The 56,526-nt window shown below is 73.5% G+C and carries 63 protein-coding genes and 1 pseudogene; 54 read left to right on the top strand and 10 right to left on the bottom strand.

Translation table 11 applies throughout. The annotated features are described in order from the left end of the window. Positions 1-57 precede the first annotated feature (57 nt). The 7 genes from ABT263_RS21305 to ABT263_RS21275 all read right to left on the bottom strand — a co-directional run bounded on the left by ABT263_RS21305 (position 58) and on the right by ABT263_RS21275 (position 7,665). Positions 58-2,175 (bottom strand): SPDY domain-containing protein, encoded by a 2,118-nt coding sequence (locus ABT263_RS21305; RefSeq protein ID WP_352292185.1) that lies wholly within the window; start codon positions 2,173-2,175, stop codon positions 58-60. Then, the gene (locus ABT263_RS21300) at positions 2,172-2,564 is read right to left on the bottom strand and encodes a hypothetical protein (protein ID WP_352292183.1); all 393 of its coding nucleotides are present in this window, start codon (positions 2,562-2,564) and stop codon (positions 2,172-2,174) included. The genes ABT263_RS21305 and ABT263_RS21300 overlap by 4 nt, the downstream gene beginning before the upstream one ends. Positions 2,565-3,354: 790 nt before the next feature. Next, positions 3,355-4,326, bottom strand: coding sequence for an SPDY domain-containing protein (locus tag ABT263_RS21295; RefSeq protein ID WP_352292181.1), 972 nt, complete (start codon positions 4,324-4,326; stop codon positions 3,355-3,357). 76 nt (positions 4,327-4,402) lie between these two features. After that, complete coding sequence (locus ABT263_RS21290) at positions 4,403-5,260, bottom strand: DUF317 domain-containing protein (protein ID WP_352292179.1); 858 nt, start codon at positions 5,258-5,260, stop codon at positions 4,403-4,405. Continuing rightward, positions 5,257-6,012 carry a DUF317 domain-containing protein gene (locus ABT263_RS21285; RefSeq protein WP_352292177.1) on the bottom strand — a complete coding sequence of 252 codons (756 nt, stop codon included), beginning with the start codon at positions 6,010-6,012 and terminating at the stop codon, positions 5,257-5,259. Before ABT263_RS21285 ends, ABT263_RS21290 begins: the two co-directional genes overlap by 4 nt. Before the next feature lie 59 nt (positions 6,013-6,071). Continuing rightward, on the bottom strand, positions 6,072-6,896 hold the full coding sequence (locus ABT263_RS21280) for an SPDY domain-containing protein (protein ID WP_352292175.1): 825 nt from the start codon (positions 6,894-6,896) through the stop codon (positions 6,072-6,074). A 16-nt stretch (positions 6,897-6,912) separates the two neighbouring features. Continuing rightward, the gene (locus ABT263_RS21275; RefSeq protein ID WP_352292173.1) at positions 6,913-7,665 is read right to left on the bottom strand and encodes a DNA-methyltransferase; all 753 of its coding nucleotides are present in this window, start codon (positions 7,663-7,665) and stop codon (positions 6,913-6,915) included. A 434-nt stretch (positions 7,666-8,099) separates the two neighbouring features. Between ABT263_RS21275 and ABT263_RS21270 the strand changes: the two genes are divergently transcribed. From ABT263_RS21270 to ABT263_RS21225, 10 genes are all read left to right on the top strand, one after another. Next, positions 8,100-9,212, top strand: a complete 1,113-nt coding sequence (locus ABT263_RS21270) for a C40 family peptidase (protein ID WP_352292171.1) — start codon at positions 8,100-8,102, stop codon at positions 9,210-9,212. Positions 9,213-9,299: 87 nt separating this feature from the next. Then, complete coding sequence (locus tag ABT263_RS21265; protein ID WP_255752602.1) at positions 9,300-9,620, top strand: DUF6112 family protein; 321 nt, start codon at positions 9,300-9,302, stop codon at positions 9,618-9,620. Continuing rightward, positions 9,621-10,307, top strand: a complete 687-nt coding sequence (locus ABT263_RS21260) for a hypothetical protein (protein ID WP_352292169.1) — start codon at positions 9,621-9,623, stop codon at positions 10,305-10,307. A gap of 31 nt (positions 10,308-10,338) precedes the next feature. Then, positions 10,339-11,802, top strand: coding sequence for an SCO6881 family protein (locus tag ABT263_RS21255; RefSeq protein ID WP_502885833.1), 1,464 nt, complete (start codon positions 10,339-10,341; stop codon positions 11,800-11,802). Between the two features lie 136 nt (positions 11,803-11,938). Next, the gene (locus tag ABT263_RS21250; RefSeq protein ID WP_352292260.1) at positions 11,939-13,396 is read left to right on the top strand and encodes an SCO6880 family protein; all 1,458 of its coding nucleotides are present in this window, start codon (positions 11,939-11,941) and stop codon (positions 13,394-13,396) included. Positions 13,397-13,413: 17 nt separating this feature from the next. Next, positions 13,414-13,824 carry a DUF6238 family protein gene (locus ABT263_RS21245; RefSeq protein WP_352292167.1) on the top strand — a complete coding sequence of 137 codons (411 nt, stop codon included), beginning with the start codon at positions 13,414-13,416 and terminating at the stop codon, positions 13,822-13,824. A 21-nt stretch (positions 13,825-13,845) separates the two neighbouring features. Then, the gene (locus tag ABT263_RS21240) at positions 13,846-15,372 is read left to right on the top strand and encodes a putative type IV secretion/conjugal transfer ATPase (protein WP_352292165.1); all 1,527 of its coding nucleotides are present in this window, start codon (positions 13,846-13,848) and stop codon (positions 15,370-15,372) included. A 93-nt stretch (positions 15,373-15,465) separates the two neighbouring features. Continuing rightward, entirely contained in the window at positions 15,466-16,254 is a 789-nt protein-coding gene (locus tag ABT263_RS21235) for a ParB N-terminal domain-containing protein (RefSeq protein ID WP_352292163.1), read from the top strand. After that, positions 16,251-16,742, top strand: coding sequence for a hypothetical protein (locus ABT263_RS21230; protein ID WP_352292161.1), 492 nt, complete (start codon positions 16,251-16,253; stop codon positions 16,740-16,742). Before ABT263_RS21235 ends, ABT263_RS21230 begins: the two co-directional genes overlap by 4 nt. Before the next feature lie 47 nt (positions 16,743-16,789). After that, complete coding sequence (locus ABT263_RS21225) at positions 16,790-17,452, top strand: hypothetical protein (RefSeq protein WP_352292159.1); 663 nt, start codon at positions 16,790-16,792, stop codon at positions 17,450-17,452. A gap of 800 nt (positions 17,453-18,252) precedes the next feature. On the opposite strand, the gene ABT263_RS21220 is transcribed toward ABT263_RS21225, so the two are convergent. After that, positions 18,253-18,540 carry a hypothetical protein gene (locus tag ABT263_RS21220; RefSeq protein ID WP_352292157.1) on the bottom strand — a complete coding sequence of 96 codons (288 nt, stop codon included), beginning with the start codon at positions 18,538-18,540 and terminating at the stop codon, positions 18,253-18,255. Between the two features lie 71 nt (positions 18,541-18,611). Between ABT263_RS21220 and ABT263_RS21215 the strand changes: the two genes are divergently transcribed. The 41 genes and pseudogenes from ABT263_RS21215 (at position 18,612) to ABT263_RS21015 (ending at position 51,848) form a co-directional block, all read left to right on the top strand. Further along, positions 18,612-19,343 carry a hypothetical protein gene (locus tag ABT263_RS21215; protein ID WP_352292155.1) on the top strand — a complete coding sequence of 244 codons (732 nt, stop codon included), beginning with the start codon at positions 18,612-18,614 and terminating at the stop codon, positions 19,341-19,343. Positions 19,344-19,374: 31 nt separating this feature from the next. After that, entirely contained in the window at positions 19,375-20,334 is a 960-nt protein-coding gene (locus ABT263_RS21210) for a hypothetical protein (RefSeq protein WP_352292153.1), read from the top strand. Positions 20,335-20,535: 201 nt separating this feature from the next. Next, complete coding sequence (locus tag ABT263_RS21205) at positions 20,536-21,552, top strand: hypothetical protein (RefSeq protein WP_352292151.1); 1,017 nt, start codon at positions 20,536-20,538, stop codon at positions 21,550-21,552. A 23-nt stretch (positions 21,553-21,575) separates the two neighbouring features. Then, entirely contained in the window at positions 21,576-22,070 is a 495-nt protein-coding gene (locus ABT263_RS21200) for a hypothetical protein (RefSeq protein ID WP_352292149.1), read from the top strand. A 14-nt stretch (positions 22,071-22,084) separates the two neighbouring features. After that, positions 22,085-22,561 (top strand): hypothetical protein, encoded by a 477-nt coding sequence (locus ABT263_RS21195; protein WP_352292147.1) that lies wholly within the window; start codon positions 22,085-22,087, stop codon positions 22,559-22,561. Then, positions 22,558-23,232, top strand: coding sequence for a hypothetical protein (locus ABT263_RS21190; RefSeq protein WP_352292145.1), 675 nt, complete (start codon positions 22,558-22,560; stop codon positions 23,230-23,232). Before ABT263_RS21195 ends, ABT263_RS21190 begins: the two co-directional genes overlap by 4 nt. Further along, positions 23,229-24,068, top strand: coding sequence for a hypothetical protein (locus ABT263_RS21185; protein WP_352292143.1), 840 nt, complete (start codon positions 23,229-23,231; stop codon positions 24,066-24,068). The genes ABT263_RS21190 and ABT263_RS21185 overlap by 4 nt, the downstream gene beginning before the upstream one ends. 26 nt (positions 24,069-24,094) lie before the next feature. Next, positions 24,095-24,487: a hypothetical protein gene (locus tag ABT263_RS21180; RefSeq protein WP_238863385.1), complete on the top strand. Its 393-nt coding sequence runs from the start codon at positions 24,095-24,097 to the stop codon at positions 24,485-24,487. 94 nt (positions 24,488-24,581) lie between these two features. Next, on the top strand, positions 24,582-25,136 hold the full coding sequence (locus ABT263_RS21175) for a hypothetical protein (RefSeq protein WP_238863384.1): 555 nt from the start codon (positions 24,582-24,584) through the stop codon (positions 25,134-25,136). Between the two features lie 143 nt (positions 25,137-25,279). Next, positions 25,280-27,046, top strand: a complete 1,767-nt coding sequence (locus ABT263_RS21170; protein ID WP_238863450.1) for a type IV secretory system conjugative DNA transfer family protein — start codon at positions 25,280-25,282, stop codon at positions 27,044-27,046. Beyond that, entirely contained in the window at positions 27,043-27,453 is a 411-nt protein-coding gene (locus ABT263_RS21165) for an XF1762 family protein (protein ID WP_352292141.1), read from the top strand. Before ABT263_RS21170 ends, ABT263_RS21165 begins: the two co-directional genes overlap by 4 nt. 65 nt (positions 27,454-27,518) lie before the next feature. Continuing rightward, positions 27,519-28,352, top strand: a complete 834-nt coding sequence (locus ABT263_RS21160) for an adenine nucleotide alpha hydrolase family protein (RefSeq protein WP_238863449.1) — start codon at positions 27,519-27,521, stop codon at positions 28,350-28,352. A 220-nt stretch (positions 28,353-28,572) separates the two neighbouring features. Continuing rightward, entirely contained in the window at positions 28,573-29,931 is a 1,359-nt protein-coding gene (locus ABT263_RS21155; RefSeq protein ID WP_352292139.1) for a DNA cytosine methyltransferase, read from the top strand. Positions 29,932-29,985: 54 nt separating this feature from the next. Next, the gene (locus tag ABT263_RS21150) at positions 29,986-30,810 is read left to right on the top strand and encodes a hypothetical protein (RefSeq protein WP_352292137.1); all 825 of its coding nucleotides are present in this window, start codon (positions 29,986-29,988) and stop codon (positions 30,808-30,810) included. Positions 30,811-30,814: 4 nt separating this feature from the next. Further along, a complete protein-coding gene (locus ABT263_RS21145; RefSeq protein WP_352292135.1) occupies positions 30,815-31,972 on the top strand; it encodes a DnaB-like helicase N-terminal domain-containing protein in 1,158 nt (385 codons plus the stop codon). Positions 31,973-32,013: 41 nt separating this feature from the next. Continuing rightward, positions 32,014-32,619, top strand: a complete 606-nt coding sequence (locus ABT263_RS21140) for a hypothetical protein (protein ID WP_352292133.1) — start codon at positions 32,014-32,016, stop codon at positions 32,617-32,619. A gap of 68 nt (positions 32,620-32,687) precedes the next feature. Further along, on the top strand, positions 32,688-33,224 hold the full coding sequence (locus tag ABT263_RS21135; protein ID WP_352292131.1) for a hypothetical protein: 537 nt from the start codon (positions 32,688-32,690) through the stop codon (positions 33,222-33,224). Next, the gene (locus ABT263_RS21130; RefSeq protein ID WP_352292129.1) at positions 33,221-33,913 is read left to right on the top strand and encodes a hypothetical protein; all 693 of its coding nucleotides are present in this window, start codon (positions 33,221-33,223) and stop codon (positions 33,911-33,913) included. Before ABT263_RS21135 ends, ABT263_RS21130 begins: the two co-directional genes overlap by 4 nt. A gap of 53 nt (positions 33,914-33,966) precedes the next feature. Continuing rightward, positions 33,967-34,497, top strand: coding sequence for a hypothetical protein (locus ABT263_RS21125; protein ID WP_352292127.1), 531 nt, complete (start codon positions 33,967-33,969; stop codon positions 34,495-34,497). Between the two features lie 62 nt (positions 34,498-34,559). Then, positions 34,560-35,105 carry a hypothetical protein gene (locus tag ABT263_RS21120; protein WP_352292125.1) on the top strand — a complete coding sequence of 182 codons (546 nt, stop codon included), beginning with the start codon at positions 34,560-34,562 and terminating at the stop codon, positions 35,103-35,105. A 182-nt stretch (positions 35,106-35,287) separates the two neighbouring features. Continuing rightward, positions 35,288-35,800, top strand: a pseudogene (locus tag ABT263_RS21115) (DNA cytosine methyltransferase); the annotation flags it as partial. 127 nt (positions 35,801-35,927) lie between these two features. Continuing rightward, positions 35,928-36,260: a hypothetical protein gene (locus ABT263_RS21110; protein ID WP_352292262.1), complete on the top strand. Its 333-nt coding sequence runs from the start codon at positions 35,928-35,930 to the stop codon at positions 36,258-36,260. Positions 36,261-36,641: 381 nt separating this feature from the next. Beyond that, positions 36,642-37,250: a DUF4913 domain-containing protein gene (locus ABT263_RS21105; RefSeq protein WP_238863374.1), complete on the top strand. Its 609-nt coding sequence runs from the start codon at positions 36,642-36,644 to the stop codon at positions 37,248-37,250. Positions 37,251-37,267: 17 nt separating this feature from the next. Then, entirely contained in the window at positions 37,268-37,624 is a 357-nt protein-coding gene (locus ABT263_RS21100; RefSeq protein WP_266276264.1) for a hypothetical protein, read from the top strand. Between the two features lie 49 nt (positions 37,625-37,673). Beyond that, complete coding sequence (locus tag ABT263_RS21095; RefSeq protein WP_352292123.1) at positions 37,674-38,600, top strand: winged helix-turn-helix transcriptional regulator; 927 nt, start codon at positions 37,674-37,676, stop codon at positions 38,598-38,600. Between the two features lie 8 nt (positions 38,601-38,608). Continuing rightward, positions 38,609-39,457, top strand: coding sequence for a hypothetical protein (locus ABT263_RS21090; RefSeq protein ID WP_352292121.1), 849 nt, complete (start codon positions 38,609-38,611; stop codon positions 39,455-39,457). After that, entirely contained in the window at positions 39,454-39,903 is a 450-nt protein-coding gene (locus ABT263_RS21085; protein ID WP_352292119.1) for a hypothetical protein, read from the top strand. The genes ABT263_RS21090 and ABT263_RS21085 overlap by 4 nt, the downstream gene beginning before the upstream one ends. A 45-nt stretch (positions 39,904-39,948) precedes the next feature. Then, positions 39,949-41,172 (top strand): MFS transporter, encoded by a 1,224-nt coding sequence (locus tag ABT263_RS21080; protein ID WP_266276256.1) that lies wholly within the window; start codon positions 39,949-39,951, stop codon positions 41,170-41,172. Next, positions 41,169-41,858 carry an HAD family hydrolase gene (locus tag ABT263_RS21075; RefSeq protein WP_352292117.1) on the top strand — a complete coding sequence of 230 codons (690 nt, stop codon included), beginning with the start codon at positions 41,169-41,171 and terminating at the stop codon, positions 41,856-41,858. Before ABT263_RS21080 ends, ABT263_RS21075 begins: the two co-directional genes overlap by 4 nt. Beyond that, on the top strand, positions 41,855-42,658 hold the full coding sequence (locus tag ABT263_RS21070; protein ID WP_352292115.1) for a hypothetical protein: 804 nt from the start codon (positions 41,855-41,857) through the stop codon (positions 42,656-42,658). Before ABT263_RS21075 ends, ABT263_RS21070 begins: the two co-directional genes overlap by 4 nt. Next, a complete protein-coding gene (locus ABT263_RS21065; RefSeq protein ID WP_352292113.1) occupies positions 42,655-43,188 on the top strand; it encodes a hypothetical protein in 534 nt (177 codons plus the stop codon). Before ABT263_RS21070 ends, ABT263_RS21065 begins: the two co-directional genes overlap by 4 nt. Positions 43,189-43,222: 34 nt before the next feature. Next, positions 43,223-44,155, top strand: coding sequence for a DUF4259 domain-containing protein (locus ABT263_RS21060; RefSeq protein WP_352292111.1), 933 nt, complete (start codon positions 43,223-43,225; stop codon positions 44,153-44,155). After that, entirely contained in the window at positions 44,152-44,925 is a 774-nt protein-coding gene (locus ABT263_RS21055; RefSeq protein WP_352292109.1) for a hypothetical protein, read from the top strand. Before ABT263_RS21060 ends, ABT263_RS21055 begins: the two co-directional genes overlap by 4 nt. Next, the gene (locus tag ABT263_RS21050) at positions 44,922-45,332 is read left to right on the top strand and encodes a hypothetical protein (protein ID WP_352292107.1); all 411 of its coding nucleotides are present in this window, start codon (positions 44,922-44,924) and stop codon (positions 45,330-45,332) included. The genes ABT263_RS21055 and ABT263_RS21050 overlap by 4 nt, the downstream gene beginning before the upstream one ends. 210 nt (positions 45,333-45,542) lie before the next feature. Next, entirely contained in the window at positions 45,543-46,133 is a 591-nt protein-coding gene (locus ABT263_RS21045) for a hypothetical protein (protein WP_352292105.1), read from the top strand. A gap of 39 nt (positions 46,134-46,172) precedes the next feature. Then, positions 46,173-47,093, top strand: a complete 921-nt coding sequence (locus ABT263_RS21040; protein ID WP_352292103.1) for a hypothetical protein — start codon at positions 46,173-46,175, stop codon at positions 47,091-47,093. A gap of 29 nt (positions 47,094-47,122) precedes the next feature. Continuing rightward, on the top strand, positions 47,123-48,598 hold the full coding sequence (locus tag ABT263_RS21035; protein ID WP_352292101.1) for a DUF317 domain-containing protein: 1,476 nt from the start codon (positions 47,123-47,125) through the stop codon (positions 48,596-48,598). Positions 48,599-48,814: 216 nt separating this feature from the next. Beyond that, positions 48,815-49,576: a hypothetical protein gene (locus ABT263_RS21030; protein ID WP_352292099.1), complete on the top strand. Its 762-nt coding sequence runs from the start codon at positions 48,815-48,817 to the stop codon at positions 49,574-49,576. Then, positions 49,573-50,391: a DUF317 domain-containing protein gene (locus tag ABT263_RS21025; protein ID WP_352292097.1), complete on the top strand. Its 819-nt coding sequence runs from the start codon at positions 49,573-49,575 to the stop codon at positions 50,389-50,391. The genes ABT263_RS21030 and ABT263_RS21025 overlap by 4 nt, the downstream gene beginning before the upstream one ends. Before the next feature lie 27 nt (positions 50,392-50,418). Continuing rightward, entirely contained in the window at positions 50,419-50,991 is a 573-nt protein-coding gene (locus ABT263_RS21020; protein WP_352292095.1) for a hypothetical protein, read from the top strand. Between the two features lie 38 nt (positions 50,992-51,029). Further along, the gene (locus ABT263_RS21015) at positions 51,030-51,848 is read left to right on the top strand and encodes an SPDY domain-containing protein (RefSeq protein ID WP_352292093.1); all 819 of its coding nucleotides are present in this window, start codon (positions 51,030-51,032) and stop codon (positions 51,846-51,848) included. Between the two features lie 105 nt (positions 51,849-51,953). Here the strand turns inward: ABT263_RS21015 and ABT263_RS21010 are convergent, their stop codons facing one another. After that, positions 51,954-52,871, bottom strand: a complete 918-nt coding sequence (locus ABT263_RS21010; protein ID WP_352292091.1) for a hypothetical protein — start codon at positions 52,869-52,871, stop codon at positions 51,954-51,956. Between the two features lie 346 nt (positions 52,872-53,217). Here ABT263_RS21010 and ABT263_RS21005 point away from each other — a divergent pair, with 346 nt between their 5' ends. The 3 genes from ABT263_RS21005 (at position 53,218) to ABT263_RS20995 (ending at position 54,316) form a co-directional block, all read left to right on the top strand. After that, positions 53,218-53,565: an SPDY domain-containing protein gene (locus tag ABT263_RS21005; protein ID WP_352292089.1), complete on the top strand. Its 348-nt coding sequence runs from the start codon at positions 53,218-53,220 to the stop codon at positions 53,563-53,565. Continuing rightward, on the top strand, positions 53,481-53,849 hold the full coding sequence (locus ABT263_RS21000) for a hypothetical protein (RefSeq protein WP_352292087.1): 369 nt from the start codon (positions 53,481-53,483) through the stop codon (positions 53,847-53,849). The genes ABT263_RS21005 and ABT263_RS21000 overlap by 85 nt, the downstream gene beginning before the upstream one ends. A 71-nt stretch (positions 53,850-53,920) precedes the next feature. Then, complete coding sequence (locus tag ABT263_RS20995) at positions 53,921-54,316, top strand: hypothetical protein (protein WP_352292085.1); 396 nt, start codon at positions 53,921-53,923, stop codon at positions 54,314-54,316. Positions 54,317-54,388: 72 nt separating this feature from the next. Here the strand turns inward: ABT263_RS20995 and ABT263_RS20990 are convergent, their stop codons facing one another. Further along, entirely contained in the window at positions 54,389-55,570 is a 1,182-nt protein-coding gene (locus ABT263_RS20990) for a DUF6236 family protein (protein WP_352292083.1), read from the bottom strand. Positions 55,571-56,526: the final 956 nt, after the last annotated feature.

The raw sequence follows: 56,526 nt of genomic DNA, 5'->3' as shown, positions 1-56,526 counted from the left end.
CTGCTGAACGGTCGGCCCCCAGCGCGGCTGATTCTGCGGGGCGCCGCGGCGGCAGTGTCAGCGGGCCTGCTGCCGTGGCCGGTCGGGTGGGCTGGTGATGGTCGAGGGGTTGGTTGTCGTGGCCGGCGGCCAGAGAACGACGCGTGTGCGGGCGGCCAGCGCCCGCACGGACGGGCCGGGTGGGGTCTGCGGGACGAGCGGGCGGACGACGAGGTCCACCAGGTGCTCGGGGGTGAGGTCGCGGCCGAGGCGGGCCACCGGTGCGGGGTCGGTCATGGCGGCCGTGACGGCTTCCAGCAGCGGGGCCGGGATGTTCTCCGACATCTCGACACTCCAGCCCTCGACCTCGCCGGGACCGAGCTTCCCGCCGCTGATCTGCCAGGCCCGGCTCTCTGCGGCAAACATCTGCCCGGCGGGGGCGGTGCAGCGGTAGACGCTGGCCAGCTCGCCAGCCGGTGCGTCCAGCATCAGGTGCTCGCGGGTGCTGGTGTCGTGCCAGCCGGCGGCGATAGCCGGCGCGAGGCCGTACTCGGCGGGCCTGGACGGCCGGACCAGCTCGCCCGGGTTGGCGGCGAGCGCGGCGTGCAGGGCGACCACGATCTCCGACGGGGTGCGGCGGTCCGCGCTGGCCCGCCAGACCTCCTCTCTGCTCAGCAAGTGGTGGAAGGAGGCCGTCCACGTCGTCCCGTTGTCGTCGGTGGTCGACTGGGCGCGCAGCCGTCGGCACGGGCTGGTGTACACCGTCATGTCGCCGTGCTCTTCGGTGGTCCAGCCCCGGTCCGTCAGGGGCTTTGCCGCAGCGGTGCGGTCGTGGCCGGGGCCGGCGAGGTAGAGCGGGGATACGAGGGCCAGCGGTGCGGGCCTGAAGTCCGCAGCGAAGAGTTCCGTGGTGCGCTCGGCGGCCCTGGTCAGCAGACGGTCGACCTCGCGGAGCGCCTGCTCGCGCTGGGCGTCCGGCAGCGAGCCCCAGGTCGGTCCTGTGCCGTCGGCTGCAGCTGCGATCGGTCGGTCGTGCAGCGTGTCGGCGAGTCCGCTGGGATCCACCCAGTTGATCTGCATGGCAGCGGCGTGGGCCGCCGCATCCTTCAAGTCGCCTATGGTGAAGATGAGTTCGTTCAGCGCTGTGGTGAGGGGCGGCGTCGGCTTCTTGCTTGCCGTCCGTGGGTCGAGGTTGGCACCCGGGTCCAAGTCGAAGAGCGCTGGCGTACTCGCCGCTGCGGCGATGACCATGTCTTCGACCAGCAGGTATGCCAGGGCCTTCTGCTCCGGGGGGAGTTGGCCCCAGGTGGTAGGGGTGCCGGTCCGGCTGCTGGGGATGACCCGGTCCTCGATGTACCCGTCGGGGGTGTGGTCGAGGTCTTCGGTCCACTCCAGTGCTTCCTCGCAGACCTCGGCTGCTGCTTCCCGCAGGTCCGTCTCGGTGTACGGGTGGGCGGCCTCGCCGGGCTCGGGAATCTGCGGGTCGGCGTCGGTGAACGCACCTTCCTCGGTGTGGCCGAGGTGGGCGAGCAGTTCTTCGTCCATCCAGTCCCTGTCGCGTTGCAGGGCGGTGGGGTCGGTGAGGGCCTGGGCGAGGGCGTCGACGACGACGGTGGGGGCGGTCGTGGTGACCATGGCCTGCCAGTACGGCGGGTAGCCGCCGGTGTCGCGGGGTCCGACCTCCACGTACAGGTGGGGCCTGCCCATGAGGTCCTGCCGATCGCCGCGCGGGTCCAGGCGGATCTGGACCCGGGCGAGGCGGTCGGGAGCTTCGAGGTCGAGCACGCCCGCGCGGTAGGTGCTGCGCCAGCCGGCATCGGCGAGGGTGCGGATCAGGGTTCGCCGGTCGGTGGGCGTCCGGAGGGCGGGGTGCGACTCGCCGGTCCAGTCGGTGGCCGTTCCGGTGCGGGCGAGTTCCTCGGCGACGGCGAGGATGATCTCGGGCGGGGTCTCCTGGGAGAAGCCCGCCTGCCAATCGGGCGGGCCGAGCGGTTCCTTCGCCGCGGCGATGCGCCACCAGGCGCCGGGATCGAGTTGGCCTGCCCCAAGGCGGAAGCGATGGTCGCGACTCCAGGCGAACGTCTGGCTGAGCTCGGTCGCATCGGCGCGGCCCCATCCCCAGCGTGTGACCAGCCGGTCGAAGACCTGGTTGCTGTAGTCGCGCCCGGCCAGGTAGCGGGGTGTGACGTCGATCATCGTGGGCGGGTCGGCGATGCGGGGCCTCCGTGCGGGGCTGTGGGTGTGGGGGAAGGGGTGCTGCCCGGGTCCGGAAGACCCGGGGTGCGGGTGTGCGCGGCGAGGCGTCGGGCCGGTTGTTCCAGCCACCGGGTCAGGTCGGGGTCGATGCCGAGGCCGTCGGCCCCGGCGGCGGCGAGGAGGTCGGCGGCGAACTCGATCCGCAGGACGGCGTCCTGGGGGTGGGTCCCGGTGGGCAGCTCGTGCACGCCAGCGTCCGGCAGGTAGGCGAATCCCGCCTTCTCCAGTTGCCGGGCGGCGTCGGGGTGGCGCTCGGGCCGGGCCCCGACGGCCACCACCGTGGTGCCGAACGTACCGAATATGACGGGAGATGGGGTGGTGCCGGTCATCGGCGCCGACCGGGGTGGAGTTCTGCCGACGGTGCCTGTGGCGGTGTCTGGGGCGCGGGAGTGGTGCCGGTACTGGTCGAGTGGGTTCCGGCTGTGGCTGCGGCCTGGCGGGGGCTGGGCCTGTGCGGTTCCCAGCTGGTGCCCATGGTGGTGATGCGTGTCGCGGTGCCGCCAAGCCTTTGTTGGAGTTCGCCGAGGGTGTCGGCGCTCTCGGTGAGGAGGTCGGACAGGTCGTCGCCCGGGGCGTGGCCGAGCCGTGCGCTCCAGGCGGCGGCGGCCTTCGTGAAGGTGACGAGTCGGGCGAGGACGCCGTTGTGTCCGAGGACCGCCTGGGTCAGGTGTGCTGTTCCGTCGTATCCGTTGTCGCCCGTGGTCAGGCGGTGGGTCAGGTCAGCGAGGGCGGCTGCCGGGTCGGGGACGGCGGTGGGGACGAATGCGGCGGTGGGCGGCGGGGTGCCGAGTGCCGGGTCGAGTTCGACCTCGAATCCGCTGGCCTGCAGGAGACTCGCCGCCGAGGAGGCGGCCCGGTTCTGTTCCTGCTCGGAGAGGTGGTGGGGCAGTCGGGCGTGGAAGGTGCCGCCTGCGATGTGTATGTCGTTGAAGCCCTCGCGCCGCAGGAGGGTGAGCGCGGTGTCGTTGAAGGCAGTGTCGTTGAAGGGGCCTTCGGCGATGGTGCCGGTGGTCGCCGAGCGGCTGATCGTGTAGGGGGGTGGGATGGGGCTTCTCCTTGTCGGCCGCCGTGCCGGCGTCGGGCGCGGCGGCGCTGCGCGGGAAGGGGGAGCGGCTGGGGTCAGCGGCGTCTCGGGCCGGGCGTGGTCGTGGTCCAGGCGAGCCGGGTGCCGGTGTCGGCGGGGGCGGCTTGGAGGATCCTCGGGGCGGTGCGGGCTCGGGCTGCGGCCCGCTGGAGGTCGGCCGGAGTGGGAGCCGGTGGGGTGATCGGCGTGATCGAGGCCGTTCGTCGGCTGAAGGGACCGAGTTCGCTGCGGTAGCGCGGGATGGGGGCGGGGTCGAGCATGGCGGCGGAGGCGGCGTCGAGGATCCGGGACGGTGTGCCGCTGCTGAACCGTCCGAACCAGCCTGTCCTGGACACGGTGCCGATGGTGAACCGGCCGTCCTGGCCGGCCTGTTCGGCGTCCTCGCGGGCGAGCGCGTGCAGGCTGTAGGTGACCTTGGCCAGGGCGTCGGGTGAGTGCAGGGTGAGCTGTCCGGTATCGACTTCGTGGGCGGTCCAGCCGGCTGCGGCGTAGGGTGCGATCCACTCCAGTGGGCCGGCGGTGCGCTCGGTGAGCCATGCGTCCTCGCTCGGCCGGTAGAGGTCGGCGAGTTTCGTGGTGACGGCGGTGACGATCTCGGTCGGCGTGTCATCGGAGAAGCTCGCCACCCAGTGGGGGTCGGCGAAGGGCCCCGGGGCGACGGCAAGCTGCCACAGGGTGTCCCAGTCCTGCTCCGGGATGAACCCGATGCGGATCCGACCGTCTGCGGTGGTCAGGTAGAAGTTGCCGTACTCGTCGTTGTGGGCCCGAGTGTCCGGTAGGTCGAGGAGCGGTTGAAGGGCGAAGTCCCCGGTGTAGCGGCTGCCTGCCAGGTAGACGGGGTGGACGTGGGTGTCTCCGTCGATCTCGGTTGCCGCGGCCTGGGTGGTGGAGGTCAGGTGGGTCTCCGTACGGATCGGGGGCGGGGCATTGGGGGGGTCCGGCCCCTGCTCGGAAGCGCGGCAGGAGCGTTGGTGGTCCTGGTGGCCGTCGCCCGCGGGCGCGGCCACGGCTGCGGTACTGGTGCCCGGTTCGGTACGACCTCCGGAACGGCATTCGTGCCCTCCCGTTGTGACACCGGGTCGGTCACGGGCGTCGCTTCGCCTGCCTGATGGCCGACTCGGTGGAACCGGGCCGGAGCGCATGAGCGCCAGGGGACGTGTGGCGTCCGCGGACGGCGGCTGCTGCTCGGCGCGGGTGCCGCGCCTCGGCGCGGACCTGCGTCAGGTTGGGCGCGGGCACCTGGTTCATGAGCCGCGTGGCGGGCAGCGGCTGGACGACCTCGTCGAGAGCGGCCGTGATCAGCATGCTCGGGGTTTTCCGGGTGAACTGGGCCTGCCATCGCGCGTCGGCGTATCCTCGCGGGCCTGCCCACAGGGTGACTTCCACCGCCGAGGCGGGATGGTGCCCACCGGATTCCTGTGTGCGGATTCCGCCCGTGCGGTCGGGGCGGATGAACTCCTGTGTGGGCTGGGACTCCTGCCAGGGCGGGTCGCCCGCCGCCACGGCCTGCAGAATCGCTTCGCGGCGGGGGTGCCGGCCCCACAGGAGATCGTCGCTCGCATTCGTCGAGAAGGAGTTCAGCGCTGCGGACAGGTGGCGGGCCACGGCCATCACCACCTCGACCGGCGTCCGCGCACAGAAGCTTGCCCGCCAGTCGAGTTCGCCGACCGGCGACTCGTAGGAGGCGATGGTCCAGCGCGGTCCGGTCGTCGCCTCGTGGTCCAGCTCGATCCTGGCGGTGAGCTGTTCGTGGACGGCGACCGAGGTCTCGTCGTTCGGACGGTAGCGCTGCCAGCCGGGGCAGTCCTCGAAGAACTCGGCAAAGCCCGCATCGGGGTCGCCGGGACCGGCCAGGTGGCCCGGGGTGATGGTGACGAGGGTGTCAGGAGCCAGGGCCCGGCTTCCGGAGGACCGGGCCTCCGAGATGTGGTCACCGGTCACGGACGAGCCTGCGGACGGCGGCGGGCCACCGGGTGGGTGCGCAGGAGGGAGCGGTGGAGCATGGGGATCTGGGAGGCGCGGCGCTCGTAGCGGCCGGGGTCGGTGACGGTGCGTACCGCGGCGAGGAGGACGGCGGTCGGGGTGTAGCGGCTGAACTCGGCGTGCCACCAGCTGTCCTGGTGGCCGCGGGCCCCGGCGCGGAGGTTGAAGACGGTGTCGAGCGGGTCGCTGTCGGGGCGTTCGAGGTAGCGGTGGACGCGCAGGGCGGCGGTGCCGTCGGGGTTGTCGAGGGTGAGGGTGGTGCGCAGGTCGCCGGCGCGGATCCAGTGGTGGGCGCGCGTGGTTTCGGCGTCGAGGGCATCCGCGGTGTCGACGGCCGGGTGGTCGTGTCCCCAGAGCTGCCGGTCGCGTTCGGCGTCGGTGGTCTGGGCGAGGGCGTGGGCGAGGCGGCGGGCTGCGGCCGTCACGACCTCGGCCGGGGTGCGGGCGTCGAACGTGGCGTGCCATTCGAGCTGGCTGGCGGGGTGGCTCAGGGAGGCCATCGTCCAGCGGGGCGTTCCGGCGTCCAGGTCGAGGGTCAGCAGGACGGGGTGCTGCTGGTGCGCGGCGACGAGCTGGTTGTCGACCGGCGTCAGAGTCCAGTCCTCGCGTCCCTTGGCGAACGTGTGCAGGGCGTGCGGGGCGTCGCCGGGGCCGGCGAGGTACCCGGGGTGGACGACCATCGGCATGTCGTGGGCGGGCGGCGGCGTCATGGGTGCTCCAGAGGGGTGGGGGCGGCCCCGGTGTTCCGGGGCCGCCCTGGGTGCGGGTTCTACAGCAGGCCGGCGGCGCGTTCGGCCTTGAGGAGCGCGGCGATCTTGCGGGCCTGCGCGGTGCCGACGGGGATGCCGCGGGCGCGCACGCCCTCGGCCAGGGCCGTGGCCGAGGTGCGTCCGGTCTCGGCGACGACCTCGCGGGCTGCGGCGAGCAGGGTCTCCAGCGGCGCGTTCGCACAGTCGCCGTGCGGGCAGTCGGCCGTCTCCGGTGCGAAGGCGCAGGTGGGGTGCTCGTCGAGCGGGTGGCAGGCTGCGGCGATGAGGCGGGCAGGCGTTGCCGCGTCGAAGTGGGCGTGCCAGCGGCGTCCGTCGTCGTGCAGGCCCCACAGTCGCCACCCCGCTCGGGTGAGGTAGGTGCGGTCCAGGCCGACGGCCCGGGGGCAGCCGCACCGGGCGGGCGACGTGGCTCCGGGGCAGCGCCTGGCCGGGGCCAGGAGGTCGTCCGGGTCCTCGACGACCGGTCCCACGAGCGCGCGCTGCTGGTCGTAGCGGTCGGGCTGCGCGAGGTCGTGGGCGAGCGCGCACATCAGCGAGCCGATCGCCGTGTCGGGCGCGGCGTCGTCGAAGCGGGCGCGCCACAGCGGCTCGCCGGTCGGCCCGTTGTAGGCGGCGACGGTGACGGCGCTGTCCCAGGCGGGTGTCGACGGGAAGTGCAGCCGAACCCGCTGGCAGGGGCTGGCGAACACCTCTCCGCCGTCCGGGAGCTGGTGCAGGCTCCAGCCGTCGAAGCAGTCCTCGTCCGGGGCTTCGGGCTCGGCGGCGGGCATGGCGGGGCAGTTGCTGGGCAGGTCGGCTCCAAGATCGGTATGGACGCGGTGCACGGAGGAGCGGGGCGGGCTACGCGGGCCGCGCTGCGGCTTCCGCGGCGGCGAGCTGGGCCTCGGCGAGGCGCCGCTCGGCGATGTCGGCGTAGTGGTCGGTGAGTTCCACACCGAGGAAGGAGCGGCCTTCGAGGAGGGCGGCGACCCCGGTGGACCCGGATCCGGCGGTGAAGTCGAGGATCCGGCCGCCGGGCGGGCAGATCTGCACCAGCTCGCGCATCATCGCGACGGGCTTCTGCGTGATGTGCTGGCGCTTGGATCCGCTGGGCTGGCTGCCCTCCAGCAAGCCCTTGAGGTAGACGGGGTTGCGGTCGCCGTCCATCGCTCCCTTGGAGCCCCAGACCACGAACTCCGCGTTCTGGGTGAAGCGCCCCTTCTGCGGGCGGGCGGCCGGCTTGTACCAGGGCACGATGCCGCGCCACAGCCAGCCGCCGGCCTGCATCGCGTCGGTCGTGGTCGGCAACTGCCTCCAGTCGGTGAAGATGCAGGCAGTGGCGCCGTCGACGCTGATCCGGTAGGCCTCGGCGAGCAGCTGGGACAACCAGAAACCGTAGCTCCTTTGGTCCTTGTTCTCGCCGGGGAAGTCCGGCAGGACCCGCTTCGAGCCAGCGGTCGTGTACTTGTCGCGGGCGGAGCGGCCGGTGCGCTCCTGAGTGGTGCGGCCTCCGCTGTTGTAGGGCGGGTCACAGATCACGCAGTCGACCGCGCCGCTCGGCAGCTCGGTCAGACGGGTCAGGGCATCGCCCCGGTAGAGGGTGTAGTCGGGCAAGGAACCTCGCAGGGTGGGGGCCAATGGGCGACGCTTTGGCCTTTCGGCGGCGCACAGAAAGGCCCGCGACGTGGTACGCCGGCGGGCCTGGAGAGACCATAGGCGCCGCAATATCTCCCGTGCAAGGAATTCACGGATATCCGCGAGTATCCGTGAATTCCTTGCACGGGAGATATGCGGGCCCTTAGCGTGTTCACCGACGCCGAGAGTGCCTTGACCAGCACTGATGGAAGCTGGAAATTCCGCCGGTTACTGCGGGCTCCTATCTCTCGGGTGTTATTCGACCCTCCCACCGCTGCGTCGGGACGCCTTTGGACGAGCCGCCCGCGCACCACATGATCGGAGTTCCACGTGACGGGAATCCACCTGTCCTTCTGCTCTTTCGCCCGCTCGCCGGGCGCCGGCCGAAAGGGTGCGGCCGACCGGCGGACCGCTTGAAGAAGGTCGCCGCCGGTCTCGGCGTCGCCGTTCTCCTGACCCCGTTCGCGCTGATCCTTCCCCTGGCGATCGTCACCGCCAAGGACGCCTCCGCCGCGTGCTCGGCCTCGGGCAGTCCACAGGCTGTGGATGCGGCGGCGGTCGAGGCGGCGGTCAAGCAGATCCTGGGCGGCCAGGTCGGGCCGACCGCTCCGGTGCCGGGCCTGGATCTGCCGAGCGTGCAGATCCCGATGGCCAAGCAGATCGTGGCCACCGGCGTTGCCCTGCAGGTCCCTTCCCGGGGCCAGGTGATCGCGCTGGCCACCGCCATGCAGGAGTCGCGGCTGCGGAACCTGAACGGCGGCGACCGCGACTCGCTCGGCCTCTTCCAGCAGCGCCCGTCCCAGGGCTGGGGATCCGCCGAGCAGATCATGGACCCGGTGTACGCGAGCACGTCCTTCTACAAGGCGCTGCTCAAGGTGAAGGGCTGGCAGGAGATGCCGCTCACCGTCGCCGCGCAGGAGGTGCAGCGCAGCGGGTTCCCCGACGCCTACGCGCAGTGGGAGACGCTGGCCATCGCCCTGCAGCAGGCGGTCGGCGCTTCGATCGGCGCCCCGGCGACAGGCACTTCGCCCGTCGGCGGTGCCGGGTCGTGCACACCGCCGGGTACGGACACCGACTGGGGCTTGATCCCGGCGGGCGCTCTGCCGCCCGGCTACCAGATCCCCGCCGATATGCCGCCGGCCGTCCAGTCCGCGATCCGTTGGGCGCTGGGCCAGTTGGGCACGCCGTACCAGTGGGGCGGGCTGTGCACCGACAGCCACGGTCCGGACCCGATGGGCCGCTGCGACTGCTCCAGTTTGATGCAGCAGGCGTACAAGACCGGCGGCGTCACCCTCGCCCGCGTCACCTACGACCAGGTCAAGCAGGGCTCAGTGATCGCGCTCGGCGACCTGCGGGCCGGCGACCTGCTGTTCACCGAGCCCGGTCCCAAGGGGCCCGAGCACGTGGGCATGTACATCGGTTCCGGCCTCGTCGTGCACGCCCCGCACACGGGTGACGTGGTGCGGATCGCCCAGTTCAGTGCGTGGAAATCCGGCGTGACCGACATCCGCCGCGTTGCCCCCTGAGCTTTCGCCTCTTCCCCCTTTTCTCTCGCGCCGCGACGGCGCCGCTCCGCGCTCTCGCGCGCCCAAAACCCCTTCCGGAGAACCCGTTTGTCGTCGCTCATCCTTGCCGCCGAGGCGGTCTCCCACCTCGCCTACGATCCGGGTGTCGCCCCGGCCGAGGGCGGTCTGCCGGGCCTCACGGTCCTCAAGCAGGTCGTGTCCTCGATCAATCTGTTCGCTGTGATCGCGACCGTCGGCGCGATGTGCGTCGCCGGTGTCGTCTGGGCCTGGGGCCACCACTCGGGATCGCACGGTGCCGAGCAGAAGGGCAAGCAGGGCGCCATGGTGGCCGGCGGCGTCGCCCTGCTCCTCGGCGCCGCCAACGGCCTGGTCGCGTTCTTCTCGGCTCTCGGGACGCAGGTCAAGTAAGTGCCCAAGCCCCTTTCCACCAGCGGCGGTTCGCCCTTGCGGAACCGACTGCTGATCGGACTGGGCGTGCTGCTGGTCGTCGGCCTGCTGGCCGGGCTCCTCGCCCGGCTGGCAGGCGGCGGCCACACCGTCCCTCCCTCAGCCGGCCCCTCGCCCGCCGCCCGCCCTGATCCCACACCCGCCCCACCGGTCGGACCGCCGGACACCCTGCCCGCGGAAGCGGGCCCCACCGTCGCCCGGCCCCCGCACACCACCAGCCCGACCGACTTCGCCGCGGCGTTCGCCCAGACGCTGTGGACCTACGACGCCCGCACGGTCACCCAGGAGGGCTTCGTCTCCGGCCTGCGGCTGTGGCTCACCCCGGAGATCGAGTACGCCGACGGCGCCTCCGTCGAGGGCCAGGTGCCGGACCCGGTGCTGTGGTCCCGGCTGCGCGACAACGCCCAGACCTCCACGGCCCGCGACATCGAGGCCCACGTCCCGGCGACCTACGCCCAGGCCATCGCGAAGGACCCGACCGCCCTCACCAGGGCGTACATCTACGCCGTCACCGTCACCGGCAAGGTCGACATCGCCTGGAGCGACGGCGGCCGGGGCGCCGAGGCCCGGGCGCTGACCCTCGCCGTCCAGTGCCGCCCGGGCAAGGAGTGCGCGCTCGCCGCCATCGCCCCCACCGTCTACCCCTGACCCCCCGTCCCGTCTCACATAGGAGGAGACCATCGGATTTTGTGATCTTCCGGGTGCGGGGTTGTTGTGCGACACCGTCGTCGGCGGCGTGTCCGACTCCATCACTTCCAGCATCGGCAACTGGATCGCCAAGAGCGCCGGCGACCTCGCGAAGTCGGCCGTCGACCTCGCCAGCCGAGCCGTCGACCAGACCACCAACGTCGACCTCGGCGCCGACTGGTTCCGCACCAACTACGCCCTCATCCTGCCCATCGCCCTGACCATGATCGTGATGACCTTCACGCTCCAGCTGGTGAGGGCCGCCTGGAGACGGGACGGCCAGGCTCTCGGGCAGGCCGTCACCGCCACCATCAGCTCGGTGTTCTTCGCGATGTGCGCGATCTCCTTCACCAGCGTCGCCCTGGTGGTCGTCGACGCACTGTCGCGCGGGCTGTTCACCATCGCCAATAGCTCGATGGACGACGCGGTCAGGCGCCTCGTCAAGGTCAGCATGATCACCATCACGACCCCGCTGGGCTGGGCCGTCCCCTCCCTGGTAGCGCTCGGCTGCGCCGTCGGCGCGATCCTCTACTGGGGAATGATGATCTTCCGCAAGGTGTCGATCCTCGTCCTGGTGATCCTCGCGCCGTTCGCTGCCGCGGGCGGCCCGTGGGAACCGACCCGCGACTGGAAGCGCCGCTGGGTGGAGGCGACCGCCACGGTCGTGTTCTCCAAGCTCGTGATGACGATCATCATGCTGGTCGGCGTGTCCGCCCTCGGGAAGTCCGACACCAAGGACGGCATACAGGCGCTCAGCGACATCATCGCCGGCCTGGTCGTCATGGCCCTGGTCCTCCTGTCGCCCTTCATGATCTACAAGTTCGTCCACTGGGCCGGCGACGGGCAGTCGCACGACCTCCACCGCTCGACCGCCGCCGGCCTGCAGGTCGCGAGCGCCGCCGCCAAGAAGGGCGGACAGATGGCCATGGGTGCAGGCGGCGGAGCCGCCGCAGGGGCCGGGGCCGGTGCCGCCGGATCGACCCCGCAGGGCCCGTCCCAGGTCCCGGGCATGCAGTCCGGCGCTGCCGGCTCGGGCAGCGGCGCCGCACCGCAGGGTCCCGGAGCAGTCGGACTCGTCAAGGCCGCGCCCACCTCGTTCAAGTACGGGCAGCAGCGCAGCGGCGACGGTGACGGCGGCGTTCCGCTGACCAGCCGCTCCGACCGCGCCGACGGTGACAAGGGCCGACCGCTCGTCACCCGTGCCGGATCCCCAGACGCCTCCGCGCCTTCGGGTGGCCCCTCCGCCTCGGCAGCCCACGCGGCGGCCGGCTCCCCCGCCCTGAAGACCTCGGGCACGGCAGCCCCGGCTTCCTCCGCCGCGGCACCCGCCGCTCCCACCTCCGCCGGGCCGGCCTTCGATCCCGTGATCGCGCAGCCCTCCGGGCCTTCCGCCGCAGGCGCGGCCTCCGGCGCCGGTCAGCGCTTCACGTTCCCCCAGCGCCCGCCGTCCCCCTGACGGACCGGCGGCTCAGCCCGCCCCGCGCTTCCCCCTTCCCGCCCCACGTGCAGAAACGCTTCTGCCTGCTCCTCCCGGTCAGCCCCACCGGGAGGAGCAGGGGCCGGCTCCCGCCCCCGCACCCCGAGAGCATCCCCTGACCCCCAGCGAGACACCCGCCACGATCAAGTTCCCCTCCCGCTCCCGCCGGGGCATCCTCCTCGGCCTCACCCCCTCCCAGCTCGTCGCCACCGCCTTCGGCGGTGCCCTCCTGCTCGCCGCCCTGATGACCGTCGGTATCCTCGGCGCCCTCGCCCTGACCCCGCTGTGGGTGCTGCTCGCCGTCGCCGTCGTCTTCCGAATACGCGGTCGCTCCCTCGCCGAGTGGGCGCCGATCGGCCTGCGCTACTGGCTGCGCCGCACCCGCGGGCAGCTCGTCTGGCTGGCCCGGCCCTCCACCCGGCCAACCGTCGAGGGCCTGCTGCACCTGCCCGGCACCGCCGCCTCGCTGCGCGCGGTCACCTCACCCGACGGGCGGCTGGGCGCCGTCCACGACCAGCAGCAGGGAACACTCACCGCGGTCACCCGCGTCTCCTCCCGGGCGTTCGCCCTGCTCGACCCGGCCACGCAGTCCGACAACGTCCGCGGCTGGGGCCGGGCGCTCGCCGCCCTGTCCCGCTCCGGGCAGATCGCCCGCATCCAGGTCCTGGAGCGCACCGTCCCCGACAGCGGCGACGCCCTGCAGCGGTACTGGCTGGAGCACGGCCTGCCCAACACCCCGGTCGCCGGACCGATCTACGCCGACCTGCTCGCAGCCGCCGGACCCGCCGCGGCCCCCCACGAGGCCTACATCGCCATCGCCCTCGACCTGCGCGAGGCCCGTCGCCTGATCAACCAGGCCGGCGGCGGACTGGCCGGCGCGTTCGCGGTCCTCGCCCAGCTCACCGCCTCCCTCGACCAGTCCGTGCGCGGCGCGGGCCTGGTGCCCGGAGGCTGGCTCACCGCCGGAGAGATCGCCGCGGTCGTGCGCACCGCCTACGACCCCGCCGTCCTCGGCGCCCTGGAACGCTGGTCCGACTCCGGCCGCCCGGAGGCCGACGTCGCCGCCGCCGGTCCCGTCGTCCTCGTCGAGGAACCGGAGAAGGTCCGCACCGACAGCGCGCACCACGCCGTGTTCTGGATCGAGCAGTGGCCCCGCACCGAAACCTCGGCCGGGTTCCTCCACCAGCTCCTCTACTCCTCGGGCGTGCGGCGCACCCTGTCCCTGCACTACGCGCCGCAGCAGATCGACGCCGCGCTCCGGGACGTCCAGCGCAAGAAGGCCACCATCGTGGCCGACGCCGCCGAGCGTGTGCGCCGCGGCCAGGTCGACTCCGAGGCCGACACCGTCGAGTACGCCGACGTCAAGGCCCGCGAGCTCCAGTTGATCGCCGGGCACGCCGACGTCGCCATGACCGGCCTGCTCGTGGTGTCCGCCGACGACGCCGAGCAGCTCAGCGCCGCCTGCGCCCAGGTCGAGACAGCCGCCGTCGCCGCCCTGATCGACCTGCGCCGCCTCACCCTCCAGCAGGCCGAGGCCTTCACCGCCGCCGCCCTCCCGCTGGCCCGCCTCTGACCGCCGAAGGGCACCCCATGCACGACGAGCCGAACCTGATCGGGTTCGCCACCACCGCCCTCGCCTGTCACCGCGACACCGAGCTGACCAGCGACCAGCCACTGACGCGCGTCGAACTCGACGCCCTGCACGAGCACGCCGTCACGCTGCACATCCTCCTCGACCAGGCTACGGTCCGCACCCGCGCCCACGCAGCCGCCGAGGGCGACCAGCTCCACCACGCCAGGATCCGGATGTGGCAGGTCAGCGAGCACCTGCACGCCGCCTACCATGTCGCCCCCCGCGCCGACGGGCGCGCGCCCACCCGCGAGGCCTGCGCGCTCCGCCTGCCCGAAGGCGCGCCCGACCTCACCATCTGCCAGCGCCACCTCAAGGCCTCCGCCCGCGTGCGGCAGATCAGCACCCCCACCGACCTGATCCGCCGCTGAGCCCGGAGAGACCGCCCGCCCTTGACCAGAAGCACCAGCGCCAGCGCCCTTTTCACGCCCAGCCGCAGCGACCGGGCCCGCCGCCGCCAGGCCCGCCGCGACCTCGCCGCCGCCCACCGCGAGGCCCGCCTCGCCAACCAGCCCCGCCGCCGCACCGCGACCCAGGTCGACGAGCTCGACGCCCGCCCCGTCTACCCTGCCTCCGGCCGCCCCGGCCCCGCCTCCGCCCGCGGCGGCAAACTCAAGCTCCCCGCCCACCGCATGACCACCGCGACCGCGAGCGGAGCGTTCCCCTTCCTCGCCGAGGGCGGTCTCGGCGCCGGCGGGATGTACATCGGCCGCGACGTCCACGCCGAAGCGGGCTTCTCGTTCGACCCCTTCGAGTTGTACGGCCGCATCGAAGGGTTCACGAATCCGAACCTGCTGTTGGCCGGCGTCATCGGCATGGGCAAGAGCGCACTCGCCAAGTCCCTTGCGCTGCGCAGCATCGCCCATGGTTACAAGATCTACATCCCCTGTGATCCCAAGGGCGAGTGGAGCCCGGTGGCCGAGGCTCTCGGCGGGCGGACCATCGCGCTCGGCCCGGGCATGAGCGGCCGGCTCAACCCGCTCGACGCCCCTGCGCCTCCAGGTGGTGCCGACCCGGCCGAGTGGGCGGCCGAGGTCCGCAAGCGCCGCCTCCTGCTCCTCGCCTCGCTGGCCCGCACCGTACTGCACCGCGACCTGGTGCCGATGGAGCACACCGCTCTCGACGTCGCGCTGGACGAGGTCGTCGCAGAGGCCCGACGCACCGACCGGGTGCCGCTTCTCGGCGACGTCGCCGCCATGCTCGGCAACTCCCGACGCCTCGACGACGCCCTAGGAGACCCGGCCCGACGCCTCGGCGCCGCTGCAGAAGACCTCGCACACGCCCTGCGCCGTCTCGTCCAGGGGGACTTGGCCGGGATCTTCGACGCCCCGTCGACCGTCGAGTTCGATCCGACGGCGCCGATGCTCAGCATCGACCTCTCCAGCCTCGGCACCGCCGGCGACGACACCGGCCTGATCCTCGCCATGACCTGCGCGTCCGCGTGGATGGAAGCCGCCCTCTCCGACCCCGCGGGTGGACGCCGCTGGGTCGTCTACGACGAGGCGTGGCGCCTGATGCGTCACCTGCCGCTGCTGGAGCGCATGCAGCAGCAGTGGAAGCTCAGCCGAGGCCTCGGCATCGCCAATCTCCTCGTGATCCACCGCCTGTCGGACCTGCTGTCCGCCGGCGACGCCGGTTCCCGGGGCCGCGCCCTCGCGGAGGGCCTCCTCAGCGACTGCGCCACCCGCATCATCTACCGCCAGGAACCCGACCAACTCGCCGCCACCGCGAGCCTGCTCGGCCTGACCGGCGTCGAGACCCAGGCCATCGCCGCCCTCACCCGCGGCCGAGGCCTCTACAAGATCGCCGGAAGGTCCTTCGTGGTCCAACATCTCCTGCACCCGGCCGAGCGCGAACTGTTCGACACCGACAGCAGGATGCAGGCCGCGCCACGCGAACCAGCCGACGTCGGCGCGTGACAGTACGGCCCCTGCACAGCGGCCGACGGCGCCCCTCCCCATCAACTCTAGGACACCATCATCGAGTTCCACCCCACCGCCAACACCTTCCCGATGCTCGACGACGAGGAGCTGCTGGCCCTCGCCGAGGACATCAAGGCGAACGGCCAGTACATCCCGATCATGCTCGACCCCGGCGGCAGGCTTCTCGACGGCCGCAACCGACTCGCAGCGTGCAAGATCGCCGGCGTCGAACCCGAGTTCGCGACCTACAACGGCCCCAACCCGGGCGCCTACGCCCTCCGCATCAACTGCCTGCGCCGCAACCTGACCAAGGGGCAGACCGCGATGGTCGCGGCCAAGGCCTGTTCAGTTTCTGAACAGGATGGCCGTTCAGAAACTGAACTGTCCGCCCGTTCAGTTTCTGAACAGGTCGGCGTCTCCCTCGGCCGCATCGGCCAGGCTATGACCGTCGTACGCCACACCCCCGACCTGGTGGATCAGGTCGTCAGTGGCGCCGTCGGTCTGGACGAGGCGTACAAGGCCGCTCGGGAGGCCAAGGCCCAGGCGGACTCCGTGGAGAACCAGCTCGCAAGGCTCCGCGCGGAGGACCCCGAGCTTGCGGATCGGGTCGTCGAGGGCGATTTGAGCCTGCCCGCAGCGTGGGCCGAGCGCAAGGAGCGGGCCGAGGAGGCGATCCGTCGGCGCAAGGTCGCCACCCAGTTCCTGTGCGAGGTGGTTCCGCCGCTCGCGCAGGCCCGTGGTACTGACACCGTGGTGCTCTACGACCCGCAGTTCATGCTGACCGGCCGGGCGATCACCGGCGAGGTGATCGAGCAGGCCATGGCGGCGCTCACGGAGATGGCCCAGGCGTGGCGGGAGCGTGAGGCCGCGTGGGCGTGACTGCCGAACTCCGGCTGTGGGAGATCGTGACCGAGGCCGCCCACGCCGTCACCGACGAGAGCGGGCGGATCCACAAGGGCGCCCTCGAAGGTGAGGTCCGCCAGCGCCTCGCCGCAACCGATCTCGAAGCCCACGTCCAGGCCGCGGCCCTGGACAAGCTCGTACACGGCCTGGTCCGCGGGTGGGGTGAGCGCCGCAGCCCCAACCCCCGGCGGAAGTCGGGGATGTTCCATCCCGAGGGGGTGCTGAAGCTGGGCTCGGGGGTCTGGGTGTGGATGGACCTTGCTACGCCCACAGACCTTCTGGAATGGGGTCGGCTCTCCACCCGCAACCTCGCTCGCGTCGCTCGCGCCGAGGCCGACCGGCAGGACTACGTCGCCGAGCGCCTCGACGCCTTCCGCCAGCACGGCGATCTGCTCCTCGGCCAGCTGGAACGGATCGTCTTCGGCTACGTCCACGAACCGGACTCCAGCCCCGACGCCGACTAGACCCCGTGTCACGCCCCACCCGACCGGACCACCCGCATCGGAGGCCTGTGCCCTCACCCACCATCACCTTCGCCGCCGACCCCGCCGACGGCACCCTCGCCGCCGAGCCGGTCGACCGGCCCAGCCGTCAGTGGCTGGAACAGGCCGGACTCGTGCGCGACGACGCGACCGGGCTGCACCGGCCTCGTCGGGACACCTCGCCGTCGGTCGTACCGCGGCTCGTCATCGACGCCACGCGTCTGCTCACCGCAGCCGGCTACGACGTTCTCCGTCTCTACAGCGAGGCCGAGCAGCGGCAGGCCGTCGCCGAGCCCGCGACCGATGCGCCGTCGCTGACGCGCGGGCCGGGGACGATCTGGGTCCACGCCGTGGCGGCAGACGTGGCGGCCGGGCGTCTGGTTGTCCACGCGCGCCTGAGTGAAGCCGCCGGTCCCACCCGCCTGCTGGCGAGCTACCCGGCCGACGGCACCGCGGCGGTGCTCACCACCGAGGGCAACCGCTTCTTCGACGTCACCACCTACGACGACCTCGATGCGGCAGCGGTCGCCTTCGGGCGCGGGCCGATCCTGCCGGCCCCTGCGTCGGACACCCCTCGGACGGATGCGGCGACCGCCCGGTCCGCCGCGGCGGCCACGCCCAAGCCCGAAGCCCTGCCCGCCGAGGCACCCGCCCTCACCACGGCACCCCGCGCCACCAGGATGCGCCAGTGAGCGCCGAGCCGTCGCACCTGCCGCTGCCCGCACCGAACAGGGCCCCGACCCGCGCAACCGCCTCAGGCGGCAGCAGGCCCGCCTCGTTCCGACGTTCGGAGTCCATCTGTCCACGCGTTCCGTCATCGCCCGCCCCACACCCAGCGGCTACCGCGGGACCTACTGCCACAACGACGGCCAGCCCAGCCACCAACTCCCCCTGATCCTGGGCGCGTTCCAATATCGCTTCGGTCACGACGTCGACGCCCTCGCCCGCCACCTCGTCGACGACGTCCCGGTCGGATGGTCCGCGCTCGGCGCGGAGCTGCTGGACGGCGCACCGCAAGAGCTGCGCACTGCCCCCGGCGTCAGCCGGTGGCCCGGCCGCCAGTACAGCGGCGAGCCACGGGCGGACGGCCGGGTGGAGCCCCGGGCGGTCATCACCGAGCGCACCAGCGGAAGGTTCGACTGGGCGTATGTGCTGCACGCCCACGGTGTCGAGGTGATCGGGCTCAGCGAGCACCGGCGAGGCCCGGTCGTGCCGTGGTCCACGGACCCGCGCGGGCGGTTCACCGACGCCCCCGCCGCGTGGCGCCTGGACGCGCCCCTGCCGATCCTCTCCCGTCCGGGCCCGGCCGCTGCCGCCTCCGCCCGCTCGACCTCCGCCCGCGTCCGGTCCGCGCCGGCCCCGGCGGCGGGAATCCCTGCCGCGCCACCCCTCGCAGCGCCCACTTCGCCAGGCCGCGGGCTGTGAACCCGCCCGCCACCTGCGTCCGCCCGTACCACTGCCTGAAAGGAACCCTTTGCCCGTACCGCCGCCCCTAACCCACCTCGACTCCCGGGTGGAGGCCGCCCTCGGCGCCGGCATCGCGGCGCTGCACACCGCCCCGGCGCGCCCCGGCGCCGCCGAGGCTCGTGTGCTGGATGCCCATCGCGCGCTGACGAAGGCGGAGACCGCGGTCGCGTTCGAGCGTGTGCGGCTGCTGATCTGCGCGGACCGGCAGCGTCGGGTCGACGACCGGCTCCTCGCGGACCTCGGCGCCCAGTTGGAGGTCCTGGAGCACGCAGCTGCCGCCCGCGACCAGGCCGAGGCCGATCTGCTGGAGCACCTCCAGGCTCTTCAGCGCCGCAACGCACCGAGGTCTCCGGGCGCGCCGGGGCGAAGCCGATGACGGGCCGCGTGGCACCACAGCCGCTTCGCTTCGGCTGGAACTACGACCTGGGCGAGTTCGTCCTGGCTCCGCGCTACCCTAGGCCGGCCGTTACGCGGGTCCTGGCCGATGCCGGCTTCCACCTGCGGTCCGAGCCGTTCGGCGCGTGGCACATGGGCACCTCGCTGCCCATGTTCGACCAGAGCGCCGCCGCGCAATCCGCGATCGGTCGCCTGATCGCCGAGGGCGTCGAGGTGCGCAACTGGCACGAGCCGCAGCAGAGTTCGACCGACGTACTGCGGCACTACGGGTGGCTGAACTCCGAGGCTCCGTTCCCCGACGCCGCGGAAACCGCCCACCGGGCCCGGAGCGAGGCCGCCACCCGGCTGGGCCGCGTCCGCCTGAGCTCCGACACGCGGGCCGTCACCGAGCAGATCGCCGAGGGCGAGGTCGAGGTGGAGGCCCGGCGCACGTTCGACGACGACGAATGGATGATCGCCGCCAACCGCGGCACCGGGCGCTATCTCGAACTGCGCCATCACCGGCCCACCGGGGCACTGTCCGTCACCGGGGACGCGCCGGAGACGTTCGCCGGCCATCTCCGCCGCGAATTCCGACTGCTGGTCCTGCGCGAGACCCGTCCGCCGACGGCAGCCCGCATGCGCGCCGCACGCGCTGCCAGCCGCCCGCCGGGCAGCCGGCAGGCACCGGTGGCGCCGGCCCCTGCACCCGCCACCGCGGTCCCCACCCGCCGGCGCTGACCCCCACCCCCAACCCACAATCGAGGAATCCATGGCCGACATCACCTTCGGCACCGGCGCCGACGGCGCCATCACCGTCCGACTCGGCCCCCGCGCGCCCGACGCGGCACACCGGATCCTGGAGCAGAACGGCGCCCTCGCGCTCCAGGACGACCGCAGGGCGTACGAGTTCCGAGGCGACGACGCAGTCTCCCGCGCAGCCCAGTCCGCGTACCTGCTGGACGCCGGCGAGCTGACCGTCGAAACCGGCGCCCGGGAGGACCCCGTCCGCGCGGCAGCATTCGGCGCCGACGTGGTCTTCGCACGCCACCAGACCGAAGGGATCGTCGCCGCCACCGCCACCGACGCCACCGAGGGCCTGGTGCCCGACGTCCTGCGGCAGGTCGGGTGGCGCTACGACGGGTCCGCCCCGGACCGCGACATCTACCTGCCGCCGGCCGGAGCCGGAGACCGCCAGTCGCTGATCGCCGCGGCCCGGGCGAGCCTGGTCCTGCAGGGCCTGGGTCTGCAGGTCGCCACCGTCGGCCTCGCCACGCCCCCCGCCTCCGCCGACCGCCTGGCCGAGGCCGCCGAGGACCTGGTCCTCGAACAGGTCAACCTGCGCACCCTCACCGACAGCCGGGACGTCGCCGACCTGCTGGACACCGCGCTCGACCCGAAGTCCGGGGCGCTGCCGAACCTCTCCCAGCTGCTCGCCGACATGAGCACGTTCATCGACCAGCTCCCCGCCGAGCAGGGCGAACTGCTCGCCGCCCGCGCCGACATCGCACTCAGCCAGGTGACAGGCCTGTCCGACACCCTGCGCGACCTGCAGGCCGGCCTCACCGACCTGGGCTCCGTCGTCGAAGTGCCGATCGCGACCGCGCGCAGCGTGCGGGCGACCGCCGCGAGCGCCGTCACCGCCCGCGGGCTCGGCGCCGGCCCCATCATCCAGGCGGCCCCGTCCGCGCAGGTGATCTCCACCGCCCCCACGCACGCCGCCAGCCTCTAGGAGCCCCGCATCACCGACCGCCCCGTCGTCCAGATCACCCGCCACCCCGAGCACGGCGTCGCCGTCACCGGTCTCGAACACGCCACCTACCGCCAGCGGCGCCTGCTGGCCGACTACGGCTTCACCCCGCTTGCGGGCACCAGCGGCGACCTCGCGTTCACCGGCCGGACCGACAACCTGCTGCTCCACGCCCGCCAGACCGTGGCGGCCCTGCGCTCCACCGGCGCGGACGTCCGCCCGGACCCGGCGTTCGAGTACGACGCCCACCCCGGCTACCCGTCCCCCTCCTCGGCCGCCGCAGCGCCCGGCACGAAGATCGTCACCGGCCGCGTCTCCCCCTCGCACGACGCCCCGCTCCTCACCGGTCCCGCCGCGGCGGCCCGGGCCGACGTCACGGTGGGCACCCACCACGAGCACGGCATCACCGCCACCAACAACACCGTCGACCCCGCCGCCGCCAAGTACCTCGCGGCTGCCGGCTTCTACCGGGTCCCCGGCCACCCGACACTGTTCTCCCTCACCGAGCAGCAGGCCAACGGCCCCGAGCGGGCCATGGACACCGTGGCCCGGCTGCGCGCGGCCGGCCTGAGCGTCGCGGCCGACCTGCCGTACGACCCGGACCGCTCACCGGACAACGCTGCGGACCAGTTCCGCACCCACCTGATCAAGGTCGCCGAGTCCTCCTCCCGGCAGCACCCGTCCGAGGACGACCCGTTCGCCACCCGGATCATCCCCGCGCCCCACCTCAGCCCCGGTCCCGGTCCCGGCAAGCGGACCGAACCGGAGGGCGGACAGGACCCGTTCGCCACCCGCCTGCACCCGGCCCCCGCGGAACCCGGCAGCCGGATGGGCGCCCTGCTGACCAACCGGCAGAACACCCTGGCCGCGATCGAGGAGATCCTCACGGGCCTCGCCCAGCAGCTGCGCGACGACCCGCAGGCCCTGGACCCCGAGCAGGTCTCCGATGTGCTGGAGAGCGCCCAGACCACCCTCGGCGGCGTCCGCAAGGACCTGGAGACCATCTCCGCCGCCTCCCCGGCACGCACCCGCACCGCCGCCCCCGCCTCCCGGCCGCCCGTCGAGGCCAACCTCGGCGCCCGGGCCAAGGCCGCCCGCGCCACCAGCCTCCAGCTCGGCCGCGTCGGCGCGGCCCAGCCCGTCGAGGCCGCCGCGCAGCCGGTCGACCCGCGCCACGCCTACAGCATCCACGCCCGCTGAACCCCGCGAAGGAGCCCTCCCACTTGGCCGTGAAGACCCGATGGCCCGTCACCCACTCCTGCGGACACGAGGTCGAGCACGACCTGTCCGCCCGCCCGGCCGACCGGCGTGCCGGCTACGCCCGCTGGCTCGCCAGCCGCGACTGCACGGACTGCTGGCGCGCCGAACGCGAGAGCGACGGCGCGGAACGGGCCGCGTGGATCGCCGCCCGCCGCGCCGAGGAGCAGCAGGCCGCGGCCGTGTGGGCCGCGCAGTACCGCATGCCGCCGCTGACCGGGCCGCAGACGATCCTCACCTGGGGCGAGCGCTCGCGCCACCAGCTCGTCACCACCGCCTACCAGGCGCTCGTCGTCGAGGGAACGCTCGCGGAAGGCGGTTGGGAGGAGGTCGAGAACCGTGCCCGCACCGTGGACCGCGCCGGGTGGTGGATCGACCAGCGCGATGCTGCGCCCGGTGACCTGCCCGAGCTGCTGGCGGCCGCCACCGACGCGGACCGCAGCACCGAGAACCCGTTCTAGGCGAGGCCCCGACCGTGTCCCCCATCCCCGCCACCGCCCGCCCCTGCCCGCCGGACGACGCCGAGAGCGCCCGCACCGCCGCGCAGGCCGTGCGGCGCCTGGGCGACTCCCTCGCCGACAGCAGCATGCCCGCCGACATCGCCAGGCCCCTCGCGCTGCTGGAACCCCTGCTCGCCGAGGTCGAGGAGACCCTGCGACTCGCCGCCGAGAGCACCGCCGACGGCGGCACCCGCGCCGCCCGGCAGACAGCCGAGCAGCTCGGACAGGCCGGCGCCACCGCGGTCCTGCTTCGCCTGCACCTGGAGCAGATCAGCACCCGCCTGGCCAGCTACGGCCTCGCCTTCCCGGCGGAGCCCGCCACGCTCTCGCCCCGGGCGGCAGCCGCACACGGCCGCCTCGCGCAGTCCGCCGCCAGGCCCGTCCACCCGGGCGCGCCGACGCCGGCGCCCGCCAACACCGCAGCACCCGCCGCCCGGGCCACTGCCCGTTGAGCGAGCCGGTCCGCATCGCACCGGGTTCCTTCGGCGCCGCCGAGGCGACCGGAGCCGACCAGCGGGCCCGTGCCGTCCTCGCCAGGCTCGGCTTCGCCCCGCCACGCAACGCCGAACACCCTCTCGCCCTGCAGAGCACGGACGGCCCGCTCGTGCTGCGGGCGTTGGTGGGCGAGGCCGCGCGGCTGCTGGAGCGCGCCGGCTACCGGGTCGAGGTCGACCCCGAGCTTCGGCTGTCCCCCGCCGGCGAGCAGGCCCTGGAGGTCCTGGCCGAGATCGCCGCCCACCTCGGGGAGCTGACCGCCCTCGTCGATTCCATGGACGACGTGCGCGACCTCGCCGATGTCGGCGCGCAGATGGTCACCGGCCCGTACAGCACGACGGACGCGCTGCACGCCCTGTTCACCGCCGGGGCCCGGGCTTCACTGCGCGCCGACGGCCCCCTGCATGAGCGGGCCGACCTTCAGGCCTGGCATATGGACGGCGCCGCCGCCGCCCGCGCCATCGCGACGGCGGCAACTGCCACCGGATATCCCGCGCCCGCAGTGACGGGTCCGCGCGTGCACGCCGCCCGGACCCGCTCGCCCGCCGCCCGCGCCTCCACCGCCCGGCCCGTCACCCCGGCCGCACCCTCCGAACCCGCCCCCGGCCCACGAAGGACCCACGCATGAGCAAGCCCACCACCGTCACCTCCTACGCCCAGCGGCTGCGGGCGCTGGCCGACCAACTGGACTCCCACCAGCGCACCCCCAGCCAGGCCCTGCTCCAGACCCTCCTCGCCGACAAGGGCCTGCTGGCACTCGCCTCCTCCATGGCCGTCACCATCCGTGCCGATCTCGACGGCCTGGAGCGCACCCACCGCTCCGACCCTGCGTCCGAGGACCTGTACGAACTCGGCCACCTCGCCGCCGATGCCCTGGAGGCCATCGACGAAGCGCTGGGGAAGTCCGGCCCCCACCTCTCGGCCGCGCTGACGCTTCTCGCCCAGGACCTCAGCCCGGCCGAAGCCGCGGCCAACCGCCACGCCGTCGAGCAGGCCCTGTGGACCGGACCCGCACCGGCCGACGGCGAACGGGTCTACCTGTTCTGGCCGGAGGGCTCCACCCACGTCCCGGTCCCGGCCCTCGCCACCCCCAGCGCCGGCTACGTCGACCCGTACGGCAACCCGCTGTTCACCCGCAGCGGCGCCGAGCAGATCGTCGCCGACCTGCGCAAGGACGACTGCGGGATGACCGCCGAGTTCAAGGCTGACGGAACCCTGCAGTTCACCTGGCCCAAGGAGTACGACGGCGAGGGCGGACAGGAGCAGGTCGCCGCCGATGCGCGGGACCTGTACGCCATCGGCGGCCACTGGCCCTGGGACTACCGCAGGCCCCTCGCCTCCGACCTGAGTACCCGCGCGCTGGCCGCTCGGGTGGCCACCCGCCCGTCCGCGGCGCCGTCCACGACCTCGGCCGAACCCACCCACACTGCTGTTCCGCAGGCCGCCGCGGGCAAGGCCCGGTGACCGGCCCGCAGGAGACCCTGCCCCCCATGCCCCAGCCGTCCCCGGCGGTCCGGGCCACCGAGGCGCTGCGGCTCGTCTGCGAGCAGCTGCGCGACGCCTCCGGTCCCGCCGAGGTGGCCGACCTGGTCGAGGCGATCACCCGTGACGGCGGCACTCTCGAAGCGCTCTCCGACGCCCTCGCGACCGCCAGCCGGTGGGTCAAGGACGCGCCCGGCGGCAGCTACCTGTGGCAGCCGCTCGCCCTCGCCGCCGACGAGATCTGGCAGGCCGGCAGCGACATCACCGGCACACACGAGCGCCTGCGCTCCGTGGCCGCCCGCCCCGCCCGGATCCGATCGAGCGCCGCGCGGCCCGTGGCCCCGCCGGCACCGGCCCCGCCCCAGCCACCCGGCCCAGGGCCCGCCCCACGCAGGCGCTGAACCACCCGCCCCTGGAGAAACGTTTCCCCTGATCCCGTCCATCACCCGCTATGCCAGCACCCGCGACCTGCTCGTCGCCGCCCAGCACCACGCCGTGCGCCTGCCGGGCACCCCCCGGGTCACCGTCCTCGACGCCTGGCAGCCGATCGCCGGACTGCCTGCTCCCGGCAGCTCGGAACTGGACTCCCTCGCAGCCGAATTGGACGCCTATCTGCGCGCCCGGCGGCCCGAGCGGGACCTGCGGCCGGGCCGCAGCCGGGACGTGTGGCACTGCACCGTCCGCGCTCATCCCGACAGTGCCCCGCTCCCGGACGAACGGTGGGCCTCGACCGTCCGCCGGATCCTGGCCGCCACCGGCATCGTGCCCGTCGACGATCCCTTGGCCTGCCGGTGGATCGCCCTGCGGATCGGCAACCACGAGGCGCGCATCGTGGCCCCGCTGATGCGCGCCGACGGCTCGACCCCGTACCTGGAGCGCGACCTGTCCCTCGCTCACGCGGCCTGCCAGCTCGCCTCGTTCGACCGCGCCGGCCGCCTTCGCGCCTCCACCGCCCGCACCGCGCCCGCCCAGACCCGTCCGGCGTCCGCCCTGCGCAGCACCGCCGCGCCGTGGGGCGGCACACCGGCCCCTGCGGCCCCGCACCGCTGAGCGTCCTCCCCCCCTTTCCCCGGCCCCGGTCCCCGGCGCGTGAGCACACCGCGCCCGGCGCCCGGCCGCGTCTCCCGCCCCGCGCCCACAGCCCCTGAGGGCCTGCGATCCCGTGCGCCCGGGCCATCCCCGCAAGGACGACCCTGCCCCCCGCTTCCTCCCCCAAGTCACCCTCCGCATCCCCCGGCACCGACGCCCTCCTCTACGCCCTGATCGGTGCCGGCCTCCTCCTCATCGCCTTCGGCTCGATCGCCTGGGCCCTCGGCAACACCACCAACCTCTTCTTCGGGCAGGGCCCGTGGGCGGTCTACCAGCCGGTCACGGCCGCCCTCCATCCCCAGCGGCTGTGGCCGGGACTGGGGCCCGTCGCCCTGCTCGTCGGCGCCCGCGTCACGCCCGCCGCCGTCACCCTCGCCCTCGCCGCCGTGGGCCTGCGGATCTACCTCAAGGTCCGCAGGAAGAGCAGCGGCCTGGCCACCGGCCGCGACCTCGCCGTCCTCCTGCCCAAGGAGATCACCACCAAGGCGCGGAGCCTGCGCCCCAGCCTCGCCTCCGCCAAGCCCGGCGCGATCCGCCCCGAGGACACCGGCGTCCTGCTCGGCACCCTGGGCGAGAAGGGCCCCGAGGTTCGCACCTCGTGGGAGGACGTCGCCGTCGCCATCATGGCGCCGCGCTCCGGCAAGACGACCAGCCTCGCGGTCCCCTCGATTCTCAACGCCCCCGGCCCGGTCCTGCTCACCAGTAACAAGGCGGCGGGCGACGCCTTCACCGTCACCCTGGACGCCCGGGCCGAGGCGGGCCGGGTGTGGGTGATGGACCCCCAGCAGATCGCCCACACCGAGCAGGCGATGTGGTGGGATCCGCTCGCCGACGCCGGCGACCTGCCCGGTGCCCGGCGCCTGGCCCAGCACTTCGTGACCGCCGCCGTCGACGAGGGCGAGCAGGGCGACTTCTGGAGCACCGCCGCCGCCAACACGCTCACCGCATTGTTCCTGGCGGCCGGCGCCGACGGGCGCCCGATCACCGACGTCCTGGCCTGGCTCGCCCAGCCCGCCGACCGCACCCCGATCGACATCCTCAAGTCGAACCAACTGTCCGCCATTGCGGCCCAGTTGCAGGGCACGGTGTCCGGCGCGGTCGAGACCAGGGACGGGATCTTCGAGACCGCGCGCCAGTACGCCTCGTGCCTGCTCGACCCGAAGATCGCCGCCTGGGTCACCCCCAACAGCGAGCTTCCGGAGTTCAAGCCCGCCGACTTCGTCACCCGCACGGACACCCTCTACCTGCTCAGCAAGGACGGCGGCGGCAGCGCGTCCGCACTGATCGCCGCCGCGGCCGACAGCGTGATGCGCACCGCCGTCGTCCAGGCCGAACGCGACGGCGGACGCCTCGACCCCCCGCTGCTGTGCATCCTCGACGAGGCCGCGAACGTGTGCAAAATCGGCGACCTGCCCGACCTGTACTCGCACCTGGGCTCCCGCGGGGTCATCCCGATCACGATCCTGCAGTCCTACCGGCAGGGCCAGCGCGTGTGGGGCGAGGTCGGAATGGACGCCCTCTGGTCCGCCGCCACGATCAAGCTCGTCGGCTCCGGCATCGACGACGCGGACTTCGCCGACAAGCTCTCCAGGCTCGTCGGCGAGCACGACGTCGAGACCGTCTCCCACTCCACCAGCGAGTCCGGGCGCTCCACCTCCGTGTCGATGCGCCAGGAACGGATCCTGCCCGCCGACCAGATCAGAGCGCTCGCGAAGGGCTCCGCGCTCCTGTTCGCCACCGGGGTCAAACCGGCACTGATCCGGTTGCGCCCCTGGTACAAGGAGCGCGGCGCCGACGTGATCGGCAAGGCCTCCGCCCGGCAGACCGCAGCGATCACCGAGCGCGCCCGCGCCAAGGCGGTGGCCGCATGAGCCTCCACCTCGTGCCCGTCCGCGACCGCGAGGCCGCCCGCTCCGTCCGCCTGCGCCATCACCGAACACCGCGAGGCCGGGTGTTCGCCGTGGCCGGCGCCGACGACGACGGGAGGGTTCGCACCGTCGCCGTCGCCCACCGGCCGACCGCCGGTCTGCTCGACGACGGCACCACGCTGGAGGTCACCTTCGCCGATGTCGGCACCGGCGCCCCGGCCGAGGACCCCATGCTGTACACCGCCTGCCGCCGTGCCGCCGAATCCCTCGGCTACACCCGACTCGTCACCTACGCCCGCGACGACGAGAGCGCCGCGCGCGCCCGACGCGCGGGGTGGCGAGCCGCCGCCCGCCGCAGAGCGCGGCCGGGCGAAGGGCCCGTTGTCGTCTCGCTGTGGCAGGCGCCGTGACCGCTACCGGCACCGCGCCCACCGTACGCACCCTGTCCCTGGGGGCCGGAGTGCAGTCGACCACCCTGCTGCTCCTGTCCGCGCTCGGCGAGCTGCCGAAGCTGGATTTCGCCGTCTTCGCGGACACCGGCTGGGAGCCGAAGGCGGTCTATTCCCATCTCGACCGGGTCGAGCGGGAGATAGCCCAGCCCGCCGGAATTCCTATTCTCCGAGTGTCCTCCGGCAATATCAGAAATGATGCCCTGGACCCCGCCCACCGCTTCGCCAGCATGCCGCTCTACATCCTCAACAAGGACGGCTCACCTGGGATGACGCGGCGCCAGTGCACTGGCGAATACAAAATCAAACCAATTAAGCGACAGGTCCGGGAAATCCTCGGATATCCGTATCCGGCGCGAATACCGGCCGAGGTGTTTGCCGAGCAGTGGATCGGGATCTCCACCGACGAGTTCCATCGGGCAAAGGACGCCGACGTCAAGTACACGCGCAACAGATTTCCGCTGATCGAGCTGGGCCTGTCGCGCGGTGACTGCCTGGGTCTGCTCGCCGAACACGGCCTGGAGTCCACGCCGAAGAGCAGCTGCCTGGGGTGTCCGTTCCACGGCAACGCCCAGTGGAGGTCGATCCGCGACGGCGACCCGGACGAGTGGGCGGACGTCGTCGACTTCGACGCGCAGATCCGCGCCGGGAACGCCCGCGCGAACGCGGACGGCCGGCCGTTGCTCGGGCAGGCCTACCTCCACCGCTCCCGTGTCCCCCTGTCCGAGGCGCCCATCGACCGTCTCACCCGCCGCGAGCAGCTCGCCCTGGAGGAACAGCTCGCTGCCGACGAGGCCGAGTTCGGCCCCACCGACGGCTGCTCGCCCTACTCGTGCCGCTCCGGCAGTCCGGTCGCATGAACACCGTCGGCACGGTCGCGCGGGCCCCGGCCCGTCACCTGCCCGCCCCGGGCGACCCGCCCCGTGACGGTGCGCGTCCCGCACCACGGGGCGCCCGGCCCCGCAGTTCCGCCGCCCGGCCGGAGCAGCGCCCTTGACCCCAGACAGTGCTTTCCCACGTGGCGGCTACCGGCCGCTGTCCACGGCCGGTGAACCGGCGTGGTTCGGTCCCGACCACCGGATGGGGCCGTGGTCCTACGGCGAGCTGATCGCCCGTGCCCATCCCTGGCCGGTCCGCTGGCTCTACCCTCCGCGCAGCGGCGACCCGCCCAGGATCGTCAACCTCTTCGCCGGCCCGGCCGGCTGGGAGCAGGGCCTGCGGATCCTCGATCCCCGCCCCGGCGCGTTCGACGTGATCGGCGTCGACCTTTCCGCGAACGCCTCGGCGACCGCGGTGGCGGCCGGTCACCGCCGGATTGTCTGCGATGTCCGCTCCCTCGACCCCACGAACCCGGCCCTGCGCCACGTCGAAGGGCTGATCGTCAGCGCCCCCTGCCAGGTCTGGACTCCGGCCGGCAGCCGTGAGGGCCACGAGAGCCGCAACCTCCGGCTCCTGAACGAGATCATGTCGCGAGCCGTCGAGGGAAGCTTCGGCCACTGGCACGACGAGGGCGAGTGCGGCGAGGGCGACACCTGCCTGATCTGCACCGACCCCCACTGGGACGGCAACGCCGGCTGGACCGGCCCGCTCCTGTCCAGGGCCGGCGTGCGGGAACCGATCGCCGAAATGACCAGACCGGACATCGGCCTGATCGCCGAGACCCTGATCTGGTCGCTGACGCTCACCGCCAAGTTCGACGCGCTGCGCTGGCTGGCGATGGAGCAGTCCAGCGCCCTGCCCACCGACGTGCTCGACGCCCTCGCCGATGCCCTGGAGCTCACGGACTGGTACACCAGCGACCACGAGACGTTGGACGCCGCCGATGTCGGCCTCGCCTCCCACCGGCGCCGCACCTACTTCGTCGCCGGACGCCACGACACGGTGAGTCTGCGCACCGCCCAGCCCATCGACCCGACACCGGCACGCACCGCCGCGCAGGCCCTCGGCTGGCAGAAGGGCGTGCGGGTGAACACCCGCGGGAACCGCGCGACGCCCGGTGGCAACGAATGGAGCGCGGACGAGACCGCCACCGCCATCACCGGACGCAGCCGCAGCTGGTACTGGGCCGGCGACCCGCAGCGGCGGATCACCACCGGCGAGGCCTCCCTGCTCGTCGGTATGCCCGCCGGCCACCCCTGGGACGGCTCGGACACCGCCCGGTTCCGACAGATCGGCGATGTCGTGGCCCCCACCGAGGCCGCACGCGTCCTCGGCCCGCTCCTCGGCCGGCCCTGGCGCGAGGCGGTGCGCGACTACCTGGAGGACCTGTACGGACCGCGATCACAGGCCCGCGCCGCCTCCGCCAACCCGCGCCTTGTCTCCCGCCGCGCCGCAGCCGCCAGCACCGCGCCCGTCCTGCCGGGCCTGGACGCCCTGGGGCCTCCTGCCGAGCCCCCGCCTCCGGCCCCGGACATCCGTCGTCCGCAGCGCTCTCGCTGACCGCCTCGGCAGCCCGAGCCCGGGGCCCACGATCCCTACTCCTTCAGGAAGTCCATGGAAGACGCCGTCCACGCACTGCGTGACTGGACACCCGGTGATCCCGCCAGCGCCACAACCCTTCAACGGCTGGATGCCGAGCCCGCTCTCTACGAGGTCGTCGCCTCCCAGCAGAGCGCCACCGAACAGTTCCTGGTGGCCGCCGACCGCGGCGCGCCCTCGCTGATGACCGGCACCAACAGGGCCGCCGGCATCCATCTGCGGCTCGACCCGTCCGTTCGGACCTTCCACCTGCGCATGTCCTCGGCGGTCACCTATGCCTGGGCCGGGCACTGGCTCGTGGGGCGCGGCGCGAGCCCCGACGCCCTCGCCGTCTACCACCCTGTTCCGGCCGACCCGTACGGACTCGGCTCCCCGCACGAGTTCAGCGGGCTGCTGGACGGCGGCGACTACGCGTTCGCCCGCCCCGGCGACGGCGCCACCCTGCGCGTCGAGGACCGGATCCGCCGCTCCGGCTCGCGGTACATGCTGCTCGGCCGTCAGATGGCCTACTCGTGCGGATCCAGCGGCGGGGAGCGCGAGGCGAACTGGGCGCTTCTGCTCGACCGCCATCCCCGCGCGAGCGGTCGCCGGTTCCTGCTCCAGCTGGAGACCATCCACCTGCACAGCGCGACCTACAGCATCACCGAGGGCGGCTTTCCCACGAAGCGGCAGGCGGAAGGCGTCCTGCGCCGGATCGACCCACGCGCCCCCGCGCCGATGCCGGCCACCGACCCCACCACGGGCCTCGCACCGGTCCGGCAGCCACTCCCGCCGAGGACGGCGGGCCAGGCGTTTCGGCCACCGCCCGCCACAATTCCTCCCCGCCGCGAGCGGAGGTGACGCGGTGAACCCCCAGATGGAGGCCGAGCAGGCGGTCCTCGGCGCGATCCTGTTAGCGCCGGAGCGGCTGCGGGACGTGGCCGGCTGGCTGCGACCGGAGCACTTCTACCGGCCCGCTCACGCCGCCCTGTTCGAAGTGCTGCTCGCCCAGGACGCCGCCGGGCACCCCGATCCTCCCCCGGACACCGACGGGGCGAGTTCCGCCTGGGCGACGCAGGCGATGGCCTCGGCGGCCGAGGCCAGCCCCGGCTTCACACCCGGGTACGGGCACACGCTGATCGCAGCATGCCCCGTGACCGGCCACGCCGCCGCGTACGGCCGGATGGTGCTGGAGACCGCGGTCCGCAGGCAGGTCCACGAGCACGCCCACCGGCTGCTGGCCGCCGCCCGCACCGGCGCCGTCGACGGCACGCTCCACCTCACCGGCGCCCTGCGGGCCGCCATCGGTCAACTCGCCGAAGCCTGGGGGTCGCTGGACGAGAGCCCGCGCGCCCTTCCCGGCCCGTGGCCGCTCGAACTCCCCCCAGCCGACGTCGAGGAAGCACTGCGGCAGGAAGCGTCCCTGCTCGCGTCCCTGACTGCCCTCCCGCGCGAGGTCCGGGACATCTCCCGCTGGCTGCACCCGGCGGACTTCCTGGACCGCGGGCACCGCGCCGTCTACCGGGCCGTCGCCGCCCTTGCCCACCACGGCGATCCGATCGACCCGCTGACCGTCCTGTGGGAGGTCCAGCACCACGGAGACCTGGCCTCGGGCGCGACCACCGCCGACGCCGTGCGCGCCGTCACCCGGGCCGGCTTCAGCGGCGATCCGGGCTACTGGGCCGAACAGGTCCTCCAGGCCTCCGTCCTGCGTTCTGCCCTCACCGCGGCGGGCACGGTGCGCATGCTGTCCCTCGACGCCTCGCTGCCCGCCGCCCGTCTCCTCGGATCGGCCCTGCGCACCCTGCGCGGCACGGAGGCGGTGCAGAAGCGCTGGCGTACCGCCACCGGCGCGGCAGGCACCGACGGGAATCCCGTCGGCGAACCCGGCGAGCCGGAGCACCGCCGCGACGCGGCCCGCGCCCGCTCACTCGCCCCCGTCCCCGACACCGGGACGAGCGGACCTGCGTCGCCCGCGCAGCAGGCGGCCTGCGTCCGCGCGCCCATCCGCAGCAGCCACTGAACCGCTGCCCACCTCTCCCCTCTCCCAGCCGAAGGACCCCGATGCCCACCCCCGTCCGGCCGCCCAGTCCCGCTTCCACCCGACTGCGGGCCGCCGCCACCGCCATCGACGAGCTGACCGCCGCCCTCCCCGGCGCCTACCGCGAGCAGGGACCGCCCTCGGTGGCAGAACTCCGTGAGCACGCGGTGCGGATCGGTGAACAGCACCAGGTGTTGCTGGGGACCGCCGCCGCTCTGACCGGCGCCCCGAACGCCGACACCGCGCAGCGAGCCCTGGCCCGCGCCCTGGCCGACGCCGCCGCCCGCGTCGGCGAGGCCCTCGCCACCGTCGGGCGGGCCAGCGCGATGGCCGCCCGGCTCTACGAGGTGGACGGCCTCGACGGCCCACGGGCCGAAGACGTGCGCGAGCGGGCCGGGCGCGAGCTGAACCTCGCCCTGTCGCGGACCCGGCTCGCCCTGGAGGACGCCGGCGAGGGCCTGCGGCGCGAAGCACGCTCGGGACGCGACGGTGCCGCGCTGCCTCCCGGCCGCCTGCGAGCCGCCGTCGCCCGCAGCACCGCGGCCCACCCGGCAGCCGCGTTCATCACCGCCCCGCACCCGGCTGCGACGCCCGCCGTCCTGCCGACCGCCGCCGGACCCCGCCGTTGACGCCGCCCTCACCTCCGGAGCCTTCCATCGCCCCACCCACGACCCCCGGGTTCGACACCGAGCTGGTCATGCTCGCGAACGTCATGGCCCATGTCGCCGAGGCCCTCAACAGCGCCGACACGATGCCCGGCCACCCCGGCGTGCCCACCCCCGCGGCCCTGGCCGACGGGGCCGAGCACATGCTCACCGTGCTGCGGCACTGCTCCACCCGGACCGCGGCCCTCCAGGCCGGGCCCACCGACCCGGCCCGGGCCACGGCCGCCCGCGGCTTCCAGGTCGCCCGGGCACATGCCGCCCGGACCCACCGCCACCTCGCCCACGCGCTCGACGCCGCCGTCGCCCTCGAATGCGGCCCCGAGGACAACGGCACCGGCCGCACGCCCGACGTACGCGAGGACGCGCTCGGCTACCAGGTGCTGAACTCGGCGGCCCTGGCCCACAACGCCCTGGTCGCCGGCTGGCGCCAGATCACCGAGATCCGCGCCGAACTCCCCTCCCCGGCACCGCGGCAGGCCTCCACCGCCGCCGGCCCGAGGCGCCCGGTCTCTGCGGCGCCAGCCGCCGCAGCGGGCGTTGTCGCGCAGACAGGCGGGCGCCGGCGATGAGCGGCATCAGCGCCGACGACGTCCAACGCCTCGCGGATCTCGCCACGAAGCTCGCTCAGATCCGCCGCGACCTGCGGCACACCGCCAAGGCCCCGCCCGCCAAGGTTCCGGACCTGCTGGCCCGCGACATCGGCGCGCTCGCCGACTACGTAGCCGTGGCCTGCCTGCTGCGCGCCCAGTTGTCGCACCGCACTGGGCCCGCCGTGGCAAACGTCGGCGAGGACTGGGGGCCCACCTTCGCCGCCACCCGGGCAAGCCCGGTTCTGCACAGGCTCACCGAACTCCTCGACCAGGCCTGCGACCTCGCGAACCAGGTCCGTCCCCGCGGCGAGACCCGCTCGCACTTCTACTCCCCGGGCCTGGACGCCCGCGTGGCCCAGCAGTTCGCCGAGGTCGACGGCATGCTCTCGCACACCATCAGCACGATCCGCCGCTTCCGCACGGGCCTGGCCCAGGTCCGCAAGCGCGAACTCGCCCGCGAGCAGGAGGCGCTGGCGGACCCGGACGGCAAGGCCGCACGCTTCCTCGCCGCGCGTGCCGAGTACCGCAAGCAGCCCCTGGTCATCGTGCCGTCCGGGTTCGCCGAGGAAGCCGCCGCCACCGCCGAGGCGGCGTCCCGCCGTTCCGGTGCCACCCGGATCGTCTCGCAGTCCCCGGCCACCGCGACGGCTCCCTCCGCCCGGCGCTGACCCCGTCCACCCCCGATGATCGGAGTGCCCTGATCGACACCGACCCGTCGGCGGTGATGCGCTCCCTGGCCGACCGGCTGGAGGCCGTGAACCGCACGCTGCTGCCCTCGGCGGCCGGCCACCCCGCCGAGACGGCGTGGCCCATGACCCACCTGGTGGCCATCGCCGCCGACGCCAGTGACGAGGTACTGTTCCGCACCGCCGACCCCGGCGCCGACCGGGCCGCGCTCGCCGCGTTCGCCGCCGCCGTGGCCGGCGCCGCCCAGGCCCTGGCCGTCGTCGCCGACTCCGCGCACCGGCTGTTGACCGCACCGCCCGCCGCCGCATCCCCGGCCGAGGCCAGCCACGCCCACTCCGTCGCGCGCGCACTTGTCACGACCACCGCGCGGGAGCTCAGCTCGGCCGCCGACCGCGTGTCCACCGGACCGGTGGCCGCCGTCACCGACCTGTCGAGCCACCGCGGCGCGCAGGCAGGCGCGGCGCTGGCCCGCTCCCGTGTCGTCAGCGCCCGACCCGCGGGCCCGGACTCCCGCGGCGACGCCGCCCCCACAGCGCCCGTCATCCCGCTTCGCCGCAACCGCTGAACCTGGAGCGCTTCCTGCCCACCCTCGCCGACCGCCCCGACCTGATCATCCTGGCCGACTCCATGGACGACGCCGCGGCCTCCTGGTCCCAGCCCCAGGAGGCCGGCCACCTCCCCCCTGTAGGGCTCGTGGTCCTGCAACTGATCACGCTGCGCACGATCCGCACCGCGCTCCTGCAGGCCGCCGCCGAACAACCCGCCCCGTACGCCGCCCCGGACGATGCCGCCGCCGCCCGACGCGGCACGCTGGCCACCGCCCGCGCCTCCTCAGCGTCCGCCCTCGCCGACCACCGCCTCTGCGAGGTGATGGAACTGGTCCTCGCCGCGCAGGGGCAGCCGGCGACGGAGATCGCCGTCGACCACGCCAAGTGGCTGTACCGGGATGCCGCGAAGGCCCTCTCCTCGGCCTCCATCCACCTGCGCCAGCACATCCAGCCACCGCGCGCCGCCCGCACCCGCCCGGCACCGGCCGCAGCCTCGGCACCGGACAAACGCGGCGCCGCGGCCCGGCTTCGGACCTCCTTGCGCCTCCCGTTCCGCAAGGACCGTGCCCCGAATCCGGCGCCTCCCGCCCCGCACGCCGTGTCCCCGGCGCCGCGGCGGCACTGACCTCCCCCACACACCTCCTACCGGAGCCCTCCCCTGCCCACCTCCTCCCTCTCCGCCGAGGAGCAGTCCGCCCTGCTCCACACCATCGCCACCGCTCTCGCCGACACCGCGCAGTGCCTCGCGACGAGCACTGCCCACCGCGACCCGCTCGCCGCCGCAGCCACGACCGCCCGGAAGCCCCGATGACGGGGCCGGGCGGCATACGGATCGGCTCCCTGTGCTCGGGCTACGGCGGCCTGGACCTCGGCGTCCAGTCCGTCCTCGGCGGCACGATCGCCTGGCACGCCGACCCCGCCCCGGCCGCCGCCGCCATCCTCGACCACCACTGGCCCGAGGTCCCCAACCTGGGCGACATCACGCAGGTCGACTTCAGCCGGGTCGAGCCGGTGTGCGTGCTGGTCGCCGGGTTCCCGTGCACCGACGTGAGTGTGGCCGGCGGCCGGGCCGGGCTCGCGGAGGGCACCCGCTCGGGCCTGTGGCACACCATCGCCCGCGCCATCTCAACTCTTCAACCATGTCTGGTGGTTCTTGAAAACGTCCGCGGCCTGCTGTCCACCCCCGCCAACGCGCCCTCCGACGGCGACGTGGAACCGTGCCCGTGGTGTCTGGGAGACACCGGCGATGAGCATTCTCTGCGGGCACTCGGTGCCGTACTCGCAGACCTGGCCGACGCGGGGCTCGATGCACGGTGGCAGGTTCTACGAGCCTCCGATGTCGGAGCCCCCCACCGCAGGGAGCGCGTCTTCATCGCCGCCTGGCCTGCCGACCCCCCGGGCGAGGGACTTCAAGGGCCCGGACCCCGGACGGGAGGACCTCGGACATGTGGTCACGCTGCTGCTCACCCCGACCTCGAACCTCGGCAGCATCGGCGGCTCCCAGCACCCGGACCGGCGCAAGGCAGGCGGCCACGGCCCGAACCTGAGCGACCTGGTCGAGCACCTGCTGCCGACACCCCGGGCGACCGACGGCACGAAGGGCGGCCCGAACCAACGCGGTTCCAGGGGCGACCTGACGCTGCCGAGTGCCGCAGCGAGGATGGATCCGGCATCCCCGGCTCGGGACCGGCCAGCGCCGGGGCGCCGCAGCGCCGGCACCCCGATCCCGCTGCCGGGGCAGACACCGCTGCCGATGGACGACGCGGATCCGCGCAGCTGAGCCGCTGGGGCGACTACGCCCCGGCCATCGCCCGGTGGGAGGCCGCTACCCGCCCGGCACCCGATCCGGTCGATACCAGAGGGCGCCTCTCGCCCGAATTCGTGGAATGGGTCATGGGCCTCGAAAAAGGCTGGGTGACGCAGATCACAGGCCTTTCCCGCTCGGCCCAGCTCACCGCCCTCGGAAATGGCGTGGTCTCACAACAGGCTTCCCTTGCAGTGGAGTTGCTGACTCATGGAATTCCACTGTGCGGGAATCATCAATTCCATTCCGCCTGAATTTCCGACGCCCATACACCACCCGATATCTCCCGCACAAGGAGTTGGCCGGCGGGCAGAGTCTTGCCCATCGACGAACCCCCCGACCTTCCCGGAGCCGCCCTTGACGCCCCCCGACCCCGCCGACCTGCCCGGACGCCCCGCCGTCACTCCGGAGACCCTCGCCGAGTGGCGGGCCACCCTGACCCGGCTCCAGGCCGAACGGGACTCGCTCGCCGTGGTCGCCGACCGGCTCTCCGAGGAGTACGAGCCGCAGGAGGCCGACGAGGTGCCCGCCGACGAGGCTCCCGACGACGACCCGGACACCGGCCCTCTGACGATCCTGGCCTTCGACGACGACGCGCTCGCCGCCGAAGTCGCCACGATGGTGCCCTGGGTCGACCACATCCTCCTCGCCGTGTACGGACAGGAGATCACCTCCGGCCGGCCGTGGTGCACCCGCTGGCCCGAGCACGACGAGGCCCTCGCCCGCATCCACCACTGCTGGCTGGCCTGGCAGGAGCTGACCGACGCCCGCTCCGGCGCCACGGGCCCCAGCGTGTGGCAGCGCGACCACCTGGAGCCGCTGCTGCTCAAACTCCGCAGCCCCGACGGGCCGTTCGCGGCGTGCACCACCAACCCCGACCACCTGAGCCACCGCCTGCTGCCCGCACCCGTGTTCACCGACCCAGACTCCCTGCCGCAGCCGGGACCGATCCGCCCGCCCGCCTAGACCAAGGACCCACGCCCGTGACCGCCGCCGCGATCCTCGAATTCGACGCCCACCCGGCGGCGCTCACCGACCTCGGCAGCCTCCCCGTCGCTCTCCAGGACGCCGCCGTCCACCACCTGCGCCGCCTGGTGACCTGCCAGCAGCGCGGACCGGCCCTGGGGCGGCGCGGCCCGTGGGACCTGACGGGGTGCCGGAAGGTCTACCTCGACGCCGACCGGTGCTGGCGCCTGGTCTACCAGGAGCGCCCGCCCGCCCCGGCCTCCCGCTCCGGCGGCATCTACCTCGTCGCCGCCGGCCCCCGCAGCGGTCACCAGGTCTACAACACGGCGGCCCGCCGCCTGCAACTCCTCGGTGCCGCACGCCCTGCGGCCTGACACCCCCGCGCCTGCCCGTCGCACGACCCATCACCGCGAAGGACCACGCATGCCCGCCTCCACCTCCGTCGTACTCACCCGCCCCCAGGCCCAGCGGCTGCAGAACGCCCTGTCGATCCTCGGCCCGCAGAACACGATCTCCGTGCTGCGCCGCCTCAAGCGCAGCGGCGACACCCTCCCGGTCGCCGAACTCGCCGAGCAGACGCCGTGGATGAGCGAAGGCCAGCTCGCCTCCCGGCTGTCGGCAATGGAGGAGGACGGGCTGCTCACCCGCAGCAACGAGGCGGCGGGCGCCGCCGTCACACTCACCCGCGCCGGCCGCGAGGCCCTGTTCGTCCAGATCCCGTTCACCCAGTGGGCCTCCGCCCACCAGCAGGCCCCGCAGACCGGCACGGGCCTGGGCGCGTACACCGAGCAGGCGCTGGCCACGCTCAACCGCACCCACAGCGTGGCCACGATCATGGCGCTGGCGGCGGAGGGCGAACCGGTGTACCCCTCCGAGATCCTCGACACCACGCTGCCCGCGGGCATGCACCCTGGCAACCTCTACCAGCGCCTCGCACAGCTTCAGGAGGCCGGGATCGTCGAACGCACCGGTACCGCGCGCAACTACCTCTACGGGCTCACCCCCGCCGGACAGGCGCTGTCCGAACCCCTGAAGGCCCTGACCAAGTGGGCGCAGCGCCACCTGCCGCCCGCGGACCGCAGCTCCTGGCCGGCGCACAGCACCAGCACCCGCGTCCACGCGCCCGCCGAGCCGGCCCCGAAGGCCGTGCCCGCCCGGTCGGCGGCGGGCACGCCCGCGCCGTCCCACGCGGCGGCGGTGTCGCCGTCCCCGGCCGAGCGGGCATCGGTCCGCGCCCAGGCCGCCACCCTGCGCTCGGTCGCCCCGGCGTTGGTCTTCAGCCACGAGCCGGCCCCGCAGCCTGCACCCCCCGCCCCCACCCCCAATTCCGCTGCCGTCCAGCGGCGCTGAGGACACGTATGGAACCCCTCTCCCACCCCGTTCCCACGGACAACGCATCTTGCAAGCGCCGCGCCGCAACCGCCAAGGGAGTCCTCGACCATAACGGGCACCTCTTCCGGCCGGACTGGCAGCGCGGACCGCTCGTCGGCGTACGGCCTGCCTACCTGGCGCTCGCCACCTCCACTCCCACCGCTTCTGCCCGCCGTGTCCTGCGCGACGCGCGGTGGGACCCGCTGCCCGGGGACGGGGTCGTGGGCTTCACCCGGGGCGGCATTCGGATCGTGCTCGCCACCACCGCGGCATTCCAGCAACACGACGTGCTCCACGCCGAAGGGCCCAACTGGAAAGCGGTCCTGAGCGGTGGTGCACCCGACGAAATCACCGCCGCCGTCGCCGAGGCCCTGGTCGAGGCCGCCCAGGTCGCGGTGGACGGTGCACCCGACCGCGCCGACATCAGCAGTGCCATCGACGACCTCGCCGAAGCCCGCTGGAGCGGCACCGATTCATGGCACGGCACCGACATCGTGCGGATGGTCTCCCCCGACCGTCTCGCGGAGGTCCTGTGCACGCCACGCGCCGGCGCGTGGCTGGTCACGGTCGGCATGGACGGCGAGGGCTGGGAAGCGGCGATGGCGGGCGACTGCCCGGACATCCTGGTCGAGGCGGTCGTCGGCTTCCTCGCCTCCGAGTCCCCCGTCCGACGGCACATCGGCGACCTGTCCGCCGGGATGCGCCGCCACCTCGACATCGGCCCGGACCCCGACCGCGCCGCCCGCAGCCTCTCTCCTGCCGCCCGGGCCGCCAGCCCCTGCGCCCCCGTCGTCGCACCCGCCACCGCCCAGCCGACCGTACGGAGAAGCCGTTGACCGCCGCCGACCAGCGCGAGGCGAACGCCCTGCTCACCGCCGACCTCGCGGAGGAGTCCGAGCAGGTGCAGGCCCTGGCGCGCACCCTCGACCTGCCGCACCACGCCGAGGACCCGGCGCTCCTGCTGAGCCGCAACCTCCTGCACGTCCTGGTGCACCTGGCCACCGTCGCGGCCTCCGCCGCCGCCGTGGTCGACGTCGGCGAGACGCCGGCCGCGACGCACCGCACCGCCCTGTCACGGATCGAGTCCGCCCTGCAGTCGCTGCTATCCGCCGGCGGGTCGATGACCACCGTCCTCGACCAGCTCGCCGAGCGCGACAGCGGCATCACCGACACCGCCGGGCTCGTCCAGGCCGGGCGCCTGCGGGCCGCCGTCCTGCTCACCAGCGCCGCCGCCCACCTCGGCGCCGCCGCCGCCGCGCTGCGCCAGGCCCCCGGCACCTGAGCCGCCGCCCGCCGATCCGCCCCGTCAGGAGACACCTCCTCCCGCATGCCCCTCACCCCCGCCCGTTCGTCCCGCCCGGGGCTACGCGACGTTCTCGCCCGACCGCACGTCCCGGCGATGCTCGCCGGCACCCTCGTCAGCCGGCTGCCCACCGCCATGGCACCGGTCGCGCTCCTGCTCGCCGTCCGAGCCGACGGCGGACCCGTCCTCCTCGGCGGCCTGCTCGCCGCCCTCTACGGCCTTGCCGCCGCCATCGGCCAGCCCCTGCTCGGCCGGGTCGTCGACCGCACCCGCCTCGCCCCCGTCACCGCGGTGTCCGGCGCGGTCACGGGTGCAGCGTTCGCCGCACTCGCCGTGCTCGGGTGCGCCGAGCACCCCTTCGCCGCCACCGCGCTCGCCGTCCTCGCCGGCGCCGCCACCGCGCCGACCGAGCCGGGACTGCGGGCCCTGTGGCCGCGCCTGGTCCCCGACCACGCCGCGCAGCGCGTCGCCTTCGCCCTCGACTCCGCCAGCCAGGAACTGATCTTCGTCGCAGGCCCCCTCGTTGCGACGCTCCTGTGCCAACTCGCCTCCCCTGCCGCCGCACTGGGTGCGTCCGCGCTGCTCGGTGCGGGCGGGTGCCTGGCCGTCTCGGTCCAGATTCCCGCCCGCTGGGCGTCGCCCAGGCGGGCGCCCGTGCGCTGGAGCGGTCCGCTGCGCTCACGGGGCCTTCTTCTGCTGCTCGCGGCCATGACCTTCCTCGGCGTGAACCTCGGCAGCTTCAACGTCCTGGCCGTCGCTCTCGCCGACCGCCACGCCAGCGGCTGGCTCGCCGGGCTGCTGCCCGCCGCCCTCGCCGCCGGCAGCCTGCTCGGCGGCCTGGTCTACGCCCGCTCGCCCTGGTCGATGCCGCTGTCGCGGCAACTGCTGTGCGCCGCGGGCGGGTACGCGATTCTCTTCGCACCCCTCGCTTTCACCAACGCCCCGGCTCCCACCGTGGCACTCAGCGCCTGCCCCGGCCTGTACCTTTCGCCGCTGCTGGCCGTCTCCTTCATGCTGTCCGACCGCCTCGCCCCACCCGGCACCGCCACCGAGGCCGCCGCCTGGATGATCGCGGTGATCGGCGTCGGCCAAGCCGCGGGCACCGCGCTGGCCGGGCGGCTCGCCGAACACGGCCCCGCTGCGGTCGCCGCCGTCCCGGTCCTCGCCGCGGCCCTCGCCGCCGCTGTCCTGATCGCCCGCACCGACCTGTTCGCGGGCACCGACACCCCTCGGGAGAAGTCCGCTTGACCCACCGCATCACCTCCCCGGTCCGCGTCGTCTGGGACTGGAACGGCACGGTGCGCGACGATGTCGCCGACCACGTCGCCGCGCTCAACGCCACTCTTCCGGCTCTCGGCGGCCGGCCCGTCACCGTCGAGGACTACCGCGCCAAGCACCGTGTGCCGATCCGCGCCTTCTACGACGAACTGCTGGGCCGCACGATCACCGACGCCGAATGGCAGGCCAACGACGCCGCGTTCCTCGCGGCGCTGGACGCCCGCCCGGTTCGGCTGCGCTCGGGCGTACGGCAGTTGATGATGCATCTGCGCGCCCGCGGCATCGGCCAGTCCCTGCTGTCCCTCGCCCCGCACGACCGGCTGGAGCGCGAGGTCCACCGCGTGGGCATCGGCGCGCTGATGGACCGCGTCGACGGCCGCCACGGCCCCTCCGTCACCAGCAAGGCACCGGCACTGGCCGCACACCTGCGCGCGCTCGGCGCCGGCGTCGATCCGGCGCGCGTCGTCGTGATCGGCGACAGCTGCGACGACGCCGTCGCAGCCCACGCGGTGGGCGCTTTCCCCGTCCTGCACACCGGCGGCCTTCACAGCGCGCAGCGCCTCGCCACCGCCGGCGCCCCACTCGTCGACACCCTCGCCGAGGCCGTCGAGACCGGACTCGCCGCCGTCGCCGCCCGGACGACGGACGCCACGTGAGCACCCTCCCCTCCCCACCGGCGGGCCCGCCCGCGACCGACCCCACCAAGGTCGGCACCGCACTGGTCCTTGCCGTCTTCGGTGTCGAACGGCTCAGTGCGATCCCCGGCTGGCACGACGACGAGGACAGCCCGCTCGGCCGCTCCGCCGACGAGATCCACCGCACCGCCCGCCGCCTCGACCATGTCCAACAGAGCATGGTCTCCCTGGCCTCCACGATCCGCCGCGACATGCAGCGCGTCGTCAACGGCGACGACGTCGACCTGCCGCAGACCCACGGCCTGCTCGGCAGCAGCGCCCTCTCGCTCGACCTGCTCTGCGCCCGGCGCGCCGAGCTCCACCAGCACCTGGACGCCCTCACCCAGCTCCACAAGATCCTCTCGGCCAACCGGCCACCCGCGACGCCCGTCCAGCCGGAAGGCCCCGCCGCCGCCCGTACCGCCGAGGCGCCGCAGCGCCCCGCCAAGCTCAACGAGGCGCAGCGCAAGGCGCTGGACGCCGTCGCCCGTGGCCGGGTCCACCTCCAGGCGGGCAGCGTCCGCAGCAGTGCGCGGGTCACGACGTCCGAACCCGTCAGCGCCGTCTCGGTCACTGCCCTGATCAAGCGCAAGCTCGTCGAGGCCGACACCCGCACCAGCCTCTACCAGGGACAGAAACTGCGCCTGACCGCAGCCGGCACCCGCCTCCATGCCGCAGTCGTCGGCGCCGCCAGTCGGCAGGCGTCCCCGGCCGCCGCCGCGAGCCCCGAGGCCCCCGCGCCGATGGCCGGCATCGACCAGGTCCCCCGGGCGGGGCGATGAGTACCGCTGCGGCCCGCGGCCCGGCACCCGCCCGCCAGGTCGACGGCACAGCGGCCTTCGCCGGCCGGCTCATCGTCCTGGAACGCCTGGGCATCGACACCTACGGGCTGGAAGATCTCCACCCCGAACCCGGTGAACTGCGCAGCCTGGCACGGGCCCTCGCACGTCACGCACAGCGTGTGGACGACGCCGACGAGGAACTGCGCCGCGCTGCCGACCTCGTGATCAGACGCGTCACCCGGAGCCTGAACGGCGACCACCGCGACGTCGAGTCCTGGGGCCTGCTGCGCAATCTCGGCAACGACATCGAGACGCGGGCCGCCCGCTACCACCTTGCCGTCGAACAGCTCGGCATGGCCGTCTTCCTCTACCGGCAGGCGGCCGAACGCCCCGACACCACTGCCGACAACGCACGCCGCGAGGCCGCGCTGTCGCGCACTGGCGCCGCCGCACCTGCCGTCTTCCACCCGCCTGCGCGGTTGTCGGCTTCGGACCCGCCCGCACCCACCACCGGCGCGGTGCGCCACTGAGCGCGCACCGCCCGCACCGAGGAGGATCCACCCGTTGGGCACCTGGGGCATCGGCCCGTTCGACAGCGACCACGCCGAGCAGTTCGGGGACGAGGTCGACCATGCCCTCCCCGACGCGCGGTACGCCGTCATCGAGGAGCGTCTTACCCGCTACCTCGCCGGCGGCCAGGGCTACCGCCTGCGGGACGAGGCCGTCGCGGCGGCCTTCCTCGTCGCCGCCCAGTACCCGGGCGGTGCGGACGCCGTCGCCTCCGGCTACCGCCCGAAGCAGCCGATCCCCGACCTGCCGCAGCACCTGCGTCCAATGGCGGCCCGTGCCCTGGACCGCGTGCTCGGCGACGTGCAGTTCGACATGGACGCGTGGAACCGTGCCGGGCAGCGGGAGGTCGGCGAGCAGTGGCTGGACGGCCTGGAGCGCCTGCGGACCGTCCTCGACCCGGACACCCCGTACACCGTCGCCTATACGCCGGGCCCGCTCCTGCGGCACGAGATCGGGACCGGCAGGGCCCTCCGGGAGCTCGGAGTCGACCGGCTGCGCGCGCTTCCGGGCTACGGCGACGACCACGCCGCCGGACAGCTCGTGCGCCGGATCGTCGAGGCCGCCGCGCAGCTGGACCAGGCGCACAAGGACGTGCAGGCCGCCGCGGACCTCTCGCTCCAGGCCTTGAACGCCGTGCGCAGCCAGCTCCACGTTGTGGCCCTCGGCGCCAGCGGCGATTTCCACCCGCGCGACGTGCCCGCCTATTCGGTCTCCCCGGCGCTCGGCCCGGCCATGGCCCAACGCGCCGACCGCCACCGCCACCTGACCGCCCTGCTCGACCTGTACCGGGCGACGACCGCCCCGGCGGACGAGAGCCCGCGGGCCACCGCTGCCCGCACGCGCACCGCCGCCGCCGCGGCAGAGAGCCCCTCCGCCGCTTCCCCGCCGCCCCCGACCGCCGAACCCCGAGCAGCACGGCGCCGATGAGCCCGAGACCGCGACCAGTCGCTGCGGCCCGGCTACGCCCCGTCCTGCCACCGGCCGGCCCAATCCTTGGAGACCACCTGGCCAGCAAGCCCACTCACCACGCCCAGCAGGCCCTGCAACTGCTGGCGCCGCCCGGCACCGTCCGGGTCCTGCTCGCAGTCAACTACCACGAGGACCCCGGTGCCCGGGCCGCTGGCCCGCCCGCCACGGACAGCATGGACGAACCCGAAGTCCGCCGGCACCTGCGGCGGCTGCAGGACGCACGGCTCCTCGCCCGCACCGGCGACTACGACATCAGCCGGCAGTCCACCACCACGGCTGCCCGCGAGCTGTGGCCGGTCTGGCTCTCGGCCCTCCGAGTCTCCTACGCCGCCGCCCCCGAACTCGCGCAGGATCATGTCGGGATCACCGTCGAGCGGGCGCTGGAGATCGCCGGTCATCCGGCCGTCCTGGACGCGGTCTCCACCATGCAGCGTCTCCCGGTCCCGCTCAGGGGAGCTTCCCACGGCGTCGCCCGCCTGCTGGACACCCTCAGCCGGACGAAGCGGGACGGGGAGGAGCCCAGCAACCGGATATCGGTCGAGTTCCTCGGGCACCTGACCGACCTGCACACCGCCCTCGGCGACTGGCACCGGACCTACTTCCCCGCCGACCGTGTGTCTGCCTCCACTGCGCGGAGCCTCTCCCCGGCCACCACCGAACACCCCTTGCCGCCGGCCAGCAGCTCCCCTGCTCCCGGGACAGCTCAGTCCCGACGCACCGGCCGGTGAACGGGCCCGAGCCCGGCGGAGCCGACTTCGGATTGGCGGGCCTGGAGGCGGCCGGTGTCGACGACATGGCGAACGCCCGGATCCTGCTCGCCAGCGACCTCGTCTTCGCCCAGGAGCACGAGCCCTGCCTCGCCGCGAGCAACTTCCTGGGCGCAGGCCCGCACAGTGTCCTGGCCGCCCGCATCACCCGTGACCAGCAGGCCGGCACCTACACCGTGCGCCTGCACCGCGCCGACGACGCCTGGGAGGCCCTGGCCTGGCTGCGAGCCCGGGCAACGGACCCTCCGGCCACGACCGCCAGACGCTCCGCCGCCCTCGCCCGCAGCCGGCGCGCCGCACCGGCCCCCCAGACGGCAGCGCCCCGCTCCACGACCGACCAGCCCCGGACCCCCGTCCGGCGGCGCTGACCCGACCACCACCGGAAGACCCCCGCCATCCCGACACACCCCAGCAGCACTGCAGCCGACTTCGGCATCGGCGACCTGGAACCCGGCGACTCGGCCAGCGAGCACACCGCCGACTATCTCTGCGTCATCGCCACCGAGCTGATCACCCTGTCCGACCAGCACACCGCTGAGCAGACCAGCAGCTTCTACGTCGCGTTCGACACCGCCAACGTGTGGCAGGACGTCCCGGGCCTCGCGTCCCTGCGGGCCGTCCACGTCGAACGCGACCGGACCGCAGGCGTGTTCACCATCGAATCCGCCTCCTTCCCGCTGGTGGCGATGGCACAGAACTGGCTTGTCGGCCGCGGGGCCGCCCCCGACAGGTTCACCTCCCGCACCCCCATCGGGCCCGCCGACCGGGAGACCCGGCGCGTCGAGACCCTGCTGCGCGAGACCGGTCCCGAGCGCTTCACCGTCCACGACGACTACACGTACACCACCGAGCCTTACGACATCTGGGTCATCGCCACCGACACCCGCACCGACGACCCGCAGCTGCCGGTACGGGTCTTCCACGAGCGGCGCCAGGTAGACGACGACACGTACACCCTGCGCGAAGGCCATTTCCCCACCGTCGGCGCCGCCCGCGCCTGGACCCAGGACCCCGACGCACCGCTCCCGCAGCCGCGCACTTCGCCGAGCGCCCGCGCCGCGGCAGCCTCCCGCGGCAACTCCCGCAGTGCTGCGGGGCCCGTCGTCAGCACCGCTCCCACCCCCGGTCCCGCCGCGCCCCCGGCCCCGGGCCGAACCCGCACCCGCTGACCCCGCGCCGTCGCCACGATCCGCCCGTAAGGCCACACCATGACCACTTCCCCCACCCCGGCGCCCGGACGGCACAGCCTTGCCGCGTTCACCGAGGCACTCGCATCCCGTCTGCCCGACCGGTGGACGCCGTCCTCCACCCCGCTCACCACCAGCGACGCCCGCAACAACGTCCACGCCAGGCTGTGGGACCTCGCCCACGCCTCCTGGGCTCTCCAGACCGTCGTCTACGACCGCGCCGGGCTCCTGCGCGGCCCCGGCGGGCGCGAACTGCTCGTCCTCCCCCGGCCGCACCCGCACGCCGGGCAGTACATCGTCGCCGCGCTGCTGCCCGAGGCCCTCGGTTCCGCCTACGACCACGAGGACCTGGCACCCCACGGCATCGCGGTCGACCCGGACCCCGCGCGCGCGGCCTCCGCCGTCACCGACCGCCTCCTGCCCCGCTACGACCGGGCTCTCCGGCAACTGCTCGCAGGCATCGACTCCACTGCGGACCTGCCCTTCACCAGTCACCGCACCGACTCCCCCGTCCTGCGCCACGCCGTGCGCACCCTGCTGCTCGTCGCCGAACTACGCCTCGCGGACGAGTCGTACGACGTGCTGGAGGCCCTGGCCGGTGGCGGCGAGTACGTCTGCGACCGTGTCGAACTCGACTACGACATGGCACCGCTGGTCGAGGCCGCCGCCGTGCAGGCCGTCCTGTCCGCCGCAGGACTTCCCACCGGTTCGCTGTTCGACCCCGGTATCCCCGCCCGGTTGCGCCGGCTGTCGGCCCGGTCTCCGGCCGATCAGTACGACGTGCTCCGCCGTGCCGCAGAGTCCCTCGCCGAGCCCGTGCCCTCCCCGAGACTCGGAGCCGCCAGGGCTCGCACCCGGATCCTCTCCACGAGCCTGGCAGCCGCCGCACTGCCTGCGCGGCCGACGGCAACCGCTTCCCGCACCTCCGTGCCCGGCCGCTGACCGCCGGGCCGATCACCAGAAAGCCCCGCGTGCCCACTGCCCCCGCCGACCATGTTCTCGTCCGCCCGCTCCACCTGGCCGGCCGCGGCAACCCTGACTTCGGTCTCAACCTCGTCACCCACTTCGGCTGGCGCGTCCCCCCGCCCACGGACGGCGACGAGATCCTGCTCGTCAGTCCCGACGGCCAGGCCCATCTCGCCTGGCGACCGGCGACGGGTCAGTGGGACGTCACCGTGCCGAGCCGCCACTGGACCCGATCCGGGTGGACAGCCACGTTCGACGACCATGCACCGTCCGAGATCGCCGCGGCGGTCCTCTACGCCCTCGCGAACGCCCTGCAGCACCAGCCGCAGGAGGTCCTGTACGCCATGCCCGGCCCGGACGCCGCACTCGGCGTCCTGGTCCGGGCCGGTTGGGCACCGCAGCACCGGGACGGCCACGAGGTCCTGCTGGCCCCCGACCGCCTCGGTGCGCTCACCCGCCCCCTCGGCTCCGACGACGCCCCCACCGTGCTGACCGGCGCGGCTGAGCGGGGCACCTGGACCATCACCTTCAGCTCCCGCACCCCAGCTGTCCTCCTGCAGACCGCCGCCGCCACTCTGCTGCGGCCAGCCGTCCGGCCCCTCGACGAACTGCCCACCGCGCACAGGCTTCGGGTCTCGGCCGACCCAACACCGTTGTGGAGCGCGCACCGCGCTCTCGTCTCGCCACGCCGCCTGGCGGGCGCCGGCACCGGGTCCACACCCCTTCCGGCAGCCTCCGCGCTGTGGCACCGGACCCGGCCGGGGCGGGTGGAGAGCTCCTGCGGACGGGCACTCGTCACTACTGCTCCCGGCCAGGACCTGAAGGTGTCCGCAGGCCCGCAGGGGCCGGGCCACCGGCTGGCCTGGACCACGGAGTTCAGCGGCGCCGTGCCGTCCGAGATCACCACCGCGTGGCTGCGGGACCTCACCGACTCGCTGACCGCCGACATCGACCTCAGCACCGAGGCCACGTTCGTTCCCGGCCCTGGCATGAGCGTCAGCGACGCGATCGAACCACTGACCGCGGCCGGGTGGATCGCCCACGCCGACGACGCCGACCTGCATCTGGTGGCGCCCGACGGGCACACCAGCGCCCGGATCACCCACGGCCTCCTCACGCCCGCGACCACCGTCTCCGACGCGCTGGCGCACACCACCCACTGGGGAGCGTCCATCGACGTCACCGGTGCGCCGGGCCACCACTGGCGTATCGGCCTGTCCTCGCTGACACCCCTGCACCTCGTACGGGCCGCGGCGCTCGCCGTCACCGACCCGGACCCGGTCGTCCGCCGTCCCGACCGGATCCCCGCCCAGTTCCTCGGCGCCGTGCACGTCGGTCCACCCGCCGCCGCGTGCTCCCCGGCCGCCCTGGCCGCCCGCAGCCGCGGCACCGCCCCGGTCTCCGCAGCCCCACGGGTGTCCACCACCGCCGTTCTGTCCTCGCCGACGCCCGACCGCGCCGCCCGCCGCCCGGGGCACTGACAAACACCGACATCCCGCTCTCCCCCGGAGGCCACCCTGCACTCGCCACCAGCGCCCGGTCCAAGCCCTGCCCCCGACATCTACACCTACGGACGTGCAGCCGCCCGCGAAGTCCTGCGCGAGGTCCAGCTGCGCGCCGGCCACGCGCCTCTCATCGATGTCCTGGTCGACGCAGCAGCTCACCACACCAGCCTCAACCCCGGCATCGCCCCCATCGTGGCAGCCGACGCCGCCCTGCTTCTGGCCCGTGCAGCCGACCCTCGCGTCGAGCACGCCCTCGACGGACGCCTGCCCCCGGTCCTCGCCCGCCTGGAGCGGGAATCCTCCGCCCGCATGGAGGAGGTGGTCGCCGCAGCACGGCTGGCCTGCGGACACGGACCGCCCCTCCTCCCCGCCCCCAACCCACCGGGATTCCGCCCCGACCTGCCAGCGCCCACCGAATCGTGGCTGCACGACATCGGCCTGCATGAACTCCTCGGCTATGCCGTCCGCCAGGGCCTGTTCCGCACGGAGAACCGGTACACCGGCCGGGACCGGCACAGAGACTACTGGTTCCCGGGCGCCCGGCGCCTGCCCGATGCCCTGCACGGCGTCGGCCCGGAGATCTGCCGTGCAACTACCCTCGAACTGGGGTGGGCGCCGTTCGTCGAGATCCAGATGGTCCACGCCATTTCCCGGGCCAACGGCCTGCCCCTCGCCGCAGGACCGCTGGACCCCCGCATCCCCGCCTTCATGCAGGACCTCGACCGGCGCGAGGCCATTTCCCAGGCCGACATCCTGGACAACGCGTACCGCCTCGCCGACCACGCCCTGCCGGTGCCGGATCCCGGCGACGGGGACCGGCCCAGGACCAGCACCTCCGCCCGCGCGCAGGCGGCGCTCGCATCCCCGGCCCGGCCAGCCCCGGCCGACCATCCTGGCGCAGCACCGCCCGCCACCGCTCCCCCTCCTGCGGCACCGCCAGGCAACGCCCGGTGAGCGGTGACGATCAGCAGCGGGACCGCCGAGTGGCGGTCGCGCCCCGCTACGTCGCAGGCTGGAACTCGAACTACCACCAGCAGCTGCGGCATCTGCGGGAGCAGCACGGCTGGTCCCTGGCTCTGCAGAACCGCGGCGAGGATGCCCGGAGCCCGTGCTCGACCGCGCGGGTCTTCGACTTCCGGTGGGCCACCCGCGGTCCGGCCCTGACCATAGAGGTGACCGCCGACGATCACAGCCCGCTGTGGAAGGCGGCCATCAGCCGCAACACCCCGGGCGAGATCCTCCTGCCCGTCCTGACCGCTGTGGCCACCGCCGTGCGCGACGAACCGGCCGGTCACCACGGCCGGCCACGCCCCTGCACCATCGCCCCCGACGCCTGGGAACCCCTGCCGGGTTGGCGGCTCTCCCACGCCGACGGCTCCTCCTGGATCCACGAAGCCCCGGACTCCCTCGCCTGCCTCGTGGTGCGTTCCACCGCCTCCGGCCGCTCCGACCAGGAGGCCGGATACAGCCTTCACGGCGGTCCCGGAGACAGCCCTCGCAACTGGACGGCCCGGTTCTCGCCCACGACCCCGCCCCGGATCGTCGCGGCGATGTACCAGGCCGTCGCCGCCCCCGAGCCACTGGTCCGCTTCCCCGAGGACGTGCCCCCGCACCACTGGCCCTACGCGGTCGTCACCGCGCTCGCACCGCCCGAACCGGCCCGCTCCGCTGCCGCAGCCCTGCGCAGCAAGGCACCACCGCCGCGCCCCGCCGTGGCCACCACCGCAGCCGGTAGCCCTCCGCCCAAAGCGCGGCACCGGACCCGTTGAGCGACAAGGAGACCCGCAATCCCCAGCATGTACCGCGCCATCCAGGCCGCCGTGGCCATCGCCGTGGTCGAAGACGCCGTCCGAGGAATCCAGCGGGCCATGGACGACTGGGACGGCGTCAACGACTCGTTCTGCGACGACAGCGGCGCCATCGTCGACAGCGAGGGCTGGGGCACCCGCATCGTCGAACGCGACCTCGCCGCCTACCAGCACTTCACCCAGATCCTCGCGTACGGTGCCGCCTTCCTCTTCCACATTCGCCCCGCGACCGAAGCCTCCGCGCAGGCCGACCTCCTGAAGCACGGCAGACGCGAGCTGTTCGGCGCCTATGCCTCGGCCCACGCGACCATTCGCGACAACTCGCACCTCCATCGCTCCTTGTCCCGCGAGGAGACCGCCGCGGAGGTGTGGCACGAGATGACCGTGTGGGCCTCCCACGCACCCACCATGATCCGCGCCTACCGCCAGGCCGCCTCCGCGCGGGCCCTCGCCGCGCACCCGACAGCGACACGGGCAACAGCCGGCCCGCCGACCGTCGCTCCCTCTCCCCGGCCGGCCTCCGGCACACCGACGACACCGCCCTCCAGGAGGCTCCCCTGACCGATCCGGCCCACGACCCGTCCTCCCCGCACCACCCGTTGAACGCCTCGCGGGAGTACCACGTCGCCCCGCGCCACCTCGCCCCCGGCGCGGGCATACCCGACACCGCGCTGCAGCGCCTCACCACCGCCCGGTGGCTCCACGGCGGCGACGACGTCGCCAACGTCTACCTCGCCAGTCCCGACCTGCGCATCCGCTTCGGATTCCTCCCCGAGCCGCCGGGCCCGCTGTGGAAGGCCACCGCAGCCAACGACCCGTTCCACGGCGAGGCCGCCTGGCTCGTCACGATGAGCGACCACACGCCGGCCGAGATCGTGGCCGACTTCGCCAGCACTCTCGCCGGCGTACACGCAGAAGGCCCTGCGGCCTACCTGACGGACAACCATCCGGTCGCCTTCGGCGAGACCCTGCTCGCCGCGGGCTGGAGCACCGTCGAGGACGAGCGGCTTCCCCACGCGTTCTCGCAGTCCCCCGACGGCTACGCCGAGGTCCACCACATCCCCGGCGACCTGGACCGTGCGAGCGAACTGACGGGAACGAGCGCCCGCTGGATCGTCAACGGCGGTACGGACGAGCACCGCTGGTGGATCACCGCGTCATCCGCCACCCCGACGCGCTTGGTCGCCGGCCTCTACGGCGCCGTCGTGAACCCGGCCCCGGTCCGCCGCGAGGGCAGCGATCTCAGGCACCTTCCGGCGTGCGCCACCGTGACCCCGGTCGCTCCCGTACGCGGCAGCAGCCGTGCACTGGCAGCCCACGCCGGCTCCCCCCTGATCCGCTCGGCACAACCCTCCGCCTCGGCCCAGTCCGGCCCAGCCTTCGTCCGCGGCGGGATCCGACCGGCGTTCTCGCGGTAGGTGAACCGGGCGTCCTGGAGACGGACACGATCGCAGTACTCCGACGACTCTCGCCTCCACGCCGATCAGGGGACCGACCTCCGCCCGGGGCGTCGTCCCGGTGGATCACAGCAGGGAGAGGGTGTCGAGCTTCCACTCGTCGATCAGGCAGTCCCCCGCTTCGAGGCCGGACCGCGCAGCGGTGAGGTCCCAGAACATCGAGGTCGAGAAGCTGCCGGCGACCACCACATCACCTTGCAGATCCTCCAGCCCGTCGCCCCGTGAATCGCTTCGTGTCAAGGACGCCGACAGGTTGCCCTCGAAGACTCCGCGGACGGTGAACTCCACGAACCGGCCTTCCCGCCGGAAGTCGAGCGATTCCACGTCGACGACGAACCAGTCGCTCACGGGCGGGCCGGCGCAGAACGGGTTGTCCTCGTGCAGGGACTGCAGGTCCTTCACGACGCGTGTGTCGACCTCGCGCAGCAGTTGCACGACGGGCCCCCGCAGGGCGGCGCCGAGATCTGCCTCGCAGACGCCAGCGAGCAGGGCTTTGGCTGTGCGGCCCCGCTCGTCGAGGGAGACGTTGACTCCTTGCTCGGAGCCGTACGTGTCGACCTCGAGCTCCAGATGCTCGAACGACAGGTGGTCCGCCGACCCGCCGGCCATCGCCAGGATCTGGACGATTGCGGGGGCGAGTTCCAAGAACTCCGCACGGGCCTCCCGCCGGCTCAGGTCCGTCGTGATGACCTGCAGCAGGTGCTCGGCGACCTTGCCGGACCGGCCGAGCCCCTCCACGCGTGCGACGACGGCAGGACGGTACTTGGCCGCCCTGTCCAGCTGGATCAGGACGACCGGCGAGTCGGAGGTGGTGTTGGCCTTGCCGGCCGGCCCGTTGCAGGGGACGCAGATCGGCGCGAGGTTGTGCGGGTCGTGCAGGTCGAAGCTGTCCCGCAGGCCGAAGTGCCGCTTGAGGTGGCGCAGTCGGTCGTCGGAGACATCCTTCGCGATGATGTGGTCGATCTGGCAGCTGTCGAACTCCACCGGTTTCCTGCACAAGTAGCACTTGCGCTTCCACGCCTCCCACAGCGCGAGCCTCAGCGCCGAGTTGTCGCCCGGGCCGCAACGAACGCTGCTCGCCCTTCGCATCAGGCGTTCCCTTCCCTCGGTCGGACCGGCCCCCGTTGTACCGCAGCCCGCCCACAATCGCCGCTGCTTTCGGCCGACGCCGCACCCGGCGGACGGCGCCGTCACGTGCCGCCTCGAAGCGCGGCAACTGCCGACGCCCGATGCGCACTTGGTGTTCGCCTGGGGCAGACACGATCGACTACGCAAAGCCCCTGAACCCAAGGAAACATGGATGTCTCCCCGCAAACAGGAAGGCAACCACGTGACCGTGGCGTTCACCGCCCCGACCGTTCCCGGCCTCAAGCCGGGCGGTCCGGTCGAGCACCGGACCTGGCTGGTCGGACCCGGCAGCCCGTACCTGATCTCCGACGTCCTCGCGGCCAGAGGCTGGAGCTGGGTCATCGATCCGCGCGGCAGCCTCCACGCGGCCAGCCCCGACACCGGCGTCTACCTCGGCTACGCGCCCGACGACCCGAACGCCGACACCTGGACCATCGCTGTCACCGGCACGGCCCGCGACGCCGGGTGGAAGGCGACCTTCGACCGCGAAGCCCCGGTCGAGCTGGTCATCGACCTGATCACGGCGCTGTACGACCGCCCCACCCGCTGAGCCTCGCCAAGGAGTCCGCCATCACCTCCAGTTCCACCGCACCTGAGGCCGACGTCGCCCGCCACTTCGCCACGGTCCGCTACCTGGCCGTCGTCGGCGCCGTCTCCACCACCGCCACCGCAGCCGTCTGCGCGGTCCTCGACCTCGGGCTCCTGGCCTTCGCGCTCGGCCTGACCTGCGGCCAGCAGATTGCCCTCCAGATCAAGCTCCAGCGGCTCCAGAGCGCCGTGGCGGCCGCGACAACCACCGCCCGGATGCCGCAGCAGCGCGACCCGTCAGACTAGCGGTGCCGGTAAAGGAGACCGCCCGCCCCGTACTCCCGCGCCGACCGCTCCCTCGCCGATCCGGAGCCGCCGTGAAGTCCTCCACTCGCCCGCGCCCGTACAACTTCGCCGTCAGGACGGCCGTGCTCACCTGGGTCTGCGCAAGCGTCGCGACCGCCGTCGCCTGCGCCGCAGTCGTGATGTACGACGCCGTCCAGTACCACTGTGTCGCGTCTTGGGAGTTGACGGTCGTGGCCCTCGCCGTCTTCAGCCTCCGATTCGCCTCGTCCCAATGGGACAAGATCACCGACGCCGATGTCCTGCACCGTCTTCGCCTCGTCAACGGCCCCTGCGGCGCCGGTGACCTCGCCCGCCACCTGGGCCGCCGTCGCGGCCCGGTCCATCTGAGCCTGCGCCGCCTCTCCCAGGCCGGCCTCGTCATTCCGGTCGACTCCGTCGACGGCGTCGTCCGCTATACCTGCTTCTGACCGAAGCCCATCAGCAGAAGCACGTGGGGCCCGCACCGCCGGTTGCGGTGCGGGCCCCACGTGCTTTCGGCGTCAGATCCCCACACCCGCAGTACGTGCAAGGACCCGGCCCGCACGCTTGAGCACCGTGGCCGGCTTCAGCTCCTTCTCCACGCGCAGCAGGTAGCCCACCGGTGAGGAGGCGATCCTGCTGTCGCGTTCGCTGGCAGCGGCCTGGCGGGTGGCGAGGGCGGCGAACGCGATGCCGGTGCCCACGGCCGTTGCCGTCCCTCCTCCGAGAAGCCAGGCGAGTCCGGCCCCTGGTACGGAGACCTCCGGCTTGATCGTGAGCGTGGTGTAGACGGTGTCGAGCTTCAGGCCGTTGATCGCCTTGCGCAGCTTGTCGAGGGGCAGGGCGAGGTGGTGGTCGAACGCTCCCTGGAGGTGCAGTTCGAAGGCGGCACGGTCGGTAACCTCGTGGGTGGCTCCGATCACGTCGGCGGTCGCCGCCTCGACGGCCGCGGAGAACGCGGCAAATTCGTCGGCATACTGAGTCCGCAGACGGACGATCTTGTCTGCGGGGACGTGGCGCAGATCGGCCGGGAGGACGCACCGCACGGCCATCATGGCCATCCTGGTCTGTGCCGTCTCGCGGCCGATGGCTGGCACGGCGCGCCCCAAGAGCGTGTCGGCGACGCGTTCCGCGCTCCAGTCGCCGGTGGCGAGGGTGGCGTCCAGTTGGTCGGTGACCGGGGCGAACGCCGTCCGGCGCGCCAGTTCCTCGGTGATCGCGCACTTGTACGCCCAGGCGAAGGCTGGGTCCACGACGACCCACGACACCTGTTGGTGCCCGACCGTCTGCCGCCAGTCCCGGTAGGACAGTCCGGCCTCCTGTAGCGCGGCCTCCAGTTCTTCGGGGACCTCCTCGGGGTAGAGGCCGGTCAGGTCCCGGGTGGTCGGTGCGTGTGTCGGGGCCGACTGCCACCGTGAGGTGAACCGGCGGTCCTCCACGGCGAGGCGGGAGCGCAGGGCCTCGGCGTTGTCCCGAACTGCCGCGATGAACGCAGGCGCGACCGCCTCGGCCGCCGCGCGTGGATCCCGGTCTACGAGGAACCCCGAGCCCTCGTTGAGCTCCTTGACGACGGCGCGGTCTCGCACGGGAAATCCCGCCGGCACCACGCGGGCCAGGTTGCGCCAGTACAGCGCCGCCGCCTTCACCCAGGTTTCGTCGCGCAAGTGAACGTACGGGTAGTAGAGCCCGGTCTGCAGCGCCATCGATCGCCTTCCTCTCCCCTGGCCCGACCAACCGTGATCAAGGCCCCATCGAATGGTAAGCAGGCGCCCTGATCTCTCGTGCTGCTCTGATGTCCCGTAGACGCAAGAGGCGAGAAGGTAGTCGGCGTGGACTCGCAGCCAGAGATCTGCGGAAGGATTGCAGGACAGCACCCTCCGAGCTGGGCGCAGGTCAGCACAACCCCGTTCCTGTTGCCTACACAGTCCGTCACCGATGGCCCAGCCACCACAGCGAACCGCTGACGGCCGCCGCCCCCGCCGCCGACGACGCGCCCCTTAGCGCACTGACGCCGGCCATCCGCAGGTACCGCCGCCATCGAATTCTAGCTGCTTTACGGCGCTCCCCATGCTCGCTACGGACGCGCCCCGCGCTCATAGAGTCTGTTGCCATCTCCTGCCCCTCCTGCGCGCGTTGGCGCCACCCGCCGGTTGTTCCGGTCTCGTGGCTTCATCGAAGCAAGTGGCGTTCCGCCCAAACCAGGAGAACCTCGGGGGGTTCTACGGCGGGCGGACACTACACCGGGCCGCAGTCGACCGTCTGGTGTTCACCACAGCCGGGCCGAAGCGCACGCGGCGGCACTACGTTCGGCCCATGGCCAGAACTTCCCCGAGCCCCGCCGACCGACGGCTGATCGACCTCGCGGCGCAGCACGGCGTCGAGGTTTCGGCGCGCCATCTCGAACGCTGGCGTGGCCGTCCAAACCCGCTGCTCCCTGCTCACCACCGGCACTACCCCGGCCGCCCCTCGGGTGGCAGCTCCTCAACGGCGGACGAGCAGGTGGTGGCGCTGGTGGTCTGGCTCGCCCGGAACCGCCGCCGGGGGGCGGACCGCAGCCATCTCGCTCTAAGAGGTCCTAACAAAGGCGTTGGACGTGGCGGTGAGTGATCAGGCAGGCGGCGAGGCCGAGGAAGGCCTCGTGCATGTCGTCGCGCCGTTC

Origin of the sequence: Kitasatospora sp. NPDC001603, from assembly GCF_040298365.1 — a bacterium.
Taxonomy (GTDB): Bacteria; Actinomycetota; Actinomycetes; order Streptomycetales; family Streptomycetaceae; genus Kitasatospora.
Note: the sequence above shows the minus strand (reverse complement) of the source record. Positions and strands in the feature narration are given on the sequence as shown.

What these genes read in the sequence shown, in the direction of transcription:
- ABT263_RS21305 (WP_352292185.1), bottom strand. Translation starts at nt 2,175, where the DNA reads ATGATCGACGTCACACCCCGCTACCTGGCCGGGCGCGACTACAGCAAC.
- ABT263_RS21300 (WP_352292183.1), bottom strand. Translation starts at nt 2,564, where the DNA reads ATGACCGGCACCACCCCATCTCCCGTCATATTCGGTACGTTCGGCACC.
- ABT263_RS21285 (WP_352292177.1), bottom strand. Translation starts at nt 6,012, where the DNA reads ATGACGCCGCCGCCCGCCCACGACATGCCGATGGTCGTCCACCCCGGG.
- ABT263_RS21245 (WP_352292167.1), top strand. Translation starts at nt 13,414, where the DNA reads ATGCACGACGAGCCGAACCTGATCGGGTTCGCCACCACCGCCCTCGCC.
- ABT263_RS21235 (WP_352292163.1), top strand. Translation starts at nt 15,466, where the DNA reads ATGCTCGACGACGAGGAGCTGCTGGCCCTCGCCGAGGACATCAAGGCG.
- ABT263_RS21210 (WP_352292153.1), top strand. Translation starts at nt 19,375, where the DNA reads ATGGCCGACATCACCTTCGGCACCGGCGCCGACGGCGCCATCACCGTC.
- ABT263_RS21185 (WP_352292143.1), top strand. Translation starts at nt 23,229, where the DNA reads ATGAGCAAGCCCACCACCGTCACCTCCTACGCCCAGCGGCTGCGGGCG.
- ABT263_RS21180 (WP_238863385.1), top strand. Translation starts at nt 24,095, where the DNA reads ATGCCCCAGCCGTCCCCGGCGGTCCGGGCCACCGAGGCGCTGCGGCTC.
- ABT263_RS21165 (WP_352292141.1), top strand. Translation starts at nt 27,043, where the DNA reads ATGAGCCTCCACCTCGTGCCCGTCCGCGACCGCGAGGCCGCCCGCTCC.
- ABT263_RS21155 (WP_352292139.1), top strand. Translation starts at nt 28,573, where the DNA reads ATGGGGCCGTGGTCCTACGGCGAGCTGATCGCCCGTGCCCATCCCTGG.
- ABT263_RS21150 (WP_352292137.1), top strand. Translation starts at nt 29,986, where the DNA reads ATGGAAGACGCCGTCCACGCACTGCGTGACTGGACACCCGGTGATCCC.
- ABT263_RS21140 (WP_352292133.1), top strand. Translation starts at nt 32,014, where the DNA reads ATGCCCACCCCCGTCCGGCCGCCCAGTCCCGCTTCCACCCGACTGCGG.
- ABT263_RS21135 (WP_352292131.1), top strand. Translation starts at nt 32,688, where the DNA reads ATGCTCGCGAACGTCATGGCCCATGTCGCCGAGGCCCTCAACAGCGCC.
- ABT263_RS21130 (WP_352292129.1), top strand. Translation starts at nt 33,221, where the DNA reads ATGAGCGGCATCAGCGCCGACGACGTCCAACGCCTCGCGGATCTCGCC.
- ABT263_RS21120 (WP_352292125.1), top strand. Translation starts at nt 34,560, where the DNA reads ATGGACGACGCCGCGGCCTCCTGGTCCCAGCCCCAGGAGGCCGGCCAC.
- ABT263_RS21095 (WP_352292123.1), top strand. Translation starts at nt 37,674, where the DNA reads ATGCCCGCCTCCACCTCCGTCGTACTCACCCGCCCCCAGGCCCAGCGG.
- ABT263_RS21090 (WP_352292121.1), top strand. Translation starts at nt 38,609, where the DNA reads ATGGAACCCCTCTCCCACCCCGTTCCCACGGACAACGCATCTTGCAAG.
- ABT263_RS21080 (WP_266276256.1), top strand. Translation starts at nt 39,949, where the DNA reads ATGCCCCTCACCCCCGCCCGTTCGTCCCGCCCGGGGCTACGCGACGTT.
- ABT263_RS21065 (WP_352292113.1), top strand. Translation starts at nt 42,655, where the DNA reads ATGAGTACCGCTGCGGCCCGCGGCCCGGCACCCGCCCGCCAGGTCGAC.
- ABT263_RS21055 (WP_352292109.1), top strand. Translation starts at nt 44,152, where the DNA reads ATGAGCCCGAGACCGCGACCAGTCGCTGCGGCCCGGCTACGCCCCGTC.
- ABT263_RS21040 (WP_352292103.1), top strand. Translation starts at nt 46,173, where the DNA reads ATGACCACTTCCCCCACCCCGGCGCCCGGACGGCACAGCCTTGCCGCG.
- ABT263_RS21020 (WP_352292095.1), top strand. Translation starts at nt 50,419, where the DNA reads ATGTACCGCGCCATCCAGGCCGCCGTGGCCATCGCCGTGGTCGAAGAC.
- ABT263_RS20990 (WP_352292083.1), bottom strand. Translation starts at nt 55,570, where the DNA reads ATGGCGCTGCAGACCGGGCTCTACTACCCGTACGTTCACTTGCGCGAC.